General features: G+C 65.8%; 42 protein-coding genes (1 of these 42 running past the window's edge). 20 read left to right on the top strand and 22 right to left on the bottom strand.

Annotated elements, in window-relative coordinates; genetic code table 11:
• The first annotated feature begins 406 nt into the window (after positions 1-406).
• Together metH and ACIQCN_RS12695 are read left to right on the top strand one after the other, a co-directional pair.
• Positions 407-4069, top strand: a complete 3663-nt coding sequence (gene metH, locus ACIQCN_RS12700) for a methionine synthase (RefSeq protein ID WP_400611242.1) — start codon at positions 407-409, stop codon at positions 4067-4069.
• A 29-nt stretch (positions 4070-4098) separates the two neighbouring features.
• Entirely contained in the window at positions 4099-5331 is a 1233-nt protein-coding gene (locus ACIQCN_RS12695; protein ID WP_400611241.1) for a saccharopine dehydrogenase family protein, read from the top strand.
• A 16-nt stretch (positions 5332-5347) separates the two neighbouring features.
• Here ACIQCN_RS12695 and ACIQCN_RS12690 read toward each other — a convergent pair whose 3' ends face one another.
• The 8 genes from ACIQCN_RS12690 to ACIQCN_RS12655 form a co-directional block, all read right to left on the bottom strand.
• Positions 5348-6172, bottom strand: a complete 825-nt coding sequence (locus tag ACIQCN_RS12690; protein ID WP_400611249.1) for an alpha/beta fold hydrolase — start codon at positions 6170-6172, stop codon at positions 5348-5350.
• A gap of 172 nt (positions 6173-6344) precedes the next feature.
• On the bottom strand, positions 6345-9227 hold the full coding sequence (locus ACIQCN_RS12685) for an ATP-binding cassette domain-containing protein (RefSeq protein WP_400611240.1): 2883 nt from the start codon (positions 9225-9227) through the stop codon (positions 6345-6347).
• Positions 9224-9775, bottom strand: coding sequence for a hypothetical protein (locus tag ACIQCN_RS12680; RefSeq protein WP_400611239.1), 552 nt, complete (start codon positions 9773-9775; stop codon positions 9224-9226). Before ACIQCN_RS12680 ends, ACIQCN_RS12685 begins: the two co-directional genes overlap by 4 nt.
• Positions 9776-9862: 87 nt before the next feature.
• Complete coding sequence (locus ACIQCN_RS12675; protein ID WP_400605110.1) at positions 9863-10210, bottom strand: HPP family protein; 348 nt, start codon at positions 10208-10210, stop codon at positions 9863-9865.
• Between the two features lie 310 nt (positions 10211-10520).
• Complete coding sequence (locus ACIQCN_RS12670; protein ID WP_400605108.1) at positions 10521-11615, bottom strand: heme-dependent oxidative N-demethylase family protein; 1095 nt, start codon at positions 11613-11615, stop codon at positions 10521-10523.
• Between the two features lie 7 nt (positions 11616-11622).
• Positions 11623-12594: a PDR/VanB family oxidoreductase gene (locus tag ACIQCN_RS12665; protein WP_400605106.1), complete on the bottom strand. Its 972-nt coding sequence runs from the start codon at positions 12592-12594 to the stop codon at positions 11623-11625.
• Positions 12591-13196, bottom strand: a complete 606-nt coding sequence (locus tag ACIQCN_RS12660) for a dimethylamine monooxygenase subunit DmmA family protein (RefSeq protein ID WP_400605104.1) — start codon at positions 13194-13196, stop codon at positions 12591-12593. The genes ACIQCN_RS12665 and ACIQCN_RS12660 overlap by 4 nt, the downstream gene beginning before the upstream one ends.
• A gap of 19 nt (positions 13197-13215) precedes the next feature.
• Positions 13216-14751, bottom strand: coding sequence for an APC family permease (locus ACIQCN_RS12655; protein WP_400605102.1), 1536 nt, complete (start codon positions 14749-14751; stop codon positions 13216-13218).
• A gap of 257 nt (positions 14752-15008) precedes the next feature.
• Here ACIQCN_RS12655 and ACIQCN_RS12650 point away from each other — a divergent pair, with 257 nt between their 5' ends.
• The 4 genes from ACIQCN_RS12650 to ACIQCN_RS12635 all read left to right on the top strand — a co-directional run bounded on the left by ACIQCN_RS12650 (position 15009) and on the right by ACIQCN_RS12635 (position 18648).
• Entirely contained in the window at positions 15009-15764 is a 756-nt protein-coding gene (locus ACIQCN_RS12650; protein ID WP_400605100.1) for a FadR/GntR family transcriptional regulator, read from the top strand.
• Positions 15761-16462, top strand: coding sequence for a cache domain-containing protein (locus ACIQCN_RS12645; protein WP_400605098.1), 702 nt, complete (start codon positions 15761-15763; stop codon positions 16460-16462). Before ACIQCN_RS12650 ends, ACIQCN_RS12645 begins: the two co-directional genes overlap by 4 nt.
• A 61-nt stretch (positions 16463-16523) precedes the next feature.
• Entirely contained in the window at positions 16524-17036 is a 513-nt protein-coding gene (locus tag ACIQCN_RS12640) for an OsmC family protein (RefSeq protein ID WP_400611238.1), read from the top strand.
• A 169-nt stretch (positions 17037-17205) separates the two neighbouring features.
• A complete protein-coding gene (locus tag ACIQCN_RS12635) occupies positions 17206-18648 on the top strand; it encodes a DUF222 domain-containing protein (protein WP_400611237.1) in 1443 nt (480 codons plus the stop codon).
• Between the two features lie 43 nt (positions 18649-18691).
• Here ACIQCN_RS12635 and ACIQCN_RS12630 read toward each other — a convergent pair whose 3' ends face one another.
• Positions 18692-20320 (bottom strand): phospholipase D family protein, encoded by a 1629-nt coding sequence (locus ACIQCN_RS12630; protein WP_400611236.1) that lies wholly within the window; start codon positions 20318-20320, stop codon positions 18692-18694.
• 180 nt (positions 20321-20500) lie between these two features.
• Here ACIQCN_RS12630 and ACIQCN_RS12625 point away from each other — a divergent pair, with 180 nt between their 5' ends.
• Positions 20501-21670: an acyl-CoA dehydrogenase family protein gene (locus ACIQCN_RS12625; RefSeq protein WP_400605090.1), complete on the top strand. Its 1170-nt coding sequence runs from the start codon at positions 20501-20503 to the stop codon at positions 21668-21670.
• Positions 21671-21731: 61 nt separating this feature from the next.
• Here ACIQCN_RS12625 and ACIQCN_RS12620 read toward each other — a convergent pair whose 3' ends face one another.
• Positions 21732-22013 carry a hypothetical protein gene (locus tag ACIQCN_RS12620; RefSeq protein WP_400611235.1) on the bottom strand — a complete coding sequence of 94 codons (282 nt, stop codon included), beginning with the start codon at positions 22011-22013 and terminating at the stop codon, positions 21732-21734.
• Positions 22014-22318: 305 nt separating this feature from the next.
• On the opposite strand from ACIQCN_RS12620, the gene ACIQCN_RS12615 reads away from it, so the two are divergent.
• The 3 genes from ACIQCN_RS12615 to ACIQCN_RS12605 all read left to right on the top strand — a co-directional run bounded on the left by ACIQCN_RS12615 (position 22319) and on the right by ACIQCN_RS12605 (position 24360).
• Positions 22319-23038, top strand: a complete 720-nt coding sequence (locus ACIQCN_RS12615) for a potassium channel family protein (protein WP_400611234.1) — start codon at positions 22319-22321, stop codon at positions 23036-23038.
• 117 nt (positions 23039-23155) lie between these two features.
• Positions 23156-24010, top strand: coding sequence for a phosphatidylinositol-specific phospholipase C/glycerophosphodiester phosphodiesterase family protein (locus ACIQCN_RS12610; protein WP_400605085.1), 855 nt, complete (start codon positions 23156-23158; stop codon positions 24008-24010).
• Positions 24011-24126: 116 nt separating this feature from the next.
• Complete coding sequence (locus ACIQCN_RS12605; RefSeq protein WP_400605083.1) at positions 24127-24360, top strand: hypothetical protein; 234 nt, start codon at positions 24127-24129, stop codon at positions 24358-24360.
• A gap of 140 nt (positions 24361-24500) precedes the next feature.
• Here ACIQCN_RS12605 and ACIQCN_RS12600 read toward each other — a convergent pair whose 3' ends face one another.
• Positions 24501-25589, bottom strand: coding sequence for an AGE family epimerase/isomerase (locus ACIQCN_RS12600; RefSeq protein WP_400611233.1), 1089 nt, complete (start codon positions 25587-25589; stop codon positions 24501-24503).
• A 79-nt stretch (positions 25590-25668) separates the two neighbouring features.
• Positions 25669-26895, bottom strand: a complete 1227-nt coding sequence (locus tag ACIQCN_RS12595; protein ID WP_400605079.1) for an ROK family protein — start codon at positions 26893-26895, stop codon at positions 25669-25671.
• Between the two features lie 142 nt (positions 26896-27037).
• On the opposite strand from ACIQCN_RS12595, the gene ACIQCN_RS12590 reads away from it, so the two are divergent.
• The 5 genes from ACIQCN_RS12590 to ACIQCN_RS12570 are packed head-to-tail and all read left to right on the top strand — an operon-like array spanning position 27038 to position 32540.
• A complete protein-coding gene (locus ACIQCN_RS12590; protein WP_400605077.1) occupies positions 27038-28444 on the top strand; it encodes an extracellular solute-binding protein in 1407 nt (468 codons plus the stop codon).
• Positions 28425-29384 carry a carbohydrate ABC transporter permease gene (locus tag ACIQCN_RS12585; protein ID WP_400605075.1) on the top strand — a complete coding sequence of 320 codons (960 nt, stop codon included), beginning with the start codon at positions 28425-28427 and terminating at the stop codon, positions 29382-29384. Before ACIQCN_RS12590 ends, ACIQCN_RS12585 begins: the two co-directional genes overlap by 20 nt.
• The gene (locus tag ACIQCN_RS12580) at positions 29381-30250 is read left to right on the top strand and encodes a carbohydrate ABC transporter permease (protein ID WP_400605073.1); all 870 of its coding nucleotides are present in this window, start codon (positions 29381-29383) and stop codon (positions 30248-30250) included. Before ACIQCN_RS12585 ends, ACIQCN_RS12580 begins: the two co-directional genes overlap by 4 nt.
• Positions 30250-31329, top strand: a complete 1080-nt coding sequence (locus ACIQCN_RS12575; protein ID WP_400611232.1) for an ABC transporter ATP-binding protein — start codon at positions 30250-30252, stop codon at positions 31327-31329. The genes ACIQCN_RS12580 and ACIQCN_RS12575 overlap by 1 nt, the downstream gene beginning before the upstream one ends.
• Positions 31330-31331: 2 nt before the next feature.
• Entirely contained in the window at positions 31332-32540 is a 1209-nt protein-coding gene (locus ACIQCN_RS12570) for a CehA/McbA family metallohydrolase (protein WP_400611231.1), read from the top strand.
• A 92-nt stretch (positions 32541-32632) separates the two neighbouring features.
• Here ACIQCN_RS12570 and ACIQCN_RS12565 read toward each other — a convergent pair whose 3' ends face one another.
• Genes ACIQCN_RS12565 through ACIQCN_RS12555 form a run of 3 tightly spaced genes read right to left on the bottom strand, consistent with a single transcriptional unit; the run spans position 32633 to position 37385 of the window.
• Positions 32633-35353, bottom strand: coding sequence for a hypothetical protein (locus tag ACIQCN_RS12565; protein WP_400611230.1), 2721 nt, complete (start codon positions 35351-35353; stop codon positions 32633-32635).
• Positions 35350-36483, bottom strand: coding sequence for a Gfo/Idh/MocA family protein (locus ACIQCN_RS12560; RefSeq protein WP_400611229.1), 1134 nt, complete (start codon positions 36481-36483; stop codon positions 35350-35352). The genes ACIQCN_RS12565 and ACIQCN_RS12560 overlap by 4 nt, the downstream gene beginning before the upstream one ends.
• A complete protein-coding gene (locus tag ACIQCN_RS12555) occupies positions 36480-37385 on the bottom strand; it encodes a TIM barrel protein (RefSeq protein ID WP_400611228.1) in 906 nt (301 codons plus the stop codon). The genes ACIQCN_RS12560 and ACIQCN_RS12555 overlap by 4 nt, the downstream gene beginning before the upstream one ends.
• A 236-nt stretch (positions 37386-37621) precedes the next feature.
• Between ACIQCN_RS12555 and ACIQCN_RS12550 the strand changes: the two genes are divergently transcribed.
• Positions 37622-38287, top strand: a complete 666-nt coding sequence (locus ACIQCN_RS12550; protein WP_400611227.1) for a GPP34 family phosphoprotein — start codon at positions 37622-37624, stop codon at positions 38285-38287.
• Between the two features lie 294 nt (positions 38288-38581).
• Here the strand turns inward: ACIQCN_RS12550 and ACIQCN_RS12545 are convergent, their stop codons facing one another.
• Entirely contained in the window at positions 38582-40303 is a 1722-nt protein-coding gene (locus ACIQCN_RS12545; RefSeq protein WP_400611226.1) for a DUF5671 domain-containing protein, read from the bottom strand.
• Positions 40276-40743, bottom strand: coding sequence for a hypothetical protein (locus ACIQCN_RS12540; RefSeq protein WP_400605059.1), 468 nt, complete (start codon positions 40741-40743; stop codon positions 40276-40278). Before ACIQCN_RS12540 ends, ACIQCN_RS12545 begins: the two co-directional genes overlap by 28 nt.
• 160 nt (positions 40744-40903) lie before the next feature.
• On the opposite strand from ACIQCN_RS12540, the gene ACIQCN_RS12535 reads away from it, so the two are divergent.
• Together ACIQCN_RS12535 and ACIQCN_RS12530 are read left to right on the top strand one after the other, a co-directional pair.
• Positions 40904-41710: a methyltransferase domain-containing protein gene (locus ACIQCN_RS12535; protein ID WP_400605058.1), complete on the top strand. Its 807-nt coding sequence runs from the start codon at positions 40904-40906 to the stop codon at positions 41708-41710.
• Between the two features lie 26 nt (positions 41711-41736).
• Positions 41737-42510, top strand: a complete 774-nt coding sequence (locus ACIQCN_RS12530) for an oxygenase MpaB family protein (protein WP_400611224.1) — start codon at positions 41737-41739, stop codon at positions 42508-42510.
• On the opposite strand, the gene ACIQCN_RS12525 is transcribed toward ACIQCN_RS12530, so the two are convergent.
• The gene (locus ACIQCN_RS12525) at positions 42479-42745 is read right to left on the bottom strand and encodes a hypothetical protein (RefSeq protein ID WP_400611223.1); all 267 of its coding nucleotides are present in this window, start codon (positions 42743-42745) and stop codon (positions 42479-42481) included. The two genes, ACIQCN_RS12530 and ACIQCN_RS12525, sit on opposite strands and share 32 nt — an antisense overlap.
• A gap of 52 nt (positions 42746-42797) precedes the next feature.
• On the bottom strand, positions 42798-43604 hold the full coding sequence (locus ACIQCN_RS12520; RefSeq protein WP_400605052.1) for a type II CAAX prenyl endopeptidase Rce1 family protein: 807 nt from the start codon (positions 43602-43604) through the stop codon (positions 42798-42800).
• Positions 43605-43927: 323 nt separating this feature from the next.
• On the opposite strand from ACIQCN_RS12520, the gene ACIQCN_RS12515 reads away from it, so the two are divergent.
• Positions 43928-45313, top strand: a complete 1386-nt coding sequence (locus tag ACIQCN_RS12515) for an MBL fold metallo-hydrolase RNA specificity domain-containing protein (protein ID WP_400611221.1) — start codon at positions 43928-43930, stop codon at positions 45311-45313.
• Between the two features lie 126 nt (positions 45314-45439).
• Here the strand turns inward: ACIQCN_RS12515 and ACIQCN_RS12510 are convergent, their stop codons facing one another.
• The 3 genes from ACIQCN_RS12510 to ACIQCN_RS12500 all read right to left on the bottom strand — a co-directional run bounded on the left by ACIQCN_RS12510 (position 45440) and on the right by ACIQCN_RS12500 (position 48020).
• The gene (locus ACIQCN_RS12510; protein ID WP_400605048.1) at positions 45440-45631 is read right to left on the bottom strand and encodes a hypothetical protein; all 192 of its coding nucleotides are present in this window, start codon (positions 45629-45631) and stop codon (positions 45440-45442) included.
• A 243-nt stretch (positions 45632-45874) separates the two neighbouring features.
• On the bottom strand, positions 45875-47104 hold the full coding sequence (locus tag ACIQCN_RS12505; RefSeq protein WP_400611220.1) for an NYN domain-containing protein: 1230 nt from the start codon (positions 47102-47104) through the stop codon (positions 45875-45877).
• A 184-nt stretch (positions 47105-47288) separates the two neighbouring features.
• On the bottom strand, positions 47289-48020 hold the full coding sequence (locus ACIQCN_RS12500; RefSeq protein WP_400605044.1) for an ANTAR domain-containing protein: 732 nt from the start codon (positions 48018-48020) through the stop codon (positions 47289-47291).
• Between the two features lie 243 nt (positions 48021-48263).
• Here ACIQCN_RS12500 and ACIQCN_RS12495 point away from each other — a divergent pair, with 243 nt between their 5' ends.
• Positions 48264-48707, top strand: the 5' portion of a protein-coding gene (locus tag ACIQCN_RS12495) for a GAF and ANTAR domain-containing protein (RefSeq protein ID WP_400605042.1). The gene runs 291 nt beyond the window's last position; 444 of the gene's 735 nt are visible here — the first part of the coding sequence; its start codon is at positions 48264-48266; its stop codon lies beyond the right edge, outside the window.

Below are 48707 nucleotides of genomic sequence, written 5' to 3'. Positions count from 1 at the left end.
GCTCGGCTTCCGCAACCTCGCGAACTACACAGCCAGGAGCCTGCTCGAGGCCGGAGGTTTCAGACCCTCGCTACACCCTTGATTCCGAAGAGCCGCTAAAGGCAAGCACCAAACGGACAAGAGCGGCAACTAGCCGACAATGCGTGGCCACGCTCATATACGACATCAAAAAGTGCGACTTCCAGTCAATCCAAATGTAAGAGTAAGGCAAAATCGATCAAACCCTCGATCGTCAAGATTGCACTTTTGACCTTTTCTCAAATTACGCCTTACATGAGACCATTCGATATTCCTCGGGGGTTTGATCGCCAGAGACAGGTTTTGAGCGCAGGACCTCGCGCCCACCCCCGTCGTAGTACACGGACACACAGCGCAACGTTCGAGCCCCCACACGTAACCTGTTTAGATGCCTCGTTTTGCCCTCGATATCGAATCCGTGCCCCGCCCTGCCCGTGCGCAGGAACTCCTGGACGCCGTGAACCACAGCGTGGTTATTGCCGACGGCGCCATGGGCACCATGCTGCAGGGCCGGGACCTCACCCTCGAAACAGACTTCCAGGGACTGGAGGGCTGCAACGAGATCCTCAACGACACCCGCCCGGACGTCATCGCGGACATCCACGATGCCTACTTCGCCACCGGCATCGACGCCGTGGAAACCAACACCTTCGGCGCGAACTGGTCCAACCTCTCCGACTACGGCATCGACGACCGCATCGCCGAGCTCGCCCTCAAGGGCGCCAAGATCGCCCGCGAACGCGCCGAAGCCGCTGAAGCAACAGACGGCCGCATGCGCTGGGTCCTCGGCTCCATGGGACCGGGCACCAAGCTCCCCAGCCTCGGCCACACCAGCTACGACTACCTCAAGCAGACCTTCGCACTGCAGGCCGAGGGCCTCATCGACGGCGGCGCGGACGCCTTCCTCATCGAAACCAGCCAGGACCTCCTGCAGACCAAGGCCGCAGTCAACGGCTGCAAGCAGGCCATCGTCTCCAAGCGAATCCGCCTCCCCATCTTCGTCGAAGTAACGGTCGAGACCACCGGCACCATGCTCATGGGCTCCGAGATCGGCGCCGCGCTCACCGCGCTGGAGCCGCTCGGCGTCGACGCCATCGGCCTGAACTGTGCCACCGGCCCGGACGAGATGAGCGAGCACCTCCGCCACCTGTCCAAGCAGTCCTCCGTCGCCATCGCCTGCATGCCCAACGCCGGCCTGCCCGTCCTCGGCGCCAACGGCGCGCACTACCCGCTCTCACCCACCGAACTCGCCACTGCGCACGAGCAGTTCGTCCGCGAATTCGGCCTCGGCTTGGTGGGCGGCTGCTGCGGTACGACGCCGGAGCACCTGGCCGCCGTCGTCGAACGCCTTGCACCCTTCCGCACCCGCAAAACCGCGGACGACGGCGGGACCTCCAACGGCGGCAAGCCCGCCCCTGCCCGTGTCCCCACCGAGCGCGAAGCCGGCATCGCCTCCCTCTACCAGCACGTGAACTTCGACCAGGAGTCCGCCTACCTGGCCATCGGTGAACGCACCAACGCCAACGGCTCCAAGGCGTTCCGCCAGGCCATGCTCGAAGAACGCTGGGACGACTGCGTGGACATCGCCCGCGAGCAGATCCGCGTCGGCGCGCACCTGCTGGACGTCTGTGTGGACTACGTGGGCCGCGACGGCGTCGCGGACGTCAAGGAGATCGTCTCGCGTTTCGCGTCGGCCTCCACCCTCCCGCTCGTCATCGACTCCACCGAACCTCCCGTCCTGCAGGCCGGCCTGGAACTCATCGGCGGCCGCCCGGTGGTCAACTCCGTCAACTACGAGGACGGCGACGGACCCAACAGCCGCTTTGCCCGCATCATGCCGCTGGTCAAGGAACACGGCACCGCCGTCATCGCCCTGACCATCGACGAACAGGGCCAGGCCCGCACCACCGAGGGCAAGGTGGCCATCGCCTCCCGCCTCGTCGACGCCCTGGTGGGCGAATGGGGCATGCGCGTCGAGGACATCATCGTGGACGCCCTGACCTTCCCCGTCGCCACCGGCCAGGAAGAAACCCGCCGGGACGGCATCGAAACCATCGAGGCCATCCGCCAGATCACCGCCAAGTACCCCGGCATCAACACCACCCTCGGCGTCTCCAACGTCTCCTTCGGCCTGAACCCGGCCGCGCGTATCGTCCTGAACTCCGTCTTCCTCCACGAGGCCACCGAAGCGGGCCTGACCAGCGGCATCATCGACGCCGCCAAGATCGTTCCGCTCGCGTCGATCCCGGAGGACCAGCGCAAGGTGGCCCTGGACCTGGTCTGGGACCGCCGCGAATACGACGCCGACGGCAACACCACCTACGATCCCCTCGCCATCATGCTCGACATGTTCGCCGGCGTCGACACCGCTGCCCTCAAGGACCAGCGCGCCGCCGAACTCGCGGCGCTGCCCACGGGCGCCCGCCTGGAACGGCGCATCATCGACGGCGAAGGCAAGGGCCTCGAGGAGGACCTGGACCTGGCCCGCAGCGAGGGGCTGACACCGCTCGGCATCATCAACGACCACCTGCTCGAGGGCATGAAAGTGGTGGGGGAACGCTTCGGCGCCGGCGAAATGCAGCTGCCGTTCGTGCTGCAGTCCGCCGAAGTGATGAAGAACGCCGTCGCCCTGCTCGAGCCGCACATGGAGAAGTCCGACTCCTCCGGCAAGGGCACCATGGTGATCGCCACCGTGCGCGGCGACGTGCACGATATCGGCAAGAACCTTGTGGACATCATCCTCACCAACAACGGCTACAAAGTAGTCAACATCGGCATCAAGCAGGGCATCGCCGAGATCATCGCCGCGGCCGAGGAACACAACGCGGACGTGATCGGCATGTCCGGGCTGCTGGTGAAGTCCACCGTGGTGATGAAGGAAAACCTCGCCGAGCTGCAGTCCCGCGGCATGGCCAAGAAGTGGCCGGTGATCCTGGGCGGCGCCGCCCTGACCCGCGCCTACGTGGAGCAGGACCTGGCGGAGCAGTTTGACGGCGTGGTCCGGTACGCCAAGGACGCCTTCGAGGGCCTGGCCCTTATGGAACCGCTGGTGCGCGTGGCCCGTGGCGAATCCCCGGACGACGTCGGCCTGCCGCCGCTGAAGAAGCGCATCCACAAGGGCGGCGCGAAGTTCACGGTGACCGAGGCGGAGGCAATGCCCGGCCGGTCCGACGTCGCCGCCGACAACCCGGTGCCCGCGCCGCCATTCTGGGGCACCCGCATTGTGCGCGGCGTCGCGCTCCACGACTTCGCCGCGTTCCTTGACGAGCGCGCCACCTTCATGGGCCAGTGGGGCCTCAAGCCCGGCCGCGGCGAGGACGGTGCCTCCTACGAGGAACTGGTGGAACGCGAGGGCCGGCCGCGCCTGCGCTACTGGCTGGACCGCATCCTCGCCGAGGGCATGCTCGACGCCTCCGTCGCCTACGGCTACTTCCCCGTCGTTTCCGAAGGGGAACAGGTGGTGGTCCTGCACCACGGCGAGGACCGCGACGGCGTCCTGGGCACCGCGGGCCTGCTCGCCCCAGACGGCGGTTCCGGCAGCCCGATCGGCACCGACCGGCTGCGCTTCGACTTCCCGCGCCAGCGCCGCGACCGGCACCTGTGCCTCGCCGACTTCGTGAAGTCCCGCGAGTCCGGCCAGATCGACGTGCTGCCCGTGCAGCTGGTCACCGCGGGCTCGAAGATCGACGAGTTCACGTCCAAGATGTTCGCGGCCAACCAGTACCGCGACTACTACGAGCTCAACGGCCTGGTCATGCAGCTCACCGAGGCGCTGGCCGAGTTCTGGCACGCCCGCATCCGCAAGGAACTGGGCTTCGCCGCCGAGGAACCCAAGGACACGGCAGGGTATTTCAAGCTCGACTACCGCGGTGCACGATTCTCCCTGGGCTATCCCGCGTGCCCGGACATGGAGGACCGCCGCAAGGTGACGGAGCTGCTGAAGCCGGAGCGGATGGGCGTGATCCTCAGCGATGAGCTGATGCTGCACCCCGAGCAGTCCACCGACGCGTTCGTGTTCCACCACCCGGAGGCGAAGTACTTCAAGGTGTGAGTGCAATGCCGCTGTGAAAGGCTGCAGTGATGGACAATTCACCTCGGGAACATGACCTCGTTCTCTTCGGAGCGACGGGTTTCGTTGGCAGACTGACCGCCGCCTATCTCGCCGAGCACGCACCGGCCGGGCTGCGGGTCGGACTCGCGGGCCGGTCCAGGTCCAGACTCGAGGCGGTTCGGTCGCAGTTGCCGGCCGCGGCGCACGGGTGGGCCCTCATCGAAGCCGACTCGGAGGACGCGGACTCAATCGCCGCCCTGGGCGCGAACACCCGCGTGCTCTTCACCACCGTCGGCCCGTACGCGAAACACGGTCTGCCCGTCGTCGAGGCCTGCGCACGGGCCGGTACCCACTACGCCGACCTCGCCGGCGAGGTGTCCTTTATCCGGGAGGCGATCGACCGCTACGACGTTCTGGCCAAGACGAGCGGGGCCAGGATCGTGCACTCCTGCGGCTACGACTCCGTCCCGTCCGACCTCGCCGTACTGCTGCTTCACCAGGCGGCGGAGGCCGATGGCGCTGGAGGCTTAGCCGAGGTCCAACTCGTTGCTAAGGCCAAAGGCGGCCTGAGCGGAGGCACGCTCGAATCGATGCGCGGGCAGCTCGACGCGATGCGATCGAGCACTGCCCTGAGGTCATTAGCCGCAGACCCCTACGCCCTGAGCCCCGACCGCACCCGGGAGCCGACGACACCACAGCCTCCTGACGCCGGTCCGGTGCGCCGTTCCGCTGACGGCACCTGGACCGCGCCTTTCGTCATGGCCCCGTTCAACACCCGGATAGTGCGCCGCAGCAACGCATTGCAGGGCTGGGCCTATGGCCGTTCCCTTCAGTACGGCGCGGTGATGGGGACGGCCCCCGGACCGGCAGGAGCGGTCATCGCCGGGGCGATGGCACTCGGGCTCCGGGCATTCACGGGCGCGATGGCGTTCCCGCCCACCCGGCGGGTGCTCGACCGCTGTCTTCCGGCACCGGGTACGGGTCCGAGCATCAGCACGCAGCGCGCGGGCTGGTTCCACTCCCAAGTGACCGCCTGCACCGGGAACGGCCAGCGTTACCAGGCGATTGCCGCCGGCCCCGGTGATCCCGGCTATGCCGCCACCGCCGTAATGGCAGGGGAGACTGCACTCGCTCTTGCCCTCGACGGTGACCGGCTGCCGACCGCCAAAGGGTCGCTGACACCGGCCACTGCCCTGGGCAATGTGCTCATAGAGCGACTCCGTGCGGCCGGGCACACCTACCAAGTAACCAAACTCGCGTGAACGACAATGGCGTCCGTCACGAGCGGGAGTCAAGGTAGTGCAGAATCGCCTGGGCCGTCTCCTCCGGGGCGCCGACGTGGGGGCAGTGCCCGGTCGCCCGGAGCTGCACCAGCGTGCTCTGTTCCAGATTTTTGTGCAGGTAGGCGCCCACTTCCGGCGGGGCAAGCCGATCGTCGGAGCACTGCAGAATCAGGCAGCTGGTGCGCAATTTTTTCAGTTCAGGGCGGGTGTCGGAGAAAAAGGTTACGCCGGCGAAGTGCCGCGCGATGGTTGGATTTGTCCGGCAGAAGCTGGCACGCAGGTCCTCCGCTAATTCAGGCTCCTGCGGGTTGCCCATGACCATGGGGGCCAAGGCCGCGGCCCAGGCAAAGTAGTCGCTGTCCAGGGATGCCAGCAGGCCCTCGATGTCTTCCCGCGAAAAGCCGCCCACGTAGCCGTCGTATGGGTCATCCGTATGGCGGGGCGAAGGAGCGAGCAGGATCAGGCTGGAGAAACGGTTGGGATCCTGCACTGCGGCGATCACGCCGATCATCGTGCTGACGCTGTGGCCCACCAGGATGACGTCCTCAAGTTCAAGGGCGTCGCAGACCTCCAGCAGGTCCGCAGCGTAACCATTCAGGGACCCGTACTTCTCCCAGTCATAGGCGCTGATGTCGGAGTGTCCTGCACCAACATGGTCAAAAAGCACCAGCCGGTAAGTATCAGCGAAATAGGGCAGCAGCTTCCGCCACATAGCCTGATCGCAGCCAAAACCGTGGGCAAACATCATCACGGGCCCGTCATCCCGGCCCGAGATGGTGACATTGTTCCGGCCGATTACGGCGGCAGCTGCTTCGATCACGTTCTCACTGACCCTCCGTAGGGTGGCGTCCTGTCCCAGACTATCCACAGGAAATAGCGAATCCTAGGATCCCTCGCACTATGACCTTCAAGGCGAGATCAATTCAGCCAGCACATGCGACGGGGCTTACGCGACTCCCCGGCAGGACCATGATGTCGGCTGTCCGGTGTCCTCAGACCCCGAGGTGAAGCCGGTCCCGGGCCTGGGCGGAGGAATCCCGCGCAACGTGCCCGCCCGCACCTGACACCGGCTTCACCCGGCGGAACGCGGCCAGCACCGCCCGTCCCACCAGGATGATCCCGACGATCGTGGTCACCGCACGCACCGTATCCCAGCCCGCCGTCGACGTCACCAGCGAGTACAGCAGGAAGCTGGCCAGGTTGGTCTCCAGCGGCGCGCCAGGCACATAAGAAATGCCCGTGCCGGCTCCCACCGCGAACGGCCAGAACCAGAGGTTGGTCAGCAGCCCAAAGAGGTAAGACGCCACAGCACCGTAGCCGCACAGCATCCACAGCTCCGCCCGCCCGCGCACCCGCCGGGGGAGCAGGCCCGCGCCCGCGCCCACCCACGCACACGCAAAGATCTGGAACGGGGTCCACGGCCCGATCCCGCCCCACAGCGCGCTCGACACGGCGATCGTGGCCGCGCCGAGCAGCATGCCGAAGCGGGGACCGAACGCCCGGCCCGCCAGGATCAGCAGGATGAATACCGCCTCCACACCCCCGACGCCGGTGCTCGCCACCCGCACGGCAGTCCCCACCGCAGCCAGCACACCGAGCAGCGCCACCGTATGTGCCGAGCGAACCGAACCGTCGAGGGACACCACGACGGCGACGACGGCAAGCGGCGCGATGGCCAGCGCCGCGTAAGGAACCGCTGCTGCCGCATCCTGTGGCAGGGCCGTTGCGAGCAGGGGCCAGCAGAAGGCGCCGAGGGCAACGAGGTTCGCCGCCGCGAGAATGATGAGTTCGGCGCCGCGCGGCATCCGGATCCGGCGCGGGTTAGCGGGCGGCGGGGTGTCTGACGGCTGGGGGTCGAACCGGGGCAGGGCGATGGCCTGTGCCGCGGGTTGTTGCGCCGCGGCTGCAGTACCGTCACCTTTTTCCTGCGGGGCTGCGGGTGCGACGCCGTCGCGCATCAGGAGGATCCGCGCGCCGAGGCTGTGCGCGAAATCGTGGTCGTGGGTGGCGATCAGGACCGCGGCCCCGGCGTCCGCGGCATTCCGCAATGCCGCCGCGACTGCCGTGCGCGCCGCGGGATCGAGCCCCCGGGTGGGCTCGTCGATCAGCAGCACCGGCGGGCTGTCCATGGTCTGCAGCGCGATCGCAAGGATTCTCCGCTCTCCTGCAGAGAGGTCCCGGGGATGCTCGTGCCCGATGGGGATCGTGACGTCGCCGCGCAGCCGCGCGAGGTGTGACGCCGCAAGGCCGGCCGCGGCCCGTCCGCCGTTCTTTCGGCGCGCAAGGCGCCGCTCAACCGCGCGCAGCTCTCCGGCGACCGTTTCCCTGGTGAAGAGGTCGTCGGAGGCGTCCGGCACCAGGGCGACCCGGCCGCCGTCGGACGATATGTTCCCGCTGATACCGCTGCCCGCCTTGCCGTCCTGGAGCGCGAGCGCCACCAGCAGCGACGACTTGCCGGCGCCGTTCGGGCCCACCAGGGCGGCGATTTCGCCGCGGTGCAGCGTCAGGGACGCATCGCGCACGAGCGGCTCGCCCTTGCGGTGCACTGCGAGGTTCGCGGCAACCAGCACGGGGGAATCAGCTGGCTGTGCCGGCGGCGGGACAGCGGCCCGGAGCGACGGCGCCGCCAGCACAGGCGCGACACTTGGCACCAGCGCGCCGCCGTCGACGGCCCACCAGGAGTCCGCGACGGGCACGAGCGGCTCCGCGCGGTGCTCCGCCACGATCACGCAGACACCCGCGTCACGCGCCAGGGAGTGCAGCACGGCGGTGACGCGGGCGCGGGCGGCGGTATCGAGATCGGCGAGCGGCTCATCCACCAGGAGCAGGGCAGGGTGTTCGACGACGGCGGCGGCGATGGCCACGAGCGTCGCCTCACCCGCGGAAAGGGTGCCCAGGTTCCGGTCCAGCAGGGCGGAGACCCCCATGCTTTCCGCGACCTCCAGGACGCGGGCATTGGCATCGGCGGCCGCAACTCCGCGCAGCTCAAGGGCGAGGGAGATCTCGTCGCGCACCCGGGTGCTGGCGAAGGCGGCGCGGGGATTTTGCAGCACGACGCCGATCACGCCCGCGGTGTCGCGGGGCGGGGTATCAGCGCGGTCCAGTCCGCCGACGCGCACCGTGCCAGAGACCTGACCGCCGTCTACGTGCGGGAGGAGCCCGGCGATACCCCGGAGGAGGGTGGACTTGCCCGAGCCGGTAGGCCCGGTGATGACGGTGACGGACCCGCCCGCGGGCTGGAAGGCGGCGACCTGTATTTGTGCGTCGCCGATGCGGAACCGGGCGTCGCGCACCAGAAGCGGGCCGCCGCCGTCGTCCACGGGCCGGGGCGCTGAGGGAGTGTGCGCTGATGGCCGGTGCGCTGCCCGGCTGCCGAAGCCGCGCAGCTCCAGGGCGGCGGCAACGCGGCTGGCGTGCTCGAGTGTGCGCTCGAGCACGGGCACCAGCGCGCGCGGCCCGAAGCGTTCGCCCCGCAGCCGGAAGGCCAGGCGCACGGAGGTCACGGCGTCGGCCAGGGCCGGAAGCGCCGCCCACGCCACCACCAGCATCCGGCCCATGCCCTGCAGGGGGCCGCCGCGGGCCAGGAAGAGGAAGCCGCGGGAGATGTCCACGAACGCATTGACGACGCCGAAAGCGAAGATGATCCCGGCGATCGGCACGGCGGACAAGGCCGCGTCCCACAGGCCCTGACCCGTCACCGGGCCGAAAAGGACCACGTGGGCGTAAGGGGCGGGCAGCCGAACCGGCGGCAGGTCGAGCAGCAGCGGGGCGCCGGCCCCCGCCCCGTTGAACAGGACGCGGTAGATTACCCGGGCCGCGACGAAGACGACGGCGAGGGCCGCCGCCGCGCGTAACGGCGCGGGTCGGAAGGTCATGCCTTGGGCGCGGCCGGCTCGCCGTCGACCGTGAAGAGCAGCCCCAGGCTCTGCCCCGGGCTGACCTTCAGGGTGGCGAGTCCCTCCTGGGCGTAGGCCCATTCGGCGTCGGGGGTCGCCTTGACCCAGAGGGCCCAGTAGGCGAAGGCGGCCGGCATCTTCTGGCACTCTTCGCGGTACGTGCCGCCCTTGTGCTTGATGTCGAAGTCGGCGGCAGGCACGCCGTTCACGCGGCATACCAGTTCGTTGGGGTACGCCTCGGTGCCCACCGTCTTAACGTTGGCTTCCTCGAGGACCTTGGCGGCCGCCGTCGGGCCTTCCACGGCGATGCAGGCGGAGGTATCCGCGGCCTCCTGCTCCAGCGAGCCGGAATCGACGATGACCTGCACGCCCTCGCACGGCCCCGAAGCGGTGGCGGATTCTGCGGCGGCGGGTGCGGACGACGGCGATTGGCTGGTTGCCGGGGCGGAGCAGGCAGCGAGGGACAACAGGAGGCCGGCGGCGGCGAGGGAGCTCACGGCGGCGGTACGGATCTTAGTCAAAGTCACCTGTCAAGGGTAGGACTTTGCCGGTGCTCAGCGGGATGGCGTGGCGTTGTGTGACGTCGCCTCCCGCCGGGGGCGGTTCGCCGGTACCTAGAGCCAATAGAGGGGATAGCTGGCTCCGCGGAGGCGCGCGCTGAGAATGCCGAATCCGACGAGCACGCATGCGGCGACGCTGGTGCAGACCACAAACGAGACCTGTCCTGTTGTCAGCATGGTGCCTATTACTGCCGTGGCGGCTGCGGGTGAGTGCGGCATCTTCAGCCACATTGTCACGCCGACGGCCAAGCCACCTGCAATCGCGGCAGCCCAGATGGAGTGGCTGGCCAGTCCCGTCCCGACACCGATCAGGGCGGAAACTACCTGGCCCCCGATGACGCTCCTGGGCTGGGCGAGGGGCAATTGGGGTGCCGCGGCCACGAGCGCCATCGAGGCAGCCATCGGTGGGATTAGCAGGAGGTGGCCCGACACATTACCGAGCAACACGAGGCAGGCCAGCGCGACGAGGCTGGTAACGGTTGCTGCAACTACGTTCGCCGCAGGAGGCCGGTCAGGAGCCTGTGACGACCACCGTGATGGGTGCTTTGTAGGACCAGTGGCCGGCCGGGCAGGAAGGGTAACGGACATAGGTTTTCCTCCGGAATCCGGCAACGGATGGGCTAGCGTGCCCTGAACAGGCAAGGACGGATCACCAGCCGCGGCGCTGAACCTGGTGCGGCTGGTGCTCCTGCCTTGCTTCGCCCTTGTTGGGCTATTCGACGCCGGGCTGGATACCTTCCGGGGCCCAGGGGTAGCCGGTCGCGAGGGGCGCGCCGTCGTCATGCCTTGCCAGCCACTCGACCGCAGCAGCGTGGTAGCGGTGGAAGCCCTTGTAATCGACGAGTTCGGAGTCCAGGGAGGCCAGGGCACGGTGCATGCGTTTTGCCCAATCCGGAGCGTGCTGCACAAGTTCAGCGAGGCTGACCAGATAAGTGCGGACGGGGAAGACTATGGCGTTTGAACGGGGAAGCCGGTGCAGGGGCTGCAGTTCGATGCGCAGGTACACCTTTTCGCCCGCGTTGTCAGCGGTGACAGTGGCGCGGTCCGGCGCCCATTCCGGAAGCGTTTCTACTGAGGTTTCAAGGCGCGGATGAACCGTGAGGGACCAATTGACGCGCCTTACAGGATGGCCTGGTTTCATTCGGAGCAGGAACTTAAGGGCCCTGTCCAGGATGCCCGTCTCATGAAGCTTCGGAACGGGTCCGTGGAATTCGAAGAAGCTCATGCCGAGGTTGAACTGCAGTGAGTAGTCGGCCCGCTGGGTAGTCATGCCCGCGCCGATGACGAGGGTGTTGTCCCGCTCTTCGAGCACCACGAACTCTCCCTGCGCCTGCCGCGTGGCGTACTCCATCGGCTCCATCGGCAAGGTGGCGGGATCGCCGAAAGTGAACGAATCATCGATGCCAAGGAGCCGGTTCTGCCACCGCCATTCATTCCCGTTCTTGGTGAGTGTGAAGTGTTCGGGGAAATCCCTGGCGTACGACTCGAAGATCAGCTCAAGCAGGTCCCATTGTGCTTCCAGCATGTGGGGCAGCGCCAGGTAATGGACGCCTGGCATGTCCTTCAGCATTTGGGCGCGGTGGGCGCATTCGGAAACGTAGTGTTCATCGATATCGAATGCGGCCCTCAGCGCTCCGTCGCCTGCCGGTACGTGCGGTTCCAGGTTCATGGAGTACATGTAGTTGTCATCCGGGAACGGGAAGGGGAGGCGGCGGACGGCCTCGCGGGAGTTATGAAACCGGTACTCCCCGTCCGGCGTGTACGTCTCATCCGTTTTGAATTGAGCTGACTCGGAAATTGCGGTCATGGTGGTCCTAAGCGTTGATGATGAGTTTTGAACAGGTAGCGCGGGAAACGCACGGCATGATGAGCTTGTTTGTGGCGCGTTCCGATTCGGACAGCCAGTCGTCCCGGTGGTCGATGGTGCCTTCCAGTTCCAGAACCTCGGTTTCACACTCGCCGCATGCGCCTCCACGGCACAGATAGGGCAGCTTATGGCCGGCTTCTTCTGCCGCTTCCAGGAGCGACTGCTCGGGGGACACCTTGATCACGGCCCCCGAACGGGCCAGGGTGACGGTGAACGGATCACCGGTTGAGCCGAGGTCCTCGAACCTTTCGAAGTGGATGTTCGAGTCGGTCCACCCGAGGACATGGGCCGCCTCGATGACGTCGTCGACCATGCCTGCTGGCCCGCAAACATACGCATGCGTACCAAGGGGGCGTCCCGCCAGTATGTCCATGGCGTTCAGCCGGGACCGGCCGTCATCGCCGTAGAGGGCAACCCTCTGGCCGTACCGTTCCTTTAGCTCATGTCCCAGGGCCGCATGTTCCGGCCCCCGGACCGCCAGATGGAGTTCGAACTCGCCTCCCTTAAGGCTTAGTTCATCAAGCTGCGCATAGATTGGGGTTATGCCTACGCCGCCGGCGATAAAGAGGTGGTGCCTGGCGTGCTTGGAGACCGGGAAAAGGTTCGCCGGAATGGAAGCAAGCAACACGTCCCCCTCACGGACGTTCCTGTGCATGGACAGGGAGCCGCGTTTACCCTCGTCGACCCTGCGGACAGCTATCTGGTACTCGCTGGTGTCATACGGCGAACTCATCAGCGAATATGCGTTCCGTTTGGTCTCCCCATCGGTTGGGATGAGGATCGTGATGTGGCTGCCGCCGGAGAAGGGCGGCAGCCAGGACCCGTCGGCAGCGCAGAAGGTGTACCTGTTGATTTCCGGCGTGAGCTCCTCAATACGCTTGACCTTGAGTTGCAGGGCTCCGTGGTGTGCGCCGCTCATGTGTCCAGCTCCTCATCATCCGGCAGTTCGCCGGGGACTTCGCCGTCGGCTTTGACTCCCTGGAACGCGGCGAGACGCCCCGAGTAGTGGTCGCGGACGACCAGGCTGCGTTCACAGCCTGGACATCTGAAGACCCTGCGGGTGACATTCTCCGAGTAATGCCCACAGTGCGCGCACCACACGCGCCTGACAAAGGAACCCGCGTGCTCGCGCAGCACTTCGTCCCGGTTCATGCCGTAAGCGGTGGCAACCTGCATTGAGGTCCCGATGAACCCCTCCGAACCCGAAACATACAGGCGGGTGCCCATCTGTGCTGTCGCGAGCTTGCCATCGAGTGCGCGGACGGCATCGGCGTTGCTCGAATACACGATGAGATCGCATACCTTGAACTGTTGGATATCGGCCAGATAGTTCTGCCCTGTGAATGATTCCGTGGAGTACAGGACAGTCGTGGTGGCCAGCTGACCTGGAGTCATGGCTTCCAGAAGGCGAATCAAGGGCTTGCCGCCACTGCCCTGGGCGGCAGCGATGTGGTGGAGTCCGCTTGCCATTGGCGCCAGCTCGTCATACACGGGCCGGCTCTTTATTCCGGTGATTAACATGGGTCTGCTACCTGTCGCACTAAAAAGGCCGTCGGGTGGCGGACGCCAGTGCGGGCGTGGATTCGGTGCCAGGAACGGCGTCTGCAGCCGGAGCGTCACCCTTGAGGTGCGGCTTCTTCCAGGCCATGTAGGCAAGGCCGATGGCGACGACGGTGACGGCGGAAATCAGGACGACATAGTTGGCGAACCAGCCGTCCTCCGGTGTCCTCGGCCAAGCCATGTTGACCATTCCAAGCACGCCCCAGATGAGCGCGGCGATGTTGACCGGGATGCCCCAGGCGCCAAGCTGGAAGGCCCCGTTCGGCTTCCATCCGAGGAGACGCGCCCTGAGCGAGGCAAGGACCACCATCTGAAAGCCCATGTACATGCCCATGGCAGCAAAGGAGATGATGACCGTCAGGGCATCGCTGGAAACCTTCGATCCGATGACGATCAGTGCCGGGACCAGGCCCGCCAGAAGCAAGGCATACGGCGGTACGCGGCGGGACTCGCTGAAGGTGCTCAGAAGCGTGCTGGCCGGAAGAATTCCGTCCCGGGCCATTGAATAGGCAAGCCGGGAGGTGGCTGCCTGCAGGCTCAGCACGCATGAAAGGAACGAGACAAGGACGACGGCGAGTACTGCCTTGAAGCCAACCGGGCCGAAGGCTGAGACCAGGATGTTTCCGACGGGGTCGGCGTCCGCGCCGGATATTACGGCGGTGAAGTCGGGAACAGCCAGGATCAGGGACAGGCACACGAACATGGCCGCGAACCCGCCAATGTAGATGGTCATCCGCATCGCCTTGGGGATGGTCCGGCCAGGGTTGGGGACTTCTTCGGCGACGTCGCCGCAGGCTTCAAATCCGTAGTACTGGAAGATGCCAATCAGGCCGGCAGCAGCAAAGGCCACGAAATAGTTACTGCCTTCCCCGGCACCGAACGCGTTAAAGAGGACGCTGAGATCATGCTGTCGGGCTGTAACGAGCAGCCAAGTACCGACGACCAGGGCACCGCCGAGTTCCGCCAGGAGACCGATCATTGCCACGGCGTTCAGCACCTTGGTACCGCCGAGATTAAGGATGGTGGCCAGGGCGATGACTACGAGGCCGGAAATGACAGTGGCGTCGACGGTGCTTTCCACGCCGATGAGAGTGCTCAGGAAAGGTCCGGCGCCATAGGCGACGCTCGCGATGGTGGTGAGTAGCGCCACGAGGTAAACCCAGCCGCTCATCCAGCCCCATTTGCGGCCCCACAGCCTGCGTGACCAAGGATAGACGCCGCCGGCCACCGGGTATGCTGCGACCACTTCGCCGAATACGGTCGCAACGAGAAGCTGCCCGACCCCCACAATCACCAAAGACCAGAACATCGGCGGCCCCGCGACGCTGAGGGACAGTGCGAAGAGTGAATAGATAGCCACGACCGGCGACAGGTACGTGAAGCCCAGGGACACGTTTCCCCAGAACGTCATCTCCCGCTTGAACTGCCGGTCGTACGAGTAGCCAAGGCTGGCCAAGTGCCTGGCGTCTTCGTCGACGCCAGCCTCCCCGGCAGATTCGGGCACCTCTACACGCATTTAGACTCCTTCGGTTCGGTCGCGCACCTACCTGTGAGCGAGACCACGTGCTAAAAACCCTAGTTTCATATCTTTAGAAGCGCAATAGCCGGATGCTTATCCGCTTGTTTTAGGGGGTTCAACGTACTGAGGCTCCGACTAATGTCATGGTTTCCGTGGTTTTTATTGAGCTGCAGTAGACTGCACACAGAGCAAATCCGCTGGGAAGGCCAGGTCCCTGGCGGTGCTGCCGAGGTCCCTATTCCGATGGAGTCGTGTTGGCATCTACAACCGCATTTCAAGCTCAGGTGTACCGGTCGCTGCCGGAAACGGAGCGGTCGGAAGCCATCGTCAACCGGATCTCCAAAGCGATCTCACTGGGACTCCTCAAAGTTGGTGAACGGCTGCCCCCTGAGATGGCACTGTCAGAAATGTTCGGCGTCGCGCCCTCCACCCTCCGGGAAGCGCTGTCCGATCTTCGCAATCAAGGGATCGTGGCCACTCGCAGAGGGCGCAGCGGAGGAACCTTCATCGTCAAGCAGCCGTTCACATCGGCTGATGTCATCAGGAGCTGGTTCCGGGACACATCCATCGCCGAGATCCGGGACGTTGGCGACGAACATGCTGCGATTGCCGCAGCGACCGTAAGACTTGCGTGCGAGCGGGCAGAACCCCACGAGGCGAACCGGCTCCTGGATCTTGCACGGGCCGTTGTTATGACGGACAAGCCGGAGTTGCGCGCCCGTGCGGACAGCAGATTCCATATTGAACTGGCAGTGTTGGCTCAGTCGCCCAGGCTCATGAACGCTGAGATTCGGCTACAGGCCGAAACGGTGCAGGCGCTTTGGTCGGCCGTGTCCATGGTCCGCGACCCGGAGCAAGTGGCGGCTGAGCATCTCGCACTGGCCCGCGCCATCGCGAGCGATGCGCCTGAGAACGCTCAACAATTGGTGTTGGCGCATATCCGACATGACGTCCACCATCTGGTGGATGCGAAGTTGTCGCTGGGATACCCGAGGCAGGAGCGCGCATGACAACTTACACCGGTGCGGTTGAAGCCGCCAAGGAAATTGCAGCATGGATGAACACCCTCAGCCTTGATGTTCACAACTGCGCGGTGCAGGTGTCGTCGATTTGGCACGATCGGCGGATGCCTCTCGAAATCGCTCCCAGGGACGTAGCGCACTTGGAAAAAATAGCGACGGAATTCCTGGAAGGTCACAGTTTCGTCGTTGGCGCAGGGGTTATCTTCTCGGCCGACGCGATTGAAAACCGCGACGGCTTCCTTGAGTGGTGGACCAGGAAGGAGCAGGGCATTGAGAAGTTGGAATTTGATCTCACGCCTGGGGGTGAACGCTTCTACGACTATCAGAACATGCCCTTTTTCACGTCGGCCAGCCGGACAGGGGAGCATTCACTCTGGGGTCCTTACGTCGACTACCTAGGCTTGGACGAGTACATCCTGACGCACACCGCACCTGTACACGTGGGCGGGCGCTTTGTTGGGGTGGCTGGCTGCGACATACGGATTCGCCAGCTTGAAGCCATCTTCATGCCTGTCTTGCGGGCCATTCCGGGAGATGCTGCATTGCTAAACGAAAGCCGCCGCGTCATCGTGGGAAATTCCGGCGCCTATTTGGTCGGTGAGAGAATCCGCAGTATCCCCGGCAACAAACAGTTGCTCCCAATTGAAGCACCGCATCTCGGGCTCTCGCTGCTGGGTTCCCGCTAGGCGAGCGGGAGCACGAGACGAACGAGCGCCAGCGGCACAAAGACCCAATCGGAGGAGACCGATGAGCAACTGGCGAATTGCCGAGGCAATCAAGTCGGCCAGGGAATATCTGGGCGCCCATACCGATGAGGCCCGCTACCGCGACTCCGTCGCCTCCGCCGTTGTGGTGGAGGGCCTCCGGGTACGCGTTACTGGCATGGATGGCTTCTCCCTGGAGACAGATATGGTCGCCGGCGTGGGCGGAACCGGTTCGGCACCTTCGCCCGGATGGCTCTTCCGTGCTGCCTATGCCTCCTGCGCCGCCACCCTTATGGCCATGCGCGCTGCTGAGCAGGGCGTGGAACTGCCCGGACTCCAGGTCGACGTGGACAGTGAGTCCGACGACCGGGGCATTCTCGGCGTCTCCGAAGGCGTCAGCGCCGGCCCGGCCAGTATCCGAGTGGCAGTCCGGGTGGGACCTGCCGCCGATGAGGCTGCCGTCCGGGAGGTTGTCGAGTGGGGCCTGAAGCATTGCCCCGTCGATGATGCTGTCCGCCGGGCAGTCCCCGTGGAGTTGGACCTCCGGATCGGTTAGGCAAGGTCTGGGCCGAAGCTGCGGGTGCCGGCGCAAGTGTCGGCTGGGCGTGAGCCTCGGACAGTCATCTCCGGCCGTTCCGATCGCCCCGCCTGAGGGAGAACGAGTCGTTCAGCCCTGACGGGGTTTGCCGCCATTAAATGTCAGACCCCCCTGCGATGCTGTGGTTATGAGATCCGGCGCGGTTGTTGAGGCAGGAAGCAGGGCCGCGATGGCAGCTGCCGTTGCCTCCGTTGGCCGCCTGGTCGATGAGCTTGCCGGTGTTGTTTCGCCGGTGGTTTGCCTTGATGGACCTGACGTCATGCCGGATGCAGATCCGTTGCATGACTTTTCGGAGGCATGCCTGGAGGGATTGGCAGTGCTGGCGCGGATCGAGGCGGTGACGGCCGCGGCGAAGGTCCGACTGGTGGCTGCCTACGCGGATGCGGCAGCTGCGCTGGCCGGACCGCCGTCCACAGCCTATGAGGCGTCGGCGCAGGAGATGAGCCTGGTGGCTGAAACCGCGTGCGTGCTGACGATCGGCGAACGCGCAGCAGCGGCTCTGCTCGGCGAAGCCCATGCGCTGACAACGTCGTTGCCCGATACTCTTGACGCGCTGCAAAACGGCGCGATTGGCTGGCAGCACGCCCGGATCATGGTAGACGAAACCACCGGGCTCACCCCATCAGCGGTTGCTGCCCTGCAGGCCCACTTCTTCGATCCGGAGGAGCCTAACGCGACCCGGGGCGGCGCTCCCGGAGATCTGGTGCCGGCCCGGTTCCGGCGGAAGGTCCGGGCGTGGCGCGAACGCCACCACCCCGAGTCCCTGGAGTTGCGCCGCGCGAAGGGCTCGCTGGACCGGCGGATGGAGTATGCTCCGGACCGGGACGGCATGGCCTGGCTCTCGTTGTACCTGCCGGGTGATACCGCTTGTGCCATCTGGAACAGGACAACTGCTCTGTCCCGTGGTCTCCAGGGCCCTGACCAACCCCGCAACCTCGCGCAGCTGCGTGCCGACATCGCGGCTGGACTGCTGTTGGGCAGTGCAAGCGAGAACCCGGGAGACGTGCCCGCTCCCAAGGCTGACGTGCTGGTCACCGTTCCGGTCTTCTCACTCCTTGGCCTGACCGATGAGCCCGCCGAGGTCGACGGACTTGGCCCGGTCCCGCCGTCGATCGCTCGCAGGCTGGTTGCCGACGGCTCCACCTCGTTCTATCGGGTCCTGGTGGACCCCCACGACGGGGCACCGCTCGAAATCGGGCGAACCAGCTACCGGCTCCCGGAAACACTCAAACGGTGGCTGAAGCTGCGGGATGGCAGATGCACATTCCCGGGCTGCAGCAACCAGACCCTCGACAATGAGGCGGACCACCTCACCGCTTGGCAGCACGGCGGGACCACCGGAATCGGCAACCTGGGACAGGCCTGCCCGAAGCACCACCGGCTGAAACACCAGAGACCCTGGAGACCAACGCAGGCAACGAAGGATGAACCGCCGGGCTGGATTTCACCCACCGGACGGCACTATCCGGCCGAGCATCCGGACCGGGAGCCTCCACTCCTGCCGCCGGGGTGCCTGCCCGTTCCCGTAAGTCCACTGGAACAAGTCATCCTGACGCGCCTCGCTGCGTGAGACTGCGTGAGATTGCTTGGCTGCCTGGCGCCTGACGTGCAGGCTAGAACTTGGTGGTGCCGCGCAATTTGCGCGGGCGGCCGTCCGGATCCACGAAGAAGCGGTTTGCCGGACCCGCCCACAAGCGTTGAAGGCGCGTTACGGGTTCTGTGGTGTGGCGGCGCGCATGGCCCTTGGGTCGGGGCGACCGGCTGCCGGTATCGGTATCGTGCCATTCGTCCAGGGCATCGGCGGCGGCATTCCACAGGGCGAGACCGTCCGACGGATTCTCGAACCGGGGGTCATCTTCGTCAAGGCCCAGGTGTTCGGCCCAGAGCTGGCGCCGGACAGCGTGGGCCAGGGACCCGTCGGCAGGGGAACGGGAACTATTGGAGCCGGAGCCGCCGCCCGGAGTGGCTTCGGCGCTGGTGTCGATGACGGCGCACGTCAGCTCGCTGTCCGTGGTCCAGGACCGGCGATTGAAGTTGTCCGACCCGCACGTGAACCACGTGTCGTCGATGATGCAGATCTTGGCGTGGATATAGATCGGCGTTCCTGCCTTGTTTTCGAGGTTGAACACGCCGAACCGGTCGGGCGCGGCGCGACGAATCGTCTCGATGGCATGCAGTTGCCCCAGCCGCTTGGGCGGCCCTCCGAGCGGACCGTCGGAGTCCGGGTAGCGGGGCACCACAGCGATGACGTTCAACCCGGGGTTCTGTTCGAGGGCCCCTGCGATTCCAGCAGCAACCTCGGTGGACCACAGGTACTGGTCCTCGATGTAGATCAGCGAACGGGCCAGGGAGAAGGCTTTCGTGTAGGCCTGGGCCACGCTGCGCTCGCCGCCCGGGGCAAACGGGAACGGGGGGTGTTTCACGCCGTACGTGCGCAACAGTTGCACGGCGTGGGGCCCGGCGGGTGGCGGCGGCGGTGCGGTGTCCGGAAGAGGCTGGGGGTGCCGGGGCATGTCGGCCAGGCGCTGCAACAGCATCCGGTACGGGGTGCGCCGGTCCAGGGGATGGGGGTCGTTCCATCGTTCGGCGAACAGTTCCAGCACATCTGCCACAACCGGGCCTCGAAGTTCGACGGCGGCGTCGTGCCAGGGCGGTCGCTTCCCGTACCGCCGGTCCATGTCCACCGCCTGCGGATCGCCCATGTGATCGGCGTCGTCCCGGCGGCTGTGGGAAAGGTCGATGCCGCCCACGAACGCGACGTCCCGGGAAGCGTCATTCTGCCTGCGGATGACGAACAGTTTCTGGTGGTGGCAACCGAAGACGCGCACGCGCTGGTCCAGCAACACCTCCCCGCCGGCGTCGTTTATCTGGCGGCTGAGGAGCTCATTGGAGCGGTTGCTCATGGGGGCAGACACGCGCTCGCCGTGGGATCGCCAGATCAGGCCGCGGATTTCCACGCCCGTCCGGGCCAATCGCGCCAGCAGTTCCCCGATCGCCGGACCGTCGGGCGTCAGCCGCTCGTCGCCGTCGCCACGCCAGTCGGTGAACCAAACGCGATCACCCGCTTGAAGAGCCGAGAGCTCCTCGTGGAGGCGCGCGAAATAGGCGGCGCCGTGGATCAGGGGCCGCACCAGGTTGCCCTCCGACCACGCCGGCGTTTCGGCAGGGCCGGCGTGTACGCCCGTGGCCGAATGTTCCCGCTCAGCGCCACTTAAGAACCAGTAACCGGCTGTACTGTCCACTTTGCCGTTCCCTTCGGGACCCGAGACCGGTGGGTGTCCGGCCTACTCAGTAGCCTACGACTGCGGCGGCCAATGTCACCCGGAAACCGACCCGACCTTTCCGGGCTGCAGGAATGGCAAGATTCAGGAATACAAGCTTCGTGAAAAATTCACAGCCACCGCTTCCCACGGAGGAATCCCATGACATCCATTCCGGACCACTCGGACGTGCTCAACCTGGACGGGCTGCTAAGCGAGGAGGAACTGCAGCTGCGCGCCAAGGTCCGCGGATTCGTGGACGCACGGATCCGGCCGAACATCAGGAAATGGTACGAGGACGCGCACTTTCCGGTGGAGATCGCCCGCGAAATGGGTGCCCTCGGCCTGCTTGGCATGCACCTCAAGGGCTACGGCTGCCCGGGCCGCTCCGCCGTCGAATACGGTATCGCCGCCATGGAGCTAGAGGCCGGGGATTCGGGGCTGCGCACCTTCGTCTCCGTCCAGGGCTCGCTCGCGATGAGTGCCATCCACAAGTGGGGATCGGAAGAGCAGAAGAACGCCTATCTGCCGGGCATGGCCCAGGGCGAGATCATCGGCTGCTTCGGGCTGACGGAGCCAACCGCTGGGTCGGACCCTTCCGCGATGCAGACCACCGCCGTCAGGGACGGCGGCGGGTGGGTCCTGAACGGGGTCAAACGGTGGATCGGCCTGGCCTCCATCGCGCACGTTGCCGTCATCTGGGCCGCCGCCGAAGACGGCGTCCGGGGCTTCCTGGTGCCCACGGACACGGCAGGCTTCACGGCCACCCCCATCGAGCCCAAGCTGTCCATGCGGGCCTCCATCCAGTGCGACATCAGCCTGGAAGACGTCCGGCTGCCCGCTTCGGCCGTGCTGCCTGGCGCTAAGGGCCTCAGGGGACCGTTCTCCTGCCTGAATGAGGCACGCTACGGGATCATCTGGGGTGCCATGGGTGCCGCCCGGGACAGCTATGAGGAAGCGCTCAGGTACTCGTTGGGGCGGATGCAGTTTGATAAGCCGCTCGCCGCGTATCAGCTGACCCAGGAAAAGCTTGTCAACATGCTCCTGGAGATCCAAAAAGGCACACTGCTTGCCATTCACACCGGCAGGCTGAAGGACGCCGGCACGCTGGAACCGGTCCAGATCTCGGTGGGCAAGCTGAACAACTGCCGCGAAGCCATCGCCATCTGCAGGGAGGCACGGACCATCCTGGGCGGCAACGGCATCACGCTGGACCACTCCCCGCTGCGGCACGCGAACAACCTCGAATCGGTGCGGACCTACGAGGGTACCGACGAAGTCCACACGCTGATCCTGGGCAACCACATCACAGGCCAGTCGGCCTTCCGGTAAGGGCGACGTGGGACCTGGCCGTTCCTGGAGCGGGCAGCGGCTTTGGGAACAATGCTGATCATCATTGTTCGGAAACGTCACCGATTAACCACAGCCTGTCCTTGGCGCAGTCGCGTTCGGCCCAGTTGTCCGGGACTTTGCCAGCACCGCCCCCGCCGATATTCAGGGGAGCGCCCGAACGTGCCACAACGTTCTGCTCGGCGTCGAGCACTTCGAAAGACTTTGCATTCCCTTTAACCGTGTACCCGAGGGGCCACACGAGACTCACCGCGTCTCCCGCCGTCGCCGCGTGGACGCAGCCGCTTTCGTCAGCCGCCAGCGTTCCCCGGAGCAGCGCTTCCATCCCGCTTTTTTCGGGTCTATCCGATGTAAGGAGCCGGAGAGGGGTAGGTTCGGCGGCACAGCCCGCTGCCCCGAGAAAAGCCACAGTGAATCCGAGAATTACCAATCTTGACAATCTGGAAGACATGCCCCGCACTATACTCTCGCCGCAACGCTAAACGCAGGGGCGTTTCATCGCTTCCGAGCTCGGCGTGGTAGCTGTCGGGCCGTCATTAAGCATGCTGAAAACTCTGGAGCGCCTGTGGAATTCCTGGTAATTGTCTTCGCAGCGATTTTCTTATATTGCCTCCGAGAGGGAAATAGACCATGACCCAAATCCTCTGGCGCAGATACACGGAATGGCCGCTCCTCGCCGTCGCGGTTATCTTCGTGGCCGCCTATTCTGTCCAGGTCATCGCGGACCTGCCCTCCCGGGAAGATCAGGTACTTGAAATAATCGTGTGGGCGGCGTGGGCCATCTTCGGGGTCGACTATGTGGCCAACCTGATCCTCGCCAAGAACCGTTCACGATGGTTTGTCCGCAATCTTCACGAGCTCGTGATCCTTGTGTTGCCGTTTCTCCGCCCCTTGCGCCTGCTCCGCCTGGTCACCCTGCTGCAGGTGTTCCACCGTGCGGCGGGACGGTCCCTTCGTGGCCGGGCACTGACGTACGTCCTCGGCGCGGCAGTCCTCCTAACCTATGTTGGCGCCGTCGCCATCCTGGACGCAGAGAAGGGTGCCGAAGGCTCTAACATCAATAACTTTGGTGATGCCCTCTGGTGGGCTGTCGTCACCATAAGCACTGTTGGATATGGCGACCATTTCCCCGTGACGCCGCTCGGGAGGGCGGTAGCCATGGCTCTTCTTCTAGGAGGCATAGCGGTCCTGGGGGTGATCACGGCGTCCATGGCTTCCTGGCTGGTGGAGGCTGTGTCCACGGAGGTCAGCGGAGAAACTGAGAAATCGGAGGAGTCCCTCCGCAGGGAGGTCGCCAACCTGGCTGAGCAGGTTGAAAGGCTTACCACCAGACTCGAACCCAACCGCTGAGTTAACCTGCAGTCAACTCACAGGACCTCCACCGTTCTCCCGCACCCGGCAGGCTTGTCACGTTTGCCCGGCACCACCCCCACGCCGGGCAGAGAAACCTGATCCTAGGAGAACCCCGTGTTTGTAAAAAGCGCCCTTGCGGCCGTTGCCGTCCTGGCCGCCCTGACCGGAACGGCAGTGGCACCCGCCAACGCTGAGGCTCCCACGCCTGCCCCCGTCCTCGGCCAGCCGCTGGCTGCCGCCCACGCCCACAACGACTACGAGCACGAGCGCCCGCTCTTCGACGCGCTGGAGCACGGCTTCACCAGCGTAGAGGCGGACGTGTGGCTGGTCGACGGTGAGCTGCTCGTCGCCCACGATTTCGAGGACGTCAAGCCCGGGGTGACCCTGGAGAGCCTGTACCTCGATCCGCTCGAGAACCTGGTCCGGCAGGGCGGCCACAGCGTGTACCCCAAGTGGGACGGCAACCTGCAGCTGATGATCGACATCAAGAGCGAGGGCGAAGCCACCTACGCCGCCATTGAGAAGGAACTGGCCGAGCACCCGTCCATCATGACCCGCTACGTCAACGGAACCGTCAAGCCCGGTCCGGTCACCGCCATCATCAGCGGTAACCGTCCGCTGGCCACCATGCAGGCCCAGGACAAGCGGTTCGGCTTCTTCGACGGACGCGCCAGCGACCTCACCTCCGGGATGCCCGCCAGCCTGATGCCGATCGTGAGCAACAACTGGACCAAGCTCTTCACCTGGCAGGGCGTCGGCCCCATGCCTGAGCTGGAGCGGGCCAAGCTGCACGCCTACGTTGAGACCGCACACGCCAACGGCTACCGGGTACGCTTCTGGGCCACCCCGGACCAGGCAGGCGACGCCCGCGACGCCGTCTGGAACGAGCTCTACAACGCCGGTGTTGACCACATCAACACCGACGACCTCGCCGGACTTCAGGCCTTCCTCACCGCCCGCGCGGCATAACCGGAGCGCCAAAGCACCCAGGTAAAAGGAAGCGGTCGACGGCGGGAGGAACCCGCCGTCGACCGCTTTTCTTTTGTGCGTATTGACCGCCTGACTAACCGCCGCGACGATGAGATATGGCTGACTTCGATAGCGAGCTTCCCGTTGACAGTGCCTCTGCGGAGGCGGTTACCCACGTCGAGACTCCTGAAAGCATCGCGGACGAGATCAAGGATGAGATCCACCTTGGGCACGTGCAGGATGACGTAAGCCACGTTCTTGAGGAGCGCTTCGAAAAGGCAGGCATCGACATGCGCCCCGAGGACGTCGATGACCTTGCCGAGGAAATCGAGCGGGACGCGTCTACCTAGAGGGTGTGCGGGCCGGAAACGGCGGCTAACGACCTGGGCCAGTGCGCTGGCCGTGTTGGGCGCATGGCTCTCAGGAGCGATACCAGTGACCCAGGTGGCCCGCACTTAGCCACATGCTGCAACTTAGTTGCCGGGCGGGTTCAAACGGCTGCGGCGAGGCTGGTCCGCACAGGCATCTGCGGAATAAGGACCGCCTGGTAGGCGTGATACAGGTCCGGCTTGTCCGTGGCGAGTGGTGCGCCAGCCTGGTTCTCCATGTCCACCTCGTGATGCCAGGAACCTGAGTCCAGATCAACGAAAGCTGCTTCGACATGGTGGAACCATTCCCCATACCGGGCAGCGAAGCGGCGTTCTCCCGTCAGCCGGTACAGCACGGCAGCACAGGCAAGCGCTTCGGCCGCCACCCAGTGCAGGCGCCGGGACGAAACGGGCCGGCCTTTCCAGTCCGTGGTGTAGCAGAATCCGGGGTACTTCCCAGACTGCCAACCGTCCGCGGCGGCCCTGTCGAACAGGGCCGTTGCAGCCTCCAATTGTCCTTCGGCTCCGAAGCGGGCGGACTGGGCCATCAGGCGCGCCCACTCGAAACCATGGCCGATTGTTGCGCCAAAGGGCTTGAAGGTGTGGTGGGGCTCGTGCAGGTTGTGTTGGGGGAGGGGCTGCCAGTCCTCGCTGTAGTGCTCGCAGATGCGCCAATTCCGCTGTCCGGCCTGCCGGATGACAAAGCTGCAGATTCCCAGCGCCCGGGCTCGAAGAAGATCATCTCCGGTGACGTCGGCGGCCGCGAACAGCGCTTCTGCCAGGTGCATGTTGCCATTGAGGCCCCGATAGGAATCGGTACGGCCGGCCGGATCGATCCGGTCCGCGGCCAGGCCGTGCGCGGGCTCCCAGAACTGTTGTTCCAGCCGCGCCAGCGCCATGGAGAGCATGGCAGGGCTCCCGGGGTGCCCGATGGTGCTCCCTGAAGACGCCGCCAGGATGACGAATGCCAGCGTGTACAGCTCCTGGCCTTTGGCAGGGCCCGCCGGGCTTGTTGGCCACCCACTAGGGGTGAACGCGGCCAGGTAGTCCAGCAGGACAAAGGCGGTGGCGCCGGCCCCCGGTTCACCCCTTGCGGCAGCCAAGGCGTAGACGTGGGCTGCCCGGGCGGTGTTGAAGGTCGGCGAATCCACCCCGGGCAGGACATCCCCCGCGCGGGACCACGCCGCGACATCGCCCCGGGCGGTAACCACTGTTCGGGGAAACCTCAGCAGCCGGGACTCTTCAGACCTCAACCACGCCAAATGGCCCGGGTTGTCCAGAAGCGGCGTCTCACTCAAGGAGCAGCCCTCCCGCCCGCGGTGCGAGGACGTGGTCCAGCACGATGCACGCGGCGCCCACCGCTGCAATGTCCTCGCCGAGCACCGATCCCCGCGCCTCGACGGAATGGATCATTCCCATCGCCAGCCGCTGCGACAGGGCAGAGCGCAACACCTCGAGGTAGCGCCCGGCTACGGGTGCCCAGGATGGTCCGCCCACCACCACAGCGTCCACATCCAGCAGGTTGGCAATGTCCTCGACGGCGCGGGCCAGCCGCCGGGCCGCTTCATCGAAGATTGCGGTGGCCTTGGCATCCCCGCTGTCCGCCAGGGCCGCGAGCGCACCGAAGTTCTGCGCAACCTGCTGCAGGTCGTCTTCGTCGATCGGACCCGGGATGAGCCTCTGCGCGGCTGCCTCCAGGACCAGCTTGACCGGCATCACGGACACGCCAAAGCAGCCCTTTCGCCCGCACCCGCACAGCCGGCCGCCGTCGCCCGTGGAGAAATGGCCGATTTCGCCAACGTTGTTCGACGAACCCCTGACCACCTCGCCGTTAAGCACCACGGCCGCGCCGGTGCCGCTGCCGAGGTAGATGAACACGAAGTTTTGGTCGGAGCGCTGGTCGAGGACCCACAGGTCGGCATGGGCGGCGGCCGTGGAGTCTTTGTCCAGGAACACACCGAAGCCTGTTGCCTTGCCCAGTGACTCCCGCAGTTCCACGCGTTCCCAGCCTGTCAGCATGGGAGGACCCACCACCGCGCCCTCATCGAATTCGATGGGCCCGGGGGCTGCTATGCCCACGCCCAGTACCCGGTCTCGCGGGATGGCTGCATGGGTAATCAGATCCTCGATTGCTGCGGCGATCCTGGCTACCGTCTTGTCCGGGGTGGCCACCGCCTCGATGGGGATATGGCTGCGGTGGACCACCGCGCCGGCGAGATCCAGCAGCACGAACGTCAGCCGGGAGGGGTCCAGGTGGACGCCCACCGCGAACCGGCTGTGCGGATCGATGGTCAGCGTGGTCCTGGGCTTGCCTTGCGGCACATGGACTTTTCCGCTTTCCCTGATCAGCCCCAGGTCCAGAAGCCTGCGGGCGATGTTCGACACCGTTTGGGTGGACAGCCCCGTGGCGCCGATCAGTTCCACCCTGCTCAACCCCGCTTCCGCGCGGCGGATCAAGTCCAGGACGACCGCCTGGTTGAACGCGCTGACACGCTCAAGATTGGATCCCCGCGCCATGAAAAACCGCCTAACTCAATTTAGTTGACTAAGCCCGATACTCGACTATAGTGGCCTGTGTCACATGCTGTCAGGTACCTCGGACAACTTTCCAACCAGCTTCGCAGAGGCGGAGCTCTGTCTCCCAAAGGGATCCACTGATATGACTCGAAAGAGAATTTTTGCGGCTTTGTCCAGCGCGCTCGCAGGCACCGTTGCCTTGAGCGCGTGCGGCGGAGCCGGCGCCCCGTCGGCCGACACCAAGCAGAACGCGGACGCAAAGGAGGTGACGCTGACCATCGCGGCCAACGCCGTTTCCGGCGGAAAGAACTCCGACGGCGCGGACTGGATCACGAACTACGTCATCCCCAAGTTTGAGGAAGCACAAAAGGCGAAGGGTGTCACGGCCAAGGTGTCGTTCCAGTCCAATGGCGTGGACGACCAGGCCTACAAGACCAAGGTTTCCCTTGACCTCTCCACGGGCCAGGGTGCGGACATCGCGTCCATTGACGGCATCTGGTTCGGTGAGTTCGCGGACGCGGGCTACATCAAACCGCTGGAGGACATCGTCGGCAAGGAGAAGGTGGAAGCCTGGGACGGCTGGAAGCAGATCACGCCGGCCGTCCAGCAGCTGACCACGTACGAGGACAAGCTCTACGGCGTGCCCGACGGAACTGATGGCCGGATCATCTACTTCAACAAGAACCTCTTCAAGAAGGCGGGGCTGCCGGCCGACTGGCAGCCCAAGAGCTGGGACGAAATCCTCGAGGCGGCCCGGAAGCTCAAGAAGCTCCCCGGCGTGACCCCGCTGCAGATCAATGCGGGCAAGGCGATGGGCGAGGCGACCACCATGCAGGGCTTCCTTCCCCTGCTCCAGGGCACCGGCCAGCCCATCAACAAGGACGGCAAATGGCAGGGCAACAGCCAGGCCGTGCAGGACGTGCTGGGCTTCTACTCCACCGTGTACGGCAGCGAAAAGCTGGGCGATCCGCTCCTGCAGCAGGACGCCAAGGGACGCGACAAGTCGTTCCTGGAGTTCTCGCAGAACAAGCTGGGCATCATGATCGAGAGCGACTACCTGTGGCGCTCGGTCCTGAACCCCAAGAACGGCGTGGCTCCCATGGCGGACCGTGACACGGCCGTCGGTTGGGCCAAGATCCCGGCGAAAACTCCAGGCCAGGGACCCGACGGCGCCGATTTCGTCAGCATGTCCGGCGGCTCCGGACAGATCATCAACCCGAAGACCAAGTACCCGCAGCAGGCTTGGGAACTGCTTCAGTTCATGTCCTCAGCGGACGCCATCAAGGAAAAGCTCAAGAACGCGGCCAGGATCTCGCCCCGTGACGACGTCAATGCCGAAACGCTGAAGAGCGACCCCCTGATGAACTTCGTCTCCACGGAGGTGCTTCCGGTCACGGCCTACCGCCCGGGTCTGTCCGACTACACCCAGGTGTCCACCGCCGTACAGGACGCCACCGGCCTGGTTGCGGCGGGCAAGTCCCCGGATGAAGCCGGCGCCGCGTACCAGAAGTCCCTGGAGGGAATCGTCGGTGACCAGATCTTCAAGTGATGAACTCGTGAAGGCTCCGGTGCCCGCTGCTGCAGCGGGCACCGGGCCCTCCCGGGCACTGCCCGACGACGGGGACGTCGCCGGGCTGGGCAAGGCCGGAGCCGCGGCTTTCCTGGCGCCGGCACTGCTGCTGATCTCGGTGTTCCTCGTCTTTCCGGCGCTGTGGTCGCTCTACCTCGGCATGACCAACTACCGGCTCAGCGGTTCCGCCGCCAAGAACCCGCAGTTCGTCGGCCTGGACAACTACATCAACGCACTCTCCGATGACCGGTTCTTCAATTCGCTGGTACTGACGCTTCTCTTCGTGTTCGGCTCTGCCGTCATCGGGCAATCGGTTCTCGGTTTCGCCATTGCCTGGACCATGACCCGGGTCCGGAAGTCCGTCCGCGCCGTCGTCGAATTCTTTGTGCTCCTGGCCTGGATCATCCCGAGCTCAGTGACTACTTTCCTCTGGTACGCATTGCTGGACCGCAGCAACGGCACCCTCAACGCGATGTTGAACACCGGGAATACCGCGTGGTTGCTGAACCACCCGATGGAAAGCATCATCGTCTTCAACACCTGGGTAGGGACAGCCTTCTCCATGCTGCTCTTCAGCTCGGCGCTGGCCTCGGTTCCACCGACCCAGCTCGAAAGCGCCAGGATGGTGGGCGCCGGCGCGTGGGCCCAGTTCCGCGACGTGATCTTTCCCCACATCCGCGGCCACATCCTCACCAACACCCTGCTGATCACGCTGTGGACGTTCAACACCTTCACCCCTTACCTGCTGACCGCCGGAGGGCCCGATGACCGGTCCAACATCCTGCCGATCTTCATCTACCAGCTGGCATTGAACGACGGCGCACTGGGGCAGGGTGCCGCGATCTCACTGATCATGATCATCATCAACCTGGTGATCGCCATGGTCTACCTGCGACTCCTGAAGGAGAGAAAATCATGACCGCCCTGGACAACCCGCGTCCCACTGCGGAGCAGGAGAGCCGGCGGATCCTGGGCCACTTCCTCGGGCTGATGGGCAAGAGCCTGTTTGTCGCCGTCGTCCTGGCATTTTTCGTCATCCCCGTCCTGTGGCTGGTGTTCGCACCCTTCGACGCGCACCCCACCCTCAACGTGAAGGTGCCGGAGTTCACGCTCAACAACTTCAAGGTCCTCTTCGAGAACCCCATCGCCATTGCGTCGCTGGGGAATTCCCTGATCCTGGCGCTGGGATCAATGGCCGTCGTCCTGGTCCTGGGTTCGCTCGCCTCCTATTCGCTGTCCCGGGTGAAGATCCCTGGACGCGACCTGCTGCTGTACACGCTGCTGCTGCTGTCCTCCATCATCACGGGCACGGCGGCCATGGTCCCGACGTTCCTGCTGATGGTCAAGCTCGGGCTGATCGACTCCCAGTTCGGCGTGATCCTGGTGCTCAGCGGCGGCATCCTGCCCACCGTCATCTTCATCCTCAAAGACTTCATGGACTCGACGCCGAAATCCTACGAGGAATCGGCCCGGCTGTACGGAGCGAAACCGCTGCGCATCCTGTGGGACGTGGTTATTCCCCTGGCCCGCCCGGGGCTTGCCACCATCGCCGTGTGGGCCGTCGTCCAGGTGTGGGGCAACTTCCTGGTCCCCTACCTCCTGCTGCGCTCGCCTGCCAAGTCTCCCGCCGCCGTCGTGATGTACACCTTCTATACAGAAGGCGGCCAGCCCAACCTCGCACTGATTTCCGCGTTCTCCCTGCTCTTCTCTATTCCCGTGATCGCCATGTACTTCTTCGTCAACCGGCGTTACGGGTTCCGCTTCCATGGAGGTATCAAAAGCTAATGGCCAGCATCACCACCAGCTCCCTGATCAAGGAGTATCCCGGCGGCGTCCGGGGAGTGGACGACATGGACCTCACCATCCACGACGGCGAGTTCTTTGCCCTCCTCGGCCCGTCCGGCTGCGGCAAGACCACGTTGCTGAGGACCATCGCCGGGCTGGAGAAATCCACCTCCGGCACCATCCGGATCGGGGAGCGGGATGTCACCAACCTCGAGCCCGGCCAGCGCAGGGTCGCCATGGTCTTCCAGGACTATGCGCTGTTCCCGCACATGTCCATCGTGGACAACATCGCCTACCCGCTGAAAATCCAGAAAGTGGCCAAGCCGGAGCGGCAGGCCAGCGCGGAAGAAGTCGGTGACAAGCTCTCGCTGCAGGGCCTGATGGAACGGCGCCCCGGCCAGCTCTCCGGCGGCCAGCAGCAGCGCGTTGCGTTGGCGCGCGCCGTCACCAGCCGGCCCGACGTCTTCCTGTTTGACGAGCCGCTCTCCAACCTTGATGCCCGGCTCCGGCTTGAAGCCCGCACCTTCCTCAAGAAGCTCCAGCAGGACCTGGGCGTCACCACCGTGTTCGTGACCCACGACCAGGCGGAGGCCCTGGCGCTGGCGGACCGGATTGCGATCATGCGCGCCGGAAAGATGCAGCAGCTCGGCACCCCGCGCGAGGTCTTCCAGCGGCCCGCGAACACCTTCGTTGCCTCCTTCGTGGGGTCCACGTCGATGAACCTGATCAAGGGAACGGTCGACGGCGGATCCGTCCTCATCGGGCGGCAACGGGTCGGGCTTCCCGACGGGACCGCGGAGAGGGTCAGCGACGGCCAGGAGGTCACCTGGGGTGCACGTCCGGAGTACCTCCGGCTCGCCACCGAACCCGAGTCCGGCAGCATTTCAGGCAAGGTGACGGTGTCCGAAAACCTCGGCGCCTCCGTGCTGATGACGGTGGAAGTTCCCGAGAGCGACCACCTGCTCCAGGTAGTGGTCAGCGAGGACAACGAACCGGAAATCGGGGCGCCGGTGTGGGTGACGTTCGAACCGCGGCGCACCCTGCTGTTCGATGCCGAGGGCCTTCGGATCGGAGACTGACGGTGCGGATCACGCGGACCCTGACTCCCGAAGACCGGGTCCGGAGTCTGTACCTGGACGTGCCGTTCGAGCTCTCCGGTGCACGGTCGGTGGAGGTGGTCTTGGCATACGACACCTCCCGGGCAGTCATCGACCTTGGATGCATGGGGGCGGCAGGCTGGCGGGGATGGTCGGGCGGGGCAAGGCAGCGCTTCGTCATCACCGCGGACGAAGCCACCACGGGCTACTGCCCGGGCCGGCTCGAAGATGGCGTGTGGAAGGTGGTGCTGGGCCTCCACCATGTCCCCGACGGCGGAGTCCCCATTGAGCTGACCATTAACACGCCGGCCATCGGCCGGATCGATCCTGAACCCCCGGCTCCGGCTCCCTCGCAGACGGTCCCGGCCAGCCGACGCCGAAGCCTTCCATCGGGATCCGGCATGACCTGGTTTGCCGGCGACTGCCACGCCCACACACTCCACTCGGACGGGGCACTCTCGATCCGCCAGCTGGCGGCTGATGCAGCGGCAAACGGACTGGACTTCCTTGCCGTGACGGACCACAACACGGTCAGTCACCACCCGCACCTGCAGAGTGCCGGCACCGAATACGGCATCACCCTCCTTCCCGGCCAGGAGGTGACCACGGTCCGCGGCCACGCGAACGCCTACGGCCGGATCGGCTGGGTCGATTTCCGCCGGCATCCTGACGAGTGGCTCAAGCAGGTGGAGGCGGAGGGTGGCTTCCTGTCCATCAACCACCCGGTGGCCACCGACTGTTCATGGCAGTGGCAGTTGTCGCGCAAGCCTGCGCACGCCGAAATCATGCACGAAACATGGCTGCCCAACCGGCGCGACACCAGCATCTGGGCGTGGCTGAATGCATGGGGCGAACCCGTGATCCCCCTGGGCGGGGGCGACTTCCACCGGCATGAGGGCGGCCACCCTACCGGGCTGCCAACCACCTGGGTCCAGGCGGCGGAGCCGGATGAAGCCGGTATCTTCGAAGCGCTCAAGACCGGGCCGACAGCCCTCAGCATGGGCATCGACTCGCCGCTGCTGCTGCGTGTCGACGGCGAATTGGTCGCCGTCGATGCCGAGGGTACCCTCCTCATCGATTTTGAAGGCCGGCGCCAGTTGATCCGCGGCCCGCGCGTTTCCATCAGCGAGCCCGGTGTGGGTCCCTTCCGGCTGGAGACAGCTGACCGGCAGATCGTTGCAATGACCATCTAAGTTCGGGGGCCATCCAGGCTGTTCCGACGCCATGGCAAGAGGCTGGCTGCGGCTCCTCCCCGGGAGCGCAGCCAGCCTCCTGCGATGGCGGCCTAGCCCCCGGCGCGGAGGAGCAGGGTCCGGATCTCCCACGGTTCGAGCACGAACTTGTATTCCCCGTCGGCCCCTTCGCTGGCCAGGCTGCGGCCTGTGAGATCGACTGTTTCAACCTGCCTGAACGGGCCGGTGACCACGGCGCCGGTGCTCTGGCCGGCGAGCAGCACCACGCGTACCTCAATGTCCCCGCCGATCCTGCGCATGCTGCTCAGCCGGACGTTGTCGCCCCGCACCCGCAGCCCTTCAGCCTGCCCGGGTACGGCACCTCCGGCAGGTGCGATGCCGCGCACCACGAGGCCGGGTGCATTGAACCGGTCGGACAGCCGTACGGCGTCAGCGTTGCGGTGCCCCTCTGAGGAAGCGATGACGCCAAACTCGATGTCGACGTCGGTCCCGCTTTCCTGGCCGCCCGGGATGGGAATCTCCGAAGCCGCCGGCTCGTCGCGCAGCGGATGGACATTGACGCTGATGGAACCAACGGCCCTGAGCAGGGTCAATGCCAGTTCCCTGCCCTCCACCACCTCGTATTCGGTGGCGTCGTGCAGCAGAACCGTTGCGGGCCCGGCAGAGACAAACGTGTAGGCGGGGAAAGTGGGCAGCGGGAATTCGCCGCCGCCGCCTTCTGCGGTGAGGGAACGCTCAGTGATGGCGAACTGTCCCTCCGACGCGGACCCTTCCACGGGATGGGGGAGCGGAATATGAAGGCGGAACCGGTGGTCTGCCGCGTAGTTGGTGAACTGGACGCGGACGCGGACAAACGGCTCACCGCGCCGCAGCTCCACGAACGTGTGCACCGGGACTTCCACCAGGTCCTCGGAGCGTGCGCCGAGGCTTCGGTCCAGGGCACTCGGCCAGAGGTAGTGGCGGACAATCCGGGCCACGGCGCGGACGGAGCCGCTTTCGAGCACCTCGACACTGATCTTGGACGGTTCTGTGACAAGCGTGTCCACGGCCGGGGGCCCGTAGTTGTAGCTGTCGCCGCAGTCACCGCCGTCAACCAGCCTGCCGATGCCCGCCAGGACCGTACCGTCCTGGCCGGTGAGCGTGACTGTCCCGTCCGCCTCCAGCCGCGCGGTCACCAGCCCGTTGTCCAGGACATTGTCCCGGCAGGTCACCTGCTCCGCAGGGGAATGGTCCTGCTGGGAAACCCTGAAGGGAACCATGCCCATGGCCGGGACCGGAACGTCCACCAGGATCCGGCGCCGGGGCTGCGCGGTGATCCGCACCTTCCACTCCCCGGGGTGCGCCTGCACGGCCTCGGCCAGGACCGCCTTGAACTCGACGATGTCGAAGACCGGAGTCGACGGCACCTCGGCGACGTCGAACTCAAGAGAGTACGGTCCAACGCGGTAATTCTCGATCAGCTGGCCAAACAGCTCCCGCCCGTGGATGCGGTTCATCATGCGTTCCACCAACACGGACGCGTCCATGGATTCGTCCCCGAGCAGGGTGGGCGCGTGGCCGGTTTCCTGGACGTCCAGGCGGGTGCCGTCGCAGGTTTCTGCCGCCAGCGGGACCCCGTCGACCGGCGCGGGGACTTCCAGTTCCACCATGACGCTGCGGTCTTCAGGCAGGGTGTTCAGGGCGCCGTACGCATCGCTGGGAATGCCGGCCGCAACCGAAAGCGCAACCTCATTGCGGACCGCCCTGGCGATCTGGGCTGCCTCATGCAGGCGCGCTTCCACCTGGCTGACCGTTTCATCGGTTCCGGATCCCACCACGGAATCGTGGGCGGTGGACTCGATGATGCGCCGCCAGGCCATGCTGATAAACGGTTCGAAGTCGCTCTCGCTGTAGGTGGCTGCCAGCCGTTCCGCTTCCAGTGCCATCCGTTCGGCTTCTGCCATGGCCGTCTTCAGGTTCCTGCGAATGGAGAAGACGCCCGGCAGGATGTTGCCGCGGGCGTGCGAACGCAGTTCTCCGGCAACCGTGAGCAGTTGTTCGTCGGGGCCGAAGGCTGCCACATACTCTTCCAAGGTGGCCAGCCTCATGGGGAACTGCGCGGAGTGGTGGGTGTCTACATGTCCCATGAGACCGGTATCTGGAGGCATGTGGTCTGTTCCCACCATCCCCAGGATGGCGTCACCGCTGTATCGGTCCATGGTTTCCTGGCGGTATTTCTTCAGGGCGTGGGGAATGTTCTCCGGAATGGCGAGGAGATCCAGGGCGCTGCCGTAGCCGTCGAACAGGTACTCCACCCGGACGGAGGAGCCATCGGGGGCTTCCCATCGGAATGCATGCCCGGTGACACGGGACGGAACGCCCCGCCACAGGCAGGCGTCTCCGATGCCGGCACGGCTGAGGATTTGCGGCATCTGCGCGACATGGCCGAACATGTCCGGCAGGTAGCCCACATTCATGTACCCGCCGAGCCTGCGGGCCCCGGCCATGCCCATCTGGAGGTTGCGGACGATGGTCTCTCCGGAGCAAAGGAACTCGTCCAGGAGGATCTGCCAGGGACCGAGCGCCAGTTGGCCGCTGGCCACAACGGCCCGTACGCGCGCCTCGTTTTCCGGCCGGATTTCCAAGTAGTCCTCGATGGCCGCGGTCTGGCCGTCGAGGGTAAACCTGAAGCGGGGGTCCGCTTCGGCCATGCCCAGGACCACATCGAACATTTGAACCAGCTTGAACCGGAACACCTGGAAAGGCTCGTACCATTCCCTGTCCCAGTGCGTGTGCGGGACCAGGACAATGCCTTTTTCGTTCGGGTCGCTCATAGGGATGCAGCCTCTCCGCCAATCGTCGTTGCCAGGGAATCCGCCAGGGCGGCGGCAATCAGTTGGGCCGCCCCGACGTCGGCCTCTCCTTCGGGTATTCCGGTCGGGGGCGCTTCGTGGGTGGAAACCATGCGGTGGAAGGCCAGCAGTTCCTGCTCGAAGGCCTCCGTGATGTCCTCCATGACGCTGTTGGCAACACCCTGCCCGGAAGCTGTGGTCATGGTCAGCTTGGTGGGGGCGTTGAGGAGGTACGGCACGGTGAATTCGACCCTGCCGGTGCCCCGGGTGTGGTGGACGGTCACTGTTTCCCGGTAGGCGGGATAATCCGCCAGGAAATGCCAGTTGAAGTGGACGCGAAGTCCGTCACCGGCTGTTCCGCTGATTTCGATCGACCCCGGGTCGTCCTGTTCCGCCCAGTAGTGCACTGAGTCCACGTGCGTCACCGGGCCCACAAGCGCCCGGACCAGAGCGATGTCATGAATCAAACTGCCCAGGATCACATTGGCGTACAACCTCCGGAGCTTCTCCGTACTGTCCTTCCCGATGGCCGCGTCCAGGCGGGCGGCGTCGGCAGCCGCCAGGCCGGAGAGGACATCCGCCGGGATGTCACGCACGGGCGGCCTGAGGTTGGCGTAACCCAATTGGGAGGAGCCGCTCGGATGCAGTACCTCCACGTTCAGGTAGCGCAGGTCTGCGGAAGGGGGAAGCTGTTTCTTGAGTTCCAGGACGGCCGGATCGTACTCCTTCATGTAGCCAAGCAGCAGCATCGGCCTTCCCTGGTTCTGTTCGGCCTTGCGGAGCAGCCCGATTTCCGCGAGGGAGTACGCCAGCGGCTTCTCGCAGAGGACAGCCACTCCGGCCTCAATTGCCTGCAGCGCCGGCGGTCCGTGGGAACCGGAGGTCAGGAGTACGACTGCGTCCAGGTCCTCGGCCTCGAGCATGCCTTCCAGTGAGCCGTAACGGTGCCCGGCTGCCACGCCGTACTGGGCGCCCACCTGTTCGAGGAGGCTGGGGGAGAGATCGGCAACCGCCGCCAGCTCAAAGAGGTCCCAGCGCCGTTTGATGAGTGGCAGGTGGACGGACTGGGCAACGGCGCCGAGGCCTACCACTCCGAGTCGAAGCTTGGTCAAGGTATCCACTTCCTAAGGACGTTCCGGTTGATGGCATGGTGCTGTTCGATGAGGCCGGGATCGTCGCCGGGTGCCGGGATGGTGTCCTGCTCGACGACGAGCCAGCCCTCATAACCGCCTCCGATGAGCCCGGCCATGAAGGTGTCCACCTCCAGATCGCCTTGGCCCAGCGGCACGAACGCCTTGCCGGCCCACACGTCCCGCATGCCGCCCTTGCCTTCCACCACGCCCCGGAGCACGTCGACGCGGGCATCCTTGATATGCACGTGGTTGATGCGGCTGCCCCATCGCTGCAGGCCCTCCACCGGGTCCCCTCCAGCGAGGATGAGATGCCCCGTGTCCAGGGTCAGCCCCACGTCCGTGGAGTCGAGGAAACGGTCGATCTCTTCAGGGGTTTCCACGTAGGTGCAGGCGTGGTGATGGAAGGTTGGCTCAAATCCGCGGTCCCGCACCATGGCGGCCGCCACCGCTACGTTACGGGCCAGCGTGTCCCAGCCCTGGCTGTCAAGGGCCACGTCCGGGTGTCCGCCCGGATGGGCCCGGCGCAGTTCCGAGCCGCTGTCCGCCAGGGTGGGCAGGGGAAGGAGTTCGTGGTTTTCAGCCCTGCCCTCACCGAAGATGTCCAGGGCTTCGGCGAGCACCGGCAGGCTGGCGGGAAAGGCGGACGGGTCGCTGAAGGGGAGGTCTATCCAGCCACCGGCCAGGGAAAGCCCGTACCGGGACAGCCGTTCGCGGAGGCCGGCCCCGCGCCCCAGGAAACCCAGGGGGCCGAGGTCAACGCCGGTGTATCCATGGGCGCTGAGCGTGCTGCAGACCTCGTCGGCTCCCGGAAGCTGCCCGCCCGCGCTTCCTCCCAGATCGAATACACCGAAGCTGACGGGCGCACCTGCGACTTCAATCAAGGAGGGCTCCTCGCATTGCAGAAGGGAATGGGTTGTCCGACAGTTCCATGGCGCATCGAGGCCGGGGAAGAAAGTCGGAACAGAAGTAATCTAGCTCACAAAGCCCTACTAAATCAATTTAGTTGAGAAAGATGCGGGCCCGCGTTGGGGTAAGCGGACGACGGCGGGAGGCTTCCGCCGTCGTCCGCTTCACTTGGCCATTGTGGTCACTGTGGGAGGAGCGCACCATGGGTGGTATGGATGCGGAAACTCCGAAGGCCGGCAGGTTGAACCTGCCGCAGGCCTTCCTTCTCCTGGCAACAAACGATGCGGACGGCAAGCCTGAAATTCCAGTGTTTGCGCTTCGGGCCGGCCTGGCCGGCGCGATCCTGGCCGAGCTGGACCGCAGCGGTGCGGTGGAGCTGCGCGGCAAGCATGTCCGGGCTGCCGGCGCCCCGGCGCCGCCTGGTTTCGAACATGAGCTGGAGCTTATCCGGCACAAGTCCCGGCCCCATACGCCCAGGGCGTGGGTTTCGATGTTCGAGGGGCGGGCCGTGGTCCAGCGGGTCTATGAGGCAATGGCCTCCCTGGGGATTGTGGAACGTGCCGGCGAGCGGCACCTGGGCCTATTCCGGACGGTGCGGTATCCGGGAAAGGACCACGGGCCAAAGGCAACCTTGATGCGGGACCTGGAGTCTGCGCTTCGTTCTCCGGCTGCCCCGCCCGCCGGGTCGGTTGCGCCGGACGCGCGGCTCCTTGCGCTGATTGCCCTCTCGGAAGCTTCCGGCCTTTTCGGAAAACTCTTCCCTGCCGCGGACCGGGTCTGGGCCGACGAACTGGCCAAGGACTACTGGCCCTCGCGGGCGGTGGAGGACGAGCTCCGGCTGGTGAGGCTGGCCGAGGAAGAAGCCGCGACGCTGTGACCACCTGATCGGCGAAGTTGGCCCTTGATACCCCGTGGGGTATTATTTCGATGGACGGGCACCCGCCCGCCACGCGAAAAACCCCATAACGGAGGATCCTCATGTGCCGAGTGGCGACATGCCAGAAATGCTCGAAGGCGACGTGGGCCGGCTGCGGCAACCACGTAGACCAGGTCATGGCCAACATTCCGCAGTCACGGCGGTGCACCTGCACTGCTGAGGCACAGCCCTCCGGTGGCGGGTTCAGCTGGCTGGCAAAGCTGTTCGGCCGCTGAACGCGCTGCCCGCCCGGTTTTAGCGCGCGGCCAGCGGGATGACCTCCAGCCTGGGGCCGGGACCCAGGATGACCAGCGCATGCTCGGCCGTGATGTCCGCCAACGCGTCGGCCACCCGCGTCGCATAACCGGGGTCTGTCTCCCTGCCAGCAACCCCGGCAGGTGCCGGGCCGCCGTCGTACGCCCTGGGCCACACGGTGACCCTGGCGCCGCCGGTCGCTTCAGCGATGTCGCGGGCGAGGGTATCCGGAGCGGCCGGATCCGGCGGGAACCCCGTGACCAGGGTGATCCGCTCCACCATCCGTTTCCTGGCAGGCGCGGCTGCCGCAATCAGCACCCGGTCGCGCCGCCACAGGGCAAAGTGGTAGCCGGCCACCAGCCCGGCCGCCACCAGGAGGCCCAGCTGTGCGCGGATGCGGTCCACAAAGCTGCCGCCGGAGACGTCTCCCAATACGAATTCGAAGAGCCGGAAACCAATCACCAGCAGCGCTATCAGTGCCACGACGGCGCTGACCCCGAAGAACGCCACAAGGTAGAGGCGGCGCCCCGGCGGAATTTCGCCGGCAGCAGCGGGTTGGCGGCGCGGCTTCCACGAAAGCCACCACACCGGCCCGCCCACCAGCACCGCACTTATGCCGCCCAGCAGCAGCGTGCGCGTCCCGCCGCCGGCCAGCGGCGAAACCAGCGCCGCCAGCAGCGCGTTGATAATGACCCCGACGCCGGACGCGGCCGCCGCCAGCGCCACCGCCGAGGTGACCAACAGGCCCGCACGCCGGGTCGCGAGGGAACGGTCCGCGGAGGCCGTCCGGTGATAGCGCCACACCACCGCGCCAATCAGCGCCCCCGCGATGGCGGGCGCCAGCGGCTCCAGGAGCTCATTCAGGGGGCCTCCGCGGTCGAATGCCAGCCGCAGCAGGACAAACAGGACGACGGCGAAGCCGGCCAGGGCGGTGAGCCCGGCAAGGAAGACGCCGATGAGCACCATGATCACGTCCACCAGTCCGGACTTGAAGCTCTTCCCGCCGTCGCGGAACCAGTGCCACCACCAGACGGCCGCTCCGCCCGCTGCCCACACCAGCGCCTGGACTGCCGGACGCCACCAGGGCTCGTAGGCGGAAAGGAGCGGCAGTCCCCGGATGGCAACGTCCAGCAGCGCGGCGAGCGCCACGATGGCCGCCACTGCTCCGAGCACCAGGCCAAAGACGGTTCCGACCACGGCCCTCACGTCATGCAGGTGGGCCGACGGTTTCGCGGGGTTCGTCCACATCCAGCGGTGCCACAGCCAGATGCCCGCCCAGACGATGGCATTGGCCAGCAGCGGCTGCCAGGCGTTCCCCGAAGGATCCACGAAGGAGGCAACCAGGGCGAACAGGGACGTGCTGAAGATGATGAGCGAGACCGCGTACATCAGGGTGAGGTAGAGGCCCCACTCCACAGCCCGCCGTTCCGACTCGACGCTGAGCCGTTTCCAGCTGACCCACCACAGCAGCAAGGCAAGCGGGCCGCCGATCAGGGTGAACGCCAGGGCCAGCGCCAGGCTGGCCACGTCCGCCGACGCCAGCGTGCCGGGGGCCGCGAAGAGACGGGTCAGCAGCCCCGAAAGGCCGTTGGCCATGATGACCACCAGGGCAAACAGCAGCCCGTACTGGATCAGCCGGCGAAGGGTGGCCAGCGAGCTGCCGGCCCCGTGGACGGTGACGGCTGCGGAGGCGCTCACCGCTTCACCAGCGGTCCGTCGCACGCCTGCAGCGGATAGGGCGCCTGGTCGATCAGCCACTGCCCGTCCACCTTGGACAGCCGGAAGGAATCCTCCATCTCATATTCGGACGGGCCGAAGGGGCCATCCTGCGCTGAATGGACAATGGATACCCGCACAGTGGCCGAATCGGAGCGCTCCGTCGTCGACACCAGCACCACCCGGCTCGGCTGCGGTTCACCGGAATAGTAGCCGCCGCCACACATGCTGCGGGCGTTGTCGGTGAGGTAGGTGTCCGCCGTGCGGGTATCGCCGTCGATCACCGCGGTGCTGTAGCGCTGCACCACACCGGCAGCGCTCGCAGGGTCCAGCGGCGGGGGCCCGCCGCGCGTAAACACCACCGCCAGGGCCACCACCACCAACAGGCCGACGACGCCGAGCAGCGCCAGGAGGATCCGGTCCGGTTTTCGCGGTGTGTCGCCCATGCGCCAAGTATGGGCTTTTTTCAGCGGATGCGCAGGTGTCCTTGGGCCCTAATTTGCGGGGTTCTTGACGCTGCCTTCGCGGCGGAGGAAACTCATGTTCCACAGCTGCTCGCACGGGTGCTGGGGCGACTTGTTGGGCGATGTTCAACGAGGAGGACCCATGGAAACCACGCCCCGGCAACTCGACACCACCGACCTTGAGGACCGTGTCCGGTCGATGTACGAGCAGGTGGCCAACTTCCCGCATCAGGAGTTCCACTTCGAAACCGGCCGCGCCTTGGCGGAACGGCTTGGCTACCCCGCGGCCGGCCTGGACAGGATCCCGTCCGCGGCCATCGAATCCTTCGCCGGCGTGGGGTACTTCCACGATCTCGCCGCCATCCGGCCGGGCGAAACTGTGCTGGACCTGGGCAGCGGGTCAGGCATGGACAGCTTCCTGGCCGCGCTCGGCGCCGGTCACTCCGGTGCGGTGATCGGCGTCGACATGACTCCCGCGCAGGTGCGGAAAGCCCGCGCCCTGGCGGAGGTTTTCGCTGCCCAGGTGAGCGGTGTTGCTGAGTTCCCCGCCGCCGTCGACTTCCGCGAGGGCCGGATCGAAGACCCCGGCGTCGCCGACGGGTCCGTGGACTGCGTCATCTCCAACGGCGTGATCAACCTGGTCCCGGACAAGGCGCGCGTCTTCGAAGCGGCCGCCCGCGCGCTCAAGCCCGGGGGCCGGTTGGTGGTGGCCGACATCGTCTCCGCAGTGCAGCTCCCGGACACCGTGACCTGTGACGCGTCGTTATGGGCGGCCTGCATCGGCGGCGCCATGCAGCAGGACAGCTTCCTGGCCGCCCTCGAGGACGCCGGCTTCCGCGTGGAGGCGGTCCGCCCCAACGACGAATACCGGTTCCTTTCCAGCCGCGCGGTCAAGGCCACGTCCAAATACGGGGTGGCCAGCATCAGCGTGGCCGCCCGCCGGGAATGACCAGGCGTTCCGGGTTACCAGTCGCCATGAATCGCGGGCACGGGCACGGGGACCTGGGAGCGGAGGGCATCCTGCTCGCCGGGGCCGGGCGTGCGCTCCTGCTGCAGATCGCCAACCCGGCGGTGGGCCGCGGCGTGGCGGAGCACAGCGCCTTCACGGACCGGCCGCTGCACCGGCTCAAGGGCACGCTCACCTACGTCTACGCGGTGGTGTACGGCAACGAGGAGCAGATCAGGGCTGTCCGCCGGCGGGTGAACCGCGCCCACGCGCGGGTCCGGAGCGGCCCGGAGGCGGGCGCCGCCGGCTACAGCGCCTACGATCCTGAACTGCAGCTTTGGGTGGCCGCAACACTCTATGACACGGCGGCGACCATCCTCACCCGGGTGTACGGACCGTTCGACGACGAAAGTGCCGATGCGATGTACCGCGAGTACGCGAAGCTCGGTACAGCCCTCCAGCTTCCCGCACGCATGTGGCCGGGGGACCGGGCGGCCTTCGGCCGCTACTGGGAGGAACGCCTGGCCACGCTTCGCGCGGACGACGCTGCCGTACAGATTGGCCGCAGCCTCCTGTACCCGGCCACGGCGCCGCTTTGGTACCGGGCCCTGATGCCGCCTGCACGCTTCATGACGGCGGGCCTGCTGACGGAGCAGTTGCGGGACGACTTCGGCCTGCCCTGGAGCGCCCGGAGCGAACGACGGTTCCAACGGACCATGTCGGCGCTCGCCGTGACCTACCCCAGGCTTCCCAGGCGCATTCGGCACTGGGTCAAGGACTACTGCTTGAGCGGGCTGGCGTAGCCCGCGAGCTTTTCCGTCGCCGCCATGTGGCCAGCAGTTGCAGCGCTTCTTCGGAGGGGCTGCCCGGGGTGGCCGGGTAGACCGTAAGCGTGTGGCCGGGGTCCTCTTCGAGGCCGAGTACCTGGTAATTCAGCTCCAGCGTTCCCGCTATGGGGTGGTGGAAGAACTTGGTCCCCGCGCAGTGGCGGCGGACGTTATGCGCAGCCCGGCGGGTGCGGAATTCTTCGCTGCGCATGGAGAGTTCGCCTGCCCGTCGCCCGCATCGACGGACCACTTCCAGCCCCGGCTCAGTAGATAAAGATGTCGATCCATTCGCGGTTGTGCGCATGCACCAGCACCAGGAACAGGACGAAATCGAACAGCAGGTGCACGCTGACGATGTAGGACAGCGACTTGGTGACCGTGAAGAGCCGCGCCTGCAGCAGGGCAAACGGGAAGATGAAGAACGGCGCCCAGCTGTGGAATCCGAGCTCCCAGAGGAAGGACGTGAAAAGGACGGCCTGCAGCAGGTTTGCCTGCCAGTCCGGAAGGTGGCGGCGCAGCAGGGTGAAGGCGGTGCAGATGAAGAACAGTTCGTCCCAGATGCCCAATACGTTGGTGCCCAGGAACAGCCGGCCAATCCCTTCCGCGTCGCTCACGGCGGGCCAGTTGTTGTAGACACCGGTGCGGATCATGTAAACCGGCATCAGCGCGTAGCCGATCACCAGGACCGCGGGCAGGTACCACTTCTCGGCCCGCGTCCACGGCTGGCCGGTCCTGACGGGAAAGCGGATGGCATGCTCCCGGGTCACGTAGCGCGAGACCACATACGGGATTCCCACGGCCAGCACCATGGCCGTCCCCATCTCGATCATGTGGCCGGTGCTGATGTCCGTGGTGATGGGCACCAGGCTCATCGCTGTCAGCCCCACCGCCACCAGGGCCAGGTCGATCAGCAGCCGCCGCCCCACCAACGCCGCCACTGCCAGCGCGCAGGCCAGCAGGATGAATCCCGGGAACCGGTCCTGCCGCGCAAACAGCAGGAATCCCGACGCCGATACCATCGCTGCCGGGGCCAGTGCCAGGGGGAAGCGGGCAGGGGATCGCAGCGTCATGGTCACACAGTTTACGTGCGGCGGCATGGGCACGCGTGGACGGCGCATTCGAAGCTGTTGGGCGTTACACCCTGATTGCCCTTTACGCGATAACCGGCGGGGTGCATACCCTGTCGCGGCTCAGTCGCCGGGCGTAGACTGAAAGCGCCTGCAGGTAACCATCAGATGACGCCGGGCTGTTCAGGACATGAGAATGTCCGAGCCGTCTCTTAGCGGGATCGCCAAGGTACCTGCAGGTTCTGTGCTTAGAAGGACCGTCCCTGTTGTCCTCCGCCGGACCGGGTATCTACTGGATAGACGCCGCCCCTTACCAAGGAGCAGATGTGAGGGAACAGCATCCTCCAACGCTGCAGTTTCTTGGTGCAACCGATACCGTGACGGGATCCCGCTGCCTTGTCCGTTCTCAGGACCGCCGGATCCTGGTGGACTGCGGACTTTTCCAGGGCTACAAGCGCCTCCGCGACCGCAACCGCATGTCCCTCCATATCAACCCCGCAAGCCTCGACGCGGTTGTCCTGACGCACGCACACCTGGACCACGCCGGCTACATCCCAGCGCTGGTCCGTGACGGCTTCATGGGCCCGGTCTACGCGACGGCCGGAACAACGGAACTGTGCAAGCTGCTCCTGCCCGACAGCGGGTACCTCCAGGAAGAGGAGGCCCGCTATGCAAACCAGCGGGGATCCTCGGCGCACCATCCAGCGCTGCCGCTCTACACAGCCGAGGACGCTGTGCGGTCGCTCAACAGCTTCAGGGCCCAGGAGTTCGATTCGCCGTTCCAGGCTGCCGGAGGAATTGAAGCGACCTTTGTTCCCGCCGGGCACATCCTTGGCGCGGCCCAGGTCCGCCTCAGGACGGGCGGCCGGACCATCCACTTCACGGGGGACCTCGGCCGCGCCAATGACCCGCTCATGTACCCGCCGCGGGCCTTGGAACCAGCGAACATCCTGGTGGCCGAGTCCACCTACGGCAACCGGATCCACCCGGCAGGAAATCCCGAAACTGAGTTGGGCGGGATCATCACGCGGGTCGCGAAGAGGCAGGGCGTCATCATGATCGCGGCCTTCGCCGTGGGACGGGCCGAAACTGTCCTGCTGCATCTGTCACGCCTGTTGGCCAAAGGCGCCATCCCGGCCATCCCCATATACCTCAACAGCCCAATGGCCATCGACGCCTCCGACATGTATCGGCGCCACCGCGATGAGCACCGGATCGGGCAGCATGAATTCGAGGCGATGTACAAAGTGGCCAGGCCGGTCCGAAGCGCGGATGAATCCAAACTGCTCAACCTCCGCGGCGGACCGATGATCATTATTTCCGCGAGCGGTATGCTCACCGGAGGCCGGATCCTCCACCACCTTGCGGCGTATGGGCCCGACCGCCGCAACGCCATCATCCTCAGCGGATACCAGGCAGGAGGAACCAGGGGCGCTTCCCTGGCCGCAGGCGGGAAAAATGTCCGCGTTTACGGCCAGGACGTCGGTGTCCAGGCCGAGGTTATCCAGATGGAAGGTCTCTCAGCCCATGCCGACTCCAACGAGTTGATCCAATGGATGAAATCCGTTCCTGAAGCCCCGGCCATGACCTATATCACCCACGGAGAACCCGATGCCTCCGACGCCCTTCGGGCCCGCATCAAGCACGAACTGGGACGGCGGGCCCGCGTCCCGGAGTATATGGAAACGGTTTCCCTGCTTGATCCCCGATAAGGTTCAGCACTTGGCCCACACGCTCGCAGCGGCAAGGTGGCGGAAAGCACGAGGAGGGCGCACGACGCCGGGAGGTCCCGCCGTCGTACGTCCTCCCGAGGTGCTTGGGCCGTAGCTTCGCAGCGGCTACGCGCTGGCCAGCTCCGGGCCGCGGAGGCTCAGGGTGAAGGTGTTGGGGCCACTGCAGGTGACCGCGATGCGGCACTTGGTGGTGTTGTGGCGGGCCGAAAGGTCCTCGACCACTGCGTCCAGCGTGTGGTGCATGTTGGCGCGGTCCCAGATTTTGAGCGTTACGGAGTGGGCAGTTTCAAACGTCATTGTTTTGTACTTCCATGTATCGGTCCGGGCTGTGCCGGAGGTGGCCTGCTCGTGAACGCGCGGAGGCGTCGGCGGCCCGGGGGTCACCGGTGGGCTTCGTTGCGTCACCAGATGTGGAGGGCCGGAATCAACCCCGGCCTGCTTTCATAGTGCCCAACGGAGGGGGCAGCCACAACATTATTGCGAGTGAATCGCATCACTTGTGATGCACTCCACACGGTACCCCCTCGATGGGACGGTGCCTTAGGACTCCAGGAATCCGCCGCTCGCCCAGCGCCGCAGCGCCCGACGTTCGTCGTCATCGAACTCCATCAGCGCCACGCGGCAGAGCTCCTCCACGTTGTGGGTCCAGGCTGTGGCGAGCTGAGCGGCGGTGGACGTGTCGGTGAGCTCGAAATGCGCGTAACCCAGCCCCTGGATGACGAAGTTCACGGCCGCCCGGGACACCGGCTGGCCTGCGCTCACGCAGTCGTCGCGGACCTGCTTGGCGAGCTCGTTGCGGTTCACGGGGTGTTCGCGGAGGCGTTTCTCCAGCGCGATGAACATCTGCCGGAACTGGGCCGTGGAAAGCGACGGCACGTCCGTCACCCGGGCCACCTGCTCCTCGATCCCGGGCTCCGGCTCGGTGTCCTGCGGCAGGTCGGCGCTCGAAAAACGCTTCGCGTCCCAGACCCAGCCGCCGCGGGCCGGGGAGTATTCGATGCCTTTGCCCAGCTGCGCCACCCACGTGCCGAACTTCCCGTGTCCTCCCCAGTCGGCCTTCAATGACGGGTCCGCAGCCAGCGCCCGGTGTGCCACCATCGCCCCTACCACGGGGCCTGCGGCGCTCCGGATCAGGGCCGTGACATCCTTGACCGCGGGGCTGAGCGGCCTGCCCTGCGGCGCTCTGGGGCCGCTGACGGGAGCCGTGCCGTTGGTGCTGACCGCGCGGATGGGCTCCGCCGCGGACTGGTTGAGGATGGCGATGAAGTCGTGCGACTCCACCACGCTGTCCGCCATCTCCCGGTAGGCAAAGGCCACCGGCCCTGCGGCTATCACCGTGGTCATGCGGTCCGCGGCCCGGAAACGCTGGATCAGCGAGGTGAAATCGGCGTCGGCGGAGGCGATGAAGAACTCTTCGATCCCGACGCTGCCCGAGAGCGCGTCCATGGAGTCCAGTACCAGGTTGATGTCCGTGCTGCTCTTCCCCTGCTGCGTCAGCGACGGGCAGTCGATCACCCGGAACCCGGCCCGGGTCCAGTACGCCCGGTACTTCGAATAAACCACGGGGTTCAGGTAGCAGTTCCGCACCAGGAAACGGCGCGAATTCTCGGCGGTCCCGCCCGCGGACAGCGCATCAGTCCAGTGCTTGGGATCCTCCGCGAAGCGCTTGGCGGCCGCCGGATCCAACGCCAGCAGGCCGGTGTAGACATTGTCGAAATCGACGAACATCGCAGCACGGATGCCCGGCCGCCGGGACGGGGAAAGACTCATTCGCCCAGTGTGCCAGCAGGCAGCCGCGGCGTCACGCACCCGCCGCGCGCCCCGCGCCGCGCTGAGTTCCGCACCTTTGGCGACGGACGACGACGGCGCGCCGGCCTTTGGGGTGCGACCCGCCGTCGGTCCCAAGGTTGGGGAAACCGGCGGCTGCCGCGCTGGAGCGGCGCTGACCCGGGGGTTATTCGTCGAAGTGCGTGTCGATCTTTTCCTCACCCGAGACGGAAGCAATCACCGTGGCGGCCAGATCCCGCACTTTGATGTTCCGCGCACTGGAAGCCCTGGTCAGGATGCTGAACGCGGTGTCCCGGCTGCACCGGTTCTCCGCCATGATCACTCCGAGGGCGGTGTCGATCATCGTCCGCGACTGCAGCGCCGCGGTCAGGTCCTCCCTGGCCTCGCTGAGCTGTGAAATCCGGAGGGACAGCCGCAGCGCTCCCGCCGCCTGCTCCGCAAAGGCCTCCACAGTGGCAATGCTGTCGCTGGGGAAGCTGTGGCGGGTTTGGGCGTAGATATTCAGGACGGCGTCGGCCTCTCCGGCCAGGTCCAGGGGAACTGCGAGAATCGAGGCCACGCCGTTGCGGAGTGCCGCGCGGACGTAGTCGCTCCAGCGGTCCTCGGCGGCGAGGTCCGGGGTCATCACCGTGGATCTGGTCCGAAGGGCGGTGAGGCAGGGGCCGTCGCCGAATCCGTTCTGCAGTTCATCCAGGGCGCGGGCCGTCGCGTCGCTGGCGGCCACGGCTTCCGGCCGCTTTCGCCGCAGCACGGTGACCCCGCTGTGCACAGGGTTGCCTGGGGAAGATAACCGCCCGGAGGCGAGGACGGCCAGTTCGGTGAGGAAACTCCGGATGTCCGGGTTCGCCAACACCATTCCCTGCAGGGTCAGATCTGTCTCCGCACCGCGGTTGTCCACTGCGGGTCACGCTCCAATGGGGCTGCGTGCGGGGGACCCCTGCCGACGCGCTGCGTAGCCCACTTCAATGCTCATGGCCATACGGCCCTACTTCCCAAACTCCGGGTGGCTGGTGGCCGCCGCTCTTAGGCGCGGCCCGGACAGTCCACCTCCGGGTCCTGTCGTTATCCCGAAATCTCCTGCTATCGACACTACGCCCCTGCCGGGCCAGGGGATACAGTGCGGGACCAGTAGGATGGCCGCATGCCGACTTCAGCCGATCGCGAGTCCGTCCATCAGCTCCAGGAAATCCTGGTGGGCGCTGAAAACGTGGTGGATTTCCTGTCCGGCCTCTCAGGAATGGCGGCGGCTGCCGTCTCCGAAACCGCCGGTGACCACATTGAATGCGCCGTGACGCTCAAGACCAAACGCAAGCCCGCGACGGCGGCAGGCAGCAGCCAGCGCGCGGTGGACCTTGACCATGTGGAACAGGCCCTCGGCGACGGTCCGTGCATCAGGGCGCTGCGGGAAATGTCCCCGGTGATCATCGACGACGTCAGCAGGGATCCGCGCTGGCCCGCCTACAACCAGCGGCTCGCGGAGAACAGTGTCCATAGCACGTTGGGCGTGCCGCTGGAGATCGGTCCGGATGCCAGTGCCGCCTTGAACTTCTTCGCCGGCAGGCCCGGCGTCTTCACCGCCGATGTC

The sequence above is a fragment of the Pseudarthrobacter sp. NPDC092424 genome (assembly GCF_044754925.1).
Taxonomy (GTDB): domain Bacteria; phylum Actinomycetota; class Actinomycetes; order Actinomycetales; family Micrococcaceae; genus Arthrobacter.
The sequence above is the reverse complement of the archived record's forward strand: the minus strand, read 5'-3'. Positions and strand labels throughout refer to the sequence as shown.

Bases quoted from the DNA above. Each gene is read 5' to 3' on its own strand.
- metH (WP_400611242.1), top strand. From the start codon at position 407: ATGCCTCGTTTTGCCCTCGATATCGAATCCGTGCCCCGCCCTGCCCGT.
- ACIQCN_RS12695 (WP_400611241.1), top strand. From the start codon at position 4,099: ATGGACAATTCACCTCGGGAACATGACCTCGTTCTCTTCGGAGCGACG.
- ACIQCN_RS12685 (WP_400611240.1), bottom strand. From the start codon at position 9,227: ATGACCTTCCGACCCGCGCCGTTACGCGCGGCGGCGGCCCTCGCCGTC.
- ACIQCN_RS12675 (WP_400605110.1), bottom strand. From the start codon at position 10,210: ATGGCTGCCTCGATGGCGCTCGTGGCCGCGGCACCCCAATTGCCCCTC.
- ACIQCN_RS12670 (WP_400605108.1), bottom strand. From the start codon at position 11,615: ATGACCGCAATTTCCGAGTCAGCTCAATTCAAAACGGATGAGACGTAC.
- ACIQCN_RS12665 (WP_400605106.1), bottom strand. From the start codon at position 12,594: ATGAGCGGCGCACACCACGGAGCCCTGCAACTCAAGGTCAAGCGTATT.
- ACIQCN_RS12660 (WP_400605104.1), bottom strand. From the start codon at position 13,196: ATGTTAATCACCGGAATAAAGAGCCGGCCCGTGTATGACGAGCTGGCG.
- ACIQCN_RS12655 (WP_400605102.1), bottom strand. From the start codon at position 14,751: ATGCGTGTAGAGGTGCCCGAATCTGCCGGGGAGGCTGGCGTCGACGAA.
- ACIQCN_RS12645 (WP_400605098.1), top strand. From the start codon at position 15,761: ATGACAACTTACACCGGTGCGGTTGAAGCCGCCAAGGAAATTGCAGCA.
- ACIQCN_RS12640 (WP_400611238.1), top strand. From the start codon at position 16,524: ATGAGCAACTGGCGAATTGCCGAGGCAATCAAGTCGGCCAGGGAATAT.
- ACIQCN_RS12635 (WP_400611237.1), top strand. From the start codon at position 17,206: ATGAGATCCGGCGCGGTTGTTGAGGCAGGAAGCAGGGCCGCGATGGCA.
- ACIQCN_RS12625 (WP_400605090.1), top strand. From the start codon at position 20,501: ATGACATCCATTCCGGACCACTCGGACGTGCTCAACCTGGACGGGCTG.
- ACIQCN_RS12620 (WP_400611235.1), bottom strand. From the start codon at position 22,013: ATGGAAGCGCTGCTCCGGGGAACGCTGGCGGCTGACGAAAGCGGCTGC.
- ACIQCN_RS12615 (WP_400611234.1), top strand. From the start codon at position 22,319: ATGACCCAAATCCTCTGGCGCAGATACACGGAATGGCCGCTCCTCGCC.
- ACIQCN_RS12605 (WP_400605083.1), top strand. From the start codon at position 24,127: ATGGCTGACTTCGATAGCGAGCTTCCCGTTGACAGTGCCTCTGCGGAG.
- ACIQCN_RS12595 (WP_400605079.1), bottom strand. From the start codon at position 26,895: ATGGCGCGGGGATCCAATCTTGAGCGTGTCAGCGCGTTCAACCAGGCG.
- ACIQCN_RS12590 (WP_400605077.1), top strand. From the start codon at position 27,038: ATGACTCGAAAGAGAATTTTTGCGGCTTTGTCCAGCGCGCTCGCAGGC.
- ACIQCN_RS12580 (WP_400605073.1), top strand. From the start codon at position 29,381: ATGACCGCCCTGGACAACCCGCGTCCCACTGCGGAGCAGGAGAGCCGG.
- ACIQCN_RS12575 (WP_400611232.1), top strand. From the start codon at position 30,250: ATGGCCAGCATCACCACCAGCTCCCTGATCAAGGAGTATCCCGGCGGC.
- ACIQCN_RS12565 (WP_400611230.1), bottom strand. From the start codon at position 35,353: ATGAGCGACCCGAACGAAAAAGGCATTGTCCTGGTCCCGCACACGCAC.
- ACIQCN_RS12550 (WP_400611227.1), top strand. From the start codon at position 37,622: ATGGATGCGGAAACTCCGAAGGCCGGCAGGTTGAACCTGCCGCAGGCC.
- ACIQCN_RS12540 (WP_400605059.1), bottom strand. From the start codon at position 40,743: ATGGGCGACACACCGCGAAAACCGGACCGGATCCTCCTGGCGCTGCTC.
- ACIQCN_RS12535 (WP_400605058.1), top strand. From the start codon at position 40,904: ATGGAAACCACGCCCCGGCAACTCGACACCACCGACCTTGAGGACCGT.
- ACIQCN_RS12530 (WP_400611224.1), top strand. From the start codon at position 41,737: ATGAATCGCGGGCACGGGCACGGGGACCTGGGAGCGGAGGGCATCCTG.
- ACIQCN_RS12525 (WP_400611223.1), bottom strand. From the start codon at position 42,745: ATGCGCAGCGAAGAATTCCGCACCCGCCGGGCTGCGCATAACGTCCGC.
- ACIQCN_RS12520 (WP_400605052.1), bottom strand. From the start codon at position 43,604: ATGACGCTGCGATCCCCTGCCCGCTTCCCCCTGGCACTGGCCCCGGCA.
- ACIQCN_RS12510 (WP_400605048.1), bottom strand. From the start codon at position 45,631: ATGACGTTTGAAACTGCCCACTCCGTAACGCTCAAAATCTGGGACCGC.
- ACIQCN_RS12505 (WP_400611220.1), bottom strand. From the start codon at position 47,104: ATGAGTCTTTCCCCGTCCCGGCGGCCGGGCATCCGTGCTGCGATGTTC.